Here is a 57,671-nt window from a genome sequence, read left to right on the forward strand (position 1 = left end):
CTTGAAGACTACGAGGTTGATAGGTCTGAGGTGTAAGTGCGGTAACGCATTCAGCTGACAGATACTAATAGGTCGAAGACTTATCCTGAGAGGTTCGAAAGATAAGCGGAAGAGATTGGAGAGAATGAAGTCGTAAGACTTTCTGTATGAAATTCTGAAGGTACATGAAATAAAAAGTATTGACATCAACCTGAATCTGTGTTAGGCTTGATGAGTACGCCGTGGTATACCAGGTGTTATTCCTCGATAGCTCAATGGTAGAGCACTCGGCTGTTAACCGAGGGGTTGTAGGTTCGAGCCTACTCGGGGAGCTAATCTTATAAGGCCCCATGGTCAAGCGGTTAAGACATCGCCCTTTCACGGCGGTAACACGAGTTCGAATCTCGTTGGGGTCATTTAATTTAATATGCCGATGTGGCTCAATTGGCAGAGCAGCTGATTTGTAATCAGCAGGTTATCGGTTCGAGTCCGATCATCGGCTTTTTGCTGAAAAGCAAAAAATGGGTGGATTCCCGAGTGGCCAAAGGGGACAGACTGTAAATCTGCTGCGTAATGCTTCGGTGGTTCGAATCCACCTCCGCCCATTTCTTTTTTATTTATATCGCGGGGTGGAGCAGTCTGGAAGCTCGTCGGGCTCATAACCCGAAGGTCATAGGTTCAAATCCTGTCCCCGCTACTATTATGTAATATGCCCAGATAGCTCAGTTGGTAGAGCAGAGGACTGAAAATCCTCGTGTCGCTGGTTCGATTCCAGCTTTGGGCACGACTTTGAAAAGCTGAAATCATAACGATTTCAGCTTTTTCTTTTATCTGTAAAAAGACTGAGAGAAAATCAGATTCAGGTGTTGATAAATAAGGAGTGTGCAGTATGGAGTTTAATGTTGGTCAGGTAATTAAGATGAAGAAGCCGCATCCATGTGGTGCAAATGAATGGGAGATCCTTCGCGTTGGTATGGATTTTCGTTTGAAATGTAAAGGGTGCAATCATCAGGTGATGGTACCGAGAAAATTAGTTGAAAAGAATTTTAAAGGTTTTATAGAATAGCAATAAAATAGAAAAAAGTATTGAAATAATAAAAAAATCCTTGCAACATGGGAACCTTTATGATATTATTTTGTTCTGTGATGTGTTAATAATCATATATTTCCTTGCTCATATATCATATATGGGCCAGAGACCATAAGGAGGTGCAATTACATGAACAAGTATGAGTTAACTTTAGTAGTTAATGCAAAGATTGATGAGGATGCTAGAACAGCAGCAGTTGAGAAAGTAAAGGCTTACATCGAGAAAGCTAATGCAACTATCACTAATGTTGAAGACTGCGGACTCAAGAAGCTTGCTTATGAAATCCAGAAGATGGGCGAAGCTTACTATTACTTCATTCAGTTCGATGCAGAAGCTGATGTACCAGCACAGCTTGAAGCTAATGTTCGTATCATGGAGCCTGTTCTCAGATATCTTTGCGTTCGTTTAGACGCTGAGTAATAGGAGGAATTCCGTATGAATAAAGTAATTTTAATGGGTCGTTTAACAAGAGATCCAGAGATCAGATATTCTCAGGGGAATGATCAGATGGCAATTGCCAGATACACTCTCGCTGTAGATAGACGTTTTAACAGAAATGGTGATCAGACCGCAGATTTTATTAACTGTGTTGCTTTTGGCCGTTCAGCAGAATTTGCTGAAAAGTATCTGAAACAGGGTACAAAGATCGTGGCTACTGGAAGAATCCAGACAGGCAGTTATACCAATAAAGATGGAAACAAAGTATATACAACAGATGTTGTTATCGAAGACCAGGAATTTGCTGAAAGCAAAGGAAGTTCTTCATCAGATGGCGGAAGTTATCAGCCAGCTGGCAGACCTTCACCTGCAAATGCAAGTGCAGAAGGTTTTATGAGTATTCCGGAAGGTATAGAGGATGATTTACCATTCAAGTAAAGAAGGAGGTAAATACAATGGCTTATACAAAGACAGATAGAGCAGACGCTCCAATGAAGAGAAGAAATATTCGTAGAAGAAAGAAAGTATGTGTATTCTGTGCAGATAAGACTGCTGTTATCGATTATAAAGATGCAAACAAGTTAAAGAGATACATCTCTGAAAGAGGTAAGATCCTTCCTAGAAGAATTACCGGTAACTGTGCTAAGCATCAGAGAGCTTTAACTGTAGCAGTTAAGAGAGCAAGACAGATTGCAATTTTACCATACGTAGTAGATTAATCTATATTCATTGGTTACACCGTAGGGTGTGCATACAATCTGAAAATGAAGGATGGTTGTGAAGTGATTCACAATCATCCTTTTTATGTTTATGTTAATAAGCCAAATGCAGATTTCGTGTTTATATGAAAAACAACATTTGACTTATTTAATGCAATATTGACGTCCTGAATCATCTGGGATAAAATTTTGATTAAAGATATTATTAAATATAGAAGGTATAGTTATATTGTTAGATGAAGAATAAATGGATAATTAGCAATATGAAAAAAGGATTAGCACAAAAAAAGAATGCAAGGAGACCTTTATGGCAGAGAAGATCGTACAGATAGATCATGTTACAAAAAAATATAAGGAACGTACAGTATTGGATGATGTATCATTGTCTATCTGGACAGGGGATGTCATTGGGTTATTGGGCGGCAATGGAGCAGGTAAAACGACATTGATGAGGGCAATTGCAGGAAGTATTCCGGTTGATTCGGGAGAAATCAGTTTTTTAGGAGAACGAAGAACGCAGGACGTAGGAACGCTGATCGAGAATCCAAATATATATACTGATATGTCTGGAATCGAGAATCTTCGATATTTTGGCAGATTATTTGGGGTAGAGGATGAAGCAGTATATGAGAGCCTGCTGCACCAGATGGGGCTTGCAGAAGCTGGAAAGAAATTGGCTGGCAGGTATTCACTTGGAATGAAACAGAGACTTGGCATAGCGGTTGCAATGCTCGGTGATCCGAGACTTTTGATCTTAGATGAGCCGTTAAATGGTCTGGATGTACAGGGAATGCAGGATCTGGAAGAACGTCTGTGGGCAATGCATGAGGATCGGTCAATCGGAATATTGATCAGCAGTCATGTGATCGGTGAATTGGTAAAACTTTGCAATCGGTATCTGATTATGGATCATGGCAGGATCTGTATGGAATATACAAGAGAAGAACTGCTTCAGCAGGCAGGCAGCGAGGAAGCAGTTGAGGATTATATTATTACACGATTCCAAAAAACAACGTAAACATATAGCATGAGTGTAGAATATCAAGTAAAATTATAAAACAAATATAGCAGATCAGAATAATAAACAGGAGAAAAGACAGGACCAGAATACATTAGAGAAATCAACAGGGCTAGTAGATTAAAATAATATGCTGTACAGAAAATAACAGGTAAGACGGAAAGGCAGGAAACAAATGATGAATCAGATCATTCGTGCAGAGAATTACAGAATCAGGAAGAATAAGACATTTCGTATTGCATGCATTGTGATCATTGGAATGGTATTAGTTGGATTTGCATTGTTTTATGCTGCAACACATATGATATCTGGAGAGCTGATGGAAGCAGCGGGTGGATATGATACGGATGTGGATGCATTTACAGACATAAATCTGTTTGACTGTGCAGGAATCGCTGTTTCACTGATGCAGATTCTCTCTATCTTGTATGCAATTGTGACCACGATCATGATCGGGGCAGAGAAACGGAATGGTGTCTATTCGCTGATGCTGGAACGCGGGTATCAGACACGTCAGATTTATATGGCTAAATTGTATGCGACAACGGTGATAGCAGGCATCGGTTATCTTTTATATGTAGCTGTATCGTTGATTGCCGGGGCGATATTCTGGCATGGAACAATCGAACGCGAGGATGTGACAGGATTTATCCGAGTGTTTCTTTTAATGCTTGTTATGTATGTAGTTTCTTCCTATATCTATATGGCAGTTGCGATGAATGTAAAAAATGCAGGAATGGCAGTTGCGGTGAATCTCATTATTGTACTTTTATTCTCAACAGTGATAACAGGTCTGGATCAGATTCTTGCTGATGGAGATGTGTTTTTCCGCAAGTACTGGCTCTTATCCGCAATCGAACAGTTTGCCTATATCGATCATACAGATACAACTGTGCGGGAAACTATAACAGGATTGATAGAAGCGGTCGGCTATGGCGGGCTTGCGGTGTTTATTGGCAATACTGTATTTACAAAGAAAAAAAGATAAAAACAGAAAATGAACGCTGCCGGCTATGTGAAGATATTTGACCGGTAAGCCTTATGATAAAGTGTGGTTTTCGTTGACAAAATAAAGGGATGCGTTTATGATTATTAAGAACTTTAATGTGGATGGAGTCTGTCCACAGGAAAGAATGCAACAGTGGAATACTTTTATATAACCAGACGCTGCATTATATCAACATTAAGTAATGAAAAGGAGTATATTATGGGTAAGTACACGAAAGCAGATATCTTAAGGATGGTAAAAGAAGATGATGTAGAGTTTATCAGACTTCAGTTTACAGATATTTTTGGAGACCTTAAGAATGTTGCTATAACTTCAAGTCAGATTGAAAAAGCACTGGATAACAAGATTATGTTTGATGGTTCTTCTATTGAAGGATTTGCAAGAATCGAGGAATCCGATATGTATCTCTATCCAGATTATGATACATATGAGACTTTCCCTTGGAGACCACAGCAGGGTAAGGTTGCCAGACTGATCTGTGATGTTTATAAGCCGGATGGCACTCCATTTGAAGGTGATCCAAGATATGTTCTGAAGAAGGCATTGAAGGAAGCTGCTGATATGGGTTACATGATGAACGTAGGTCCTGAATGTGAGTTCTTCTTGTTCCAGACAGATGAGAATGGATTACCAACAACGAATACTTACGAGCGTGCAAGCTATTTTGATCTTGGACCACTTGATTTCGGTGAGAATGCCAGAAGAGATATGGTACTGACACTGGAACAGATGGGATTTGAGATTGAGCTTCCCACCATGAGGTTGCTCCTGCACAGCATGAGATAGATTTCAAGTATGGCGAGGCATTAAAGACTGCCGACAGCATCGAGACATTTAAGCTCGTTGTTAAGACAATTGCCAAGAAGCATGGTTTGTGTGCTACATTTATGCCAAAACCAAAGTATGGCGTATGTGGTTCCGGTATGCATATGAATATGTCCTTGTCAAAGGATGGCAAAAATATATTTGCAGATGATAATGATAAGCTTGGTTTAAGCCAGGAAGCATATTACTTCATTGCAGGTATCATGGAACATATGAGAGAGATGACAGCAATCACAAACCCATTAGTAAACTCTTATAAGAGACTGGTTCCTGGTTATGAAGCACCGATTTATATTGCATGGTCAGCAAAAAACAGAAGCCCATTGGTTCGTATCCCAAGTGCAAGAGGAGCAGGAACGAGAGTAGAGCTTCGTTGCCCGGATCCAACAGCAAATCCATATCTGGCAATGGCTGTATGCTTAAAAGCCGGATTAGACGGAATCAAGAGACAGCTTCCGCTTGTACCAAGTGTTGACAGCAATATCTTTGAATTAACAAGAGAAGAAAAGAAAGCAAGACACATCGAGAGCCTTCCGGCAAACTTAAGAGAAGCTGTTTTATGTATGAGAGACAGTGACTTCATGAAGGAAGCACTTGGTGAGCATATCTTTACACGTTACACATCAGCAAAATTAGATGAGTGGAACGAATATACCAGACAGGTCACTGACTGGGAGATCAGCAATTACCTTTACAAAGTCTGATCAGAAGCCGGTATGTTTAAGTAAAACCGAAGAAGAACAAGGAGTAATACAGACACCCATTTTATGGGTGCCTGTGTTGCTATATTATAGAATCAATTTGTTCCATGAAAATATAAGGAACTGAAACTGGTCGGGTGAGAGGTTGTTGTTTTGGTAAATGTAATTGTACTATTTGCAAAGATAGAAGAAGCAAAAAGCATAAAAAATCTTTTGGTTCGACATGGGATCAATGTAACTCAGGTATGTACGACCGGAGCACAGGCAGCACAGGCAGCAGATGCGTGTGATGATGGTCTTATTATATGCGGATACCAGTATCCGGATATGTTATTTTCGGAGCTGGCGGCAAATATACCGGATTATTTTGATATGCTTGTGATTGCATCTCGTGTGCATTACGAGGCGTGTAGAGAAAGTGGGATTACATGCCTGCCGATGCCACTTCGTACACAGGATTTTATCAATACTGTTTCACTGACGGTTGAAAATATTCTGTGGGAGCGTAAAAAACGCAAGACGAAACCAAAGGAACGCACAGAAGATGAAAAAAAGGTAATTAAGGCTGCAAAGCTGAAATTAATGAATGACAATGGATTTGATGAGCAGGGCGCTCATCGGTATCTGCAGAAAAAGAGCATGGATAATGGTATCAATATTGTTGAAATGGCATATATGATATTGGAACATACAGCACTGTTTTAAGGAGGCACGAATATGAAGTTTACAAAGATGGAAGGTCTTGGAAACGATTATGTGTACATAAATTGTTTTTCAGAGAAGGTAGAAAATCCTGAGAAACTGGCGATTGCCATGAGTGACCGGCATTTTGGTGTTGGAAGTGATGGAGTGATCCTGATTAAGCCATCCGATAAAGCAGATTTTACAATGGATATGTATAATGCAGACGGTTCCAGATCTGAGATGTGTGGAAACGGTATCCGTTGTGTAGGAAAGTATGTATATGATTATGGACTTACGGATAAGACTTCGATATCTGTAGAGACACTTGCCGGAATCAAATATCTGGATTTTGTGATAAAGGACGGCAAGGTTGATATGGTAACAGTTGACATGGGTGCGCCGATCCTCAAGGCAGATCAGGTGCCTGTGCGTTCAGATAAAGAGCAGGTGATCGACGAGAAGATCACAGTAGCAGGTGTGGATTATCATATGACCTGTGTATCCATGGGAAATCCACATGCAGTTATGTTCGTAGACGATACAGAACATTTCCCGTTGGAGAAAGCTGGTCCGTTATTCGAGCATCATGAAGTATTTCCGAACCGTGTGAATGCGGAGTTTGTTCAGGTGATCGACCGTCATACCGTAAAGATGCGTGTATGGGAGAGAGGAACCGGAGAGACACTGGCATGCGGAACCGGAGCATGTGCAACTGCAGTTGCATGTGTATTAAATGGAAAGACAGATGATGAGGTAACCGTAAAATTATTAGGCGGCGATCTGATCATCCGTTTTGATAGAGAGAACAATAAGGTATACATGACAGGTCCGGCCAAGGTAGTGTTTGACGGCGAGACTGACAGATTTTAGGAGGAAATGACATGTTTAAGGCAAATGAGAATTATCTGAAGCTTCCGGGAAGCTATTTATTTTCAACAGTAGCAAAGAAACAGAGAGAGTACAGTGCGGCACATCCTGATAAGAAGATTATCCGTCTGAGCATCGGAGATGTAACACAGCCGCTTGCGCCTGCTATTATTGAGAGACTGCATTCGGCTGTAGATGAGATGGCGGTAGCAGAGACATTTAAGGGCTATGCACCGGATCTTGGATATGAATTCTTAAGAAATACCATCGTAAAGAATGACTATATTGACCATGGAGTTGATATTTCTGCTGATGAGATCTTTGTAAGTGATGGTGCAAAGAGCGATTCTGCAAATATTCAGGAGATTTTTGCACCGGAAAGCAAGATTGCTGTATGTGATCCTGTTTATCCTGTTTATGTAGATTCAAATGTAATGGCAGGCAGAACCGGAACTTATGATAAAGAGACCGGACTCTGGAGCGATGTGATCTATATGCCTTGTCTGGAGGAGAATGGATTTGCACCGGAATTCCCAAAGGAGGAGCCGGACATTATCTATCTGTGTTTCCCAAATAATCCGACAGGAGCGACCATCAGCAAAGCACAGCTTCAGGAATGGGTTGACTACGCAAATAAGATCGGAGCTGTGATCATCTATGATGCAGCATACGAAGCATATATCAGTGAAGACGATGTACCACATTCTATCTACGAGTGCGAAGGTGCAAGAACCTGTGCGATCGAGCTTCGAAGCTTTTCGAAGAATGCAGGATTTACCGGAACCCGTCTTGGATTTACAGTTGTACCAAAGGATCTGAAGGATGCAAATGGTGTTGCACTTCATGGTTTATGGGCTAGAAGACATGGAACCAAGTTTAATGGTGCTCCATATATTGTTCAGGCAGCAGGAGAAGCTGTATATTCAGAAGAAGGTAAAGCACAGACAAAGGCACAGATTGCATATTATATGAACAATGCGAAGGTGATCTATGATGGATTAAAGGCAGCAGGCTATTCCGTATCCGGCGGTGTGAATGCACCATATATCTGGTTAAAGACACCGGATAAGATGACTTCATGGGAGTTCTTTGATTATCTGCTTGCAAATGCAAATGTCGTAGGTACACCGGGCTCAGGCTTTGGACCGAGTGGTGAAGGATATTTCAGACTGACAGCATTTGGTACATATGAGAATACAGTAGAAGCAATCGAGAGAATTAAAGCGTTATAATAGCGGGGTGCAATTAACTATATAATCGTGGAGGTAGCAAGATGAAAGATAATGGACTGCTGGTGCAGTATTTTAATGCAAATACACCGGCTGATCAGACATTATGGGCGAAAGCGGTAAAGGATGCAGCGACATTGAAAAAGCTCGGTGCAACTGCTGTATGGTTTCCACCTGCAACCAAAGGGGCAGCGGGAAAAGATGACAGGGGCTATGCGCCATATGATCTGTATGATCTGGGTGAATTTAATCAGAAGGGTTCGGTTGGAACCAGATATGGTACAAAGAAAGAATATCTGGAAGCAATCGATGCAATGAAGGCGCAGGGAATCAATGTATATGCAGATATCGCAGTCAGACAGAAGTTAGGCGCAGATTCTGTGGAGAAGGTTACGGCAGCAGATTTTAATGCCAAGGATATTCCGCAGATGATCGGTAATAAAAAGATAGTTGGAGCCTTGTCGAAGTTCACCTTCCCGGGCAGAAAGAGCAAGTATTCCAAGTTCAAATGGAACTGGAATCATTTTGCAGGGATTGACTGGCAGCAGGATGATTTTAAGAGGCGTGTCTGCGAACTGTCTGGTATGACAGAGACGGAAGCAGAGAAGAAATACAAGCTCAGCAAATATGATTATATCATAGGCAGTGAGCTGGATCTGTACAATCAGGAAGTATATGATGAATTAATGGCATGGGCGAAGTGGTATGAGGATGTGACCGGAGTGGACGGATTCCGTTTCCAGGAAGCAGAGAAGATTCCGGGATGGTTCATCAGAGACTTTGCAGAAGCTGCTTCGAATGCCGGAGAAGAAGAAAAAGAGATCTTTACGGTAGGTGACTTCTGGCACTGGAGATGTGACTATATCAATGATTACATCGCGTCTGCGGACAATCAGCCATCTATGTTTGATGTGCCGCTGCATTTCAGTTTCCATGATGCATCCGTTGCAGAGGGAGAATATGATCTGAGCCGGTTACTGGATGGCTCCATGATGATGAGTAATCCTGCAAAGGCAGTTACATTTGTAGAGAATCATGAATCACAGCCGGGCGGTGTGCTGGAATCTGCTGTAGCAGAGTGGTTAACCACTGGCATATGCGATCATTTTATTAAGAGAACAGGGATATCCATGTATGTTCATGGGTGATTATGAAGGCATTCCTGCGGCTAAGATCAAGTCCAGAAAGACAATCATGAACAAACTGTTAAAGCTTCGTAAGAAATATGCATACGGAACACAGCATGACTACTTTGATCATCCGGATGTTGTCGGCTTTACCAGAGAAGGAGATGCAGAGCATGAGAATTCCGGTCTGGCAGTTATTATGTCAGATGGAACCGGCGGAACAAAGCGCATGTATGTCGGAAGACAGTTTGCAGGCTGTCATTTCGCAGATGTAATGGGAAATGCAAAGTATGATATCCGTATCGATGAAGAAGGCTGCGGCGAATTCTATGTAAACCGTCAGGGACTTGCAATCTGGATTAAAAAAGATTGCAAATTATAAGAAATTGAGTTATCATATTAATACTTTAGATTGTAAAAGTGCATGAAAGTCTGAGGATGATCCGGATTTTCACAGCATAAAAGTGGCAAAGGAGTATGAGTTATGGGAAAGACAGTACATACAGAAGCAGTCCGTGATCTGTTTGAAGCAATACTGACATTGGAGACAGAGGAGGAATGTTTTAATTTCTTTGAAGATGTTTGTACGGTAAATGAATTGCTGTCCATAGCCCAGAGATTTGCGGTTGCGAAGATGTTAAAGGAAGATAATACTTATCTGGAAGTTGCCGAGAAGACCGGTGCATCGACAGCAACAATCAGCAGAGTGAACAGATCTCTTAATTATGGTAAAGATGGTTATGAACTTGTATTCAGCAGAATGAATCTGGATAAAGAAAAGAAAGATTCAGAATAACAACATATAAAACAGGAAATCCTCCGGGAATGGATCAAGACGATCCGTTTCCGGAGGATTTTGTTTGTCCTACAACCAACCTATGTCTGCGCAGGCACTGCGGCAAACAGAGTACTGTGCAAATGACTCGCTTCAATTTCTATAAACTGCATATATCTGATTCGCAAATATTCCTGTGCTAACTCGCCTGACGGCTCAAACAAGCCCCCATATTTGCTGATATATGCAATTTATTACGAAATCTTCGCTTGATGTCATTTGCACAGTACTCTGTTTGCCATAGTGCCTGTGCAGACATAAAATTGGTCGGACAGACATCAGTCTGCCCGACCATGCGGGGAGAAAATCCCCTATATATTTGGTATTAGGAAGCGAAGCGGGGATTAAAGGGTATTTACAAAGCGCATGAAGGCTTCTCTGCCTTCGGTGGTATTTTTGTATACACCGGAGCATTCCAGAACTTTTGAGAATACCTTGCCGATCTCGTTCTGGATGATTCCATGGATATTTTCCGGAGTAATGTCATAATTTCCAATCCATTCATCAACCCAGTCTGCATGTTTTTCGATAGCTTCATTTGCGCGGATGTCCTTGTGATTTAAGATTGCATCCTCAAGCTCTGACATTTCACCTTTTAATCTTGCAGGAAGAACAGCCAGACCCATGACCTCGATCAGACCGATATTTTCCTTCTTAATATGATGATACTGGCTGTGTGGGTGGTAGAGCCCCATCGGACATTCTTCGGTTGTGATGTTGTTACGAAGTACCAGATCCAGTTCGAACAGATCTCCATGCATTCTTGCGATCGGAGTAATCGTGTTATGTGGAGTATCGTCTGTGTAAGCGTAGATATATGCAGCTTCGTCTGTGTAATTTCTCCATGCTGTCAGGATGTGATCTGCTGCATCTGCGATACGTGCAGGATCAGAACCTTGAAGACGGATAACAGACATAGGCCATTTGACGATACCGGCTGTCAGGTCTTCGTAACCAGGTAAAGTAAAGTTTGATTCATATGGAGCCTTTGCCATTGCAAATGTATAGCCGCCACCCTGAAAATGGTCATGGCTTAAAATGGAACCGCCAACGATCGGAAGATCTGCGTTGGAGCCGGCTGTATAGTGAGGGAACAACCGGACAAAATCAAGTAGCTTTACAAACGCAGCGTGGTCAATCTTCATTGGTGTGTGGTTTGCATTAAAGATAATACAGTGCTCGTTGTAGTACACATAAGGGGAGTACTGTAAGTAATATGCCTGTCCATCTAAGGTAATAGGCATGATCCTGTGGTTCTGTCTGGCAGGATGTGAGAAATGTCCGGCATAACCTTCGTTTTCACGGCAGAGCAGACAGGCTGGATAACCGGATTTCTTTGCCTTTCCTGCTTTCGCGATATCTCTTGGGTCTTTCTCCGGCTTGGACAGGTTGATCGTAATATCGATCGGACCGTATTCCGTTTCCGTAACCCATTTTTCATCCTTTGCGATACGATCTTCACGAATATAGTTTGTAGCCTTACTGAAAGCATAATAATAATCCGTTGCTTCCTTTGGGGATACGGCATATTTATCAGCAAATATTTTCCGTACAACAGATGGAGCAGGAGTGAGCATACCCATAATCTTTGTATCGAAAAGATCACGGTTTGTGATCGTGTCATCCTCCATCAGCTTGTGCCGGTATGCATAATCTAACATATCGTTTAAGATATCAACGAGCGGACGGGATGGAATCTCAGCCGGTTCGTTGTATTCCTGAATGTCGAATAACTCTAGCAGACGGTTTGTAACATATATTTCGTCTGCAGGATCTACAAGTCCTTTGTTTAAACCATAAGTAACCAATTCTTTGATATATGTTTCTATCATAGTCATAACCTCCCATAAAATTTGTTATTATATCATGTGCTTCGCACATTCAATGCATTCCGCAAAATCAGCCCCCTTGCAAGCAAGTGATTTTGCGTTCATTATATCGTGAGCATAGCTCACTCAATGCATTCCGCAAAATCAGCATCCTTGCGAGCAAATAATTTTGCATTCATTATATCATGTCGTCTGTTTTACAGTACCTGCATACCGCCGTATTTACGGATCTTCAGTACATGGCAGGAGCCTCCGCCAAATACGTGATCCATAGCCTGGCGATACGTCTCAACAGTATCGTTTTCTACAAATGCCTGAATAGTTCCGGCAAATCCACCGCCGTGAACACGGCTGACTCCGTGACTTCCAAGTGTGATATCACTGACAGCCAGAGCAACAGATACATTCTGAGCCTGAATATCTTTATTCGTATATACGTTCTGCAAATACTTGAAAGAAGAATCACCGGATGCTTTAACCGCTGCAAGGAATGCAGGCATATCACCCTTTGTCAGGGAAGCAACCTGAATTTCTACCCGTTTTACTTCTTCAAAATAGTGAAGGGCACGAAGCAGGTAACGGTCGCCGAGTTTGGTGCGGATGTCAGCCATGTGGTCGATAATATCCTGTTCGCTTAATTCGTTTAATACCGGTTTGCCAAGCATCTCCGCAACGGCACACATCTCGGCAGGAACTGCAGCATAGTCAGCAGTCAGATCTACATGAGAGCCCTTTGTATCAGTGATACAGAGACTGTAACCGCTCTTTGCCATATCAAAGTCGATCTTTTCAACAATAGGATCGGCTGGATCTGCAAAGTCGATATGTACAAGATTTCCGACGGAAGATGCCATCTGATCCATCAGGCCGCAAGGTTTTCCGAAGTATACATTTTCTGCATACTGGCCGATGATCGCGATCTCGATTGCAGATACGGAACCATTATTATAAAGTCCCGACAAGATGGTTCCGATGATTGTTTCGAATGCTGCAGAAGATGAAAGGCCGGCACCAATCAGTACATCACTGGTGATATATGCTTTGAAGCCGCCGACAGCGTGTCCGTGTTCCTTTAATCCGGCAGCAACACCCTTGATCAGAGCCGTTGTTGTTTCTTTTTCACTTTCTACAAGAGAAAGGTCGGATGCGTCGATTGTAATGAGATCATATCCGTCTGAGATAACCTGGATCTTATCATCGGAAGTCTTTGCAACGATGGCAATCGCATCTAGATTGATAGATGCGGCAAGTACCTGACCATGCTGATGATCAGTATGATTTCCGCCTACTTCACTTCTACCCGGAGCGGAGAAGATAGATACCTCTGTGTCTCCGAAATCTTTGATGAATTCCTGAAGAGCAGCGATATATCTGCCATTCTGATAAGCGAGCAGATGCTCATCGACATAGATATCGGTTAATAATTCATTGTACTGTTCTGATTCAAAGTCTTTTATTAATTCAGATGCATGTTTCATATGTTTGTCCTCCTGATCATACATGATAATTAATGTGCTTACACCTGTACGATGCGTAAATGTGTGTTTACTTGTACAGATGTGCCTGTTTTCCTAAGTCTGTTTGTTCTTTATAGTGACAGGATAACATATGTTTAGTAAAATGTCAACCACACTTTAGTAAAGATTTACTGAAAAAGTAATTGAAAAATAAAAAGAAATCTGTTACACTAAGTTAGTAAAAATATAGTAAATTTATCCAATAAATATGGAGTAAAGAGGTACATTATGACGACAATCAAGGATATTGCGAGACGGGCAAATGTGTCACCGGCTACAGTTTCAAGAATTTTGAACGATGATCCGACATTAAATGTTTTACCGGAGACTAAGGAAAGAGTCCTTCGGACAGCAAAAGAGCTACACTATACAAAGAAAAAGTCAGCCAGATTGAAGAAGTCATTCCAACTTGGTCTTGTACTCTGGTTTTCCGCAGAGGATGAGATGAAGGATAGTTATTATCTGTCCGCAAGAAAGGGAATCGAGGATTTCTGTATCAGCCAGTCGATTGAACTGGTTCGGGTATTTCGGAATGACAGCAACTACCTGGACATGCTGCGTGGTTGTGATGGAATTATCTGTCTGGGTAAGTTTGCGCATGAGGAAGTAAAATCATTTATAGAGATATGCAGTAATATTGTATTTCTGGATATGAAGGTTGAGAACTACAACATTACATCCCTGACAATGGACTTCAAACAGGCAGTACGGGATGCACTTGACTATCTGTATCATCTGGGACATCGTAAGATCGGTTTCATGGGTGGTAAAGAGTTTGTGGGCGATCATGAGCTTCTGGTAGATCCGAGACTAGAAGAATACATTGCATATATGAAGGAGAAAAAACTCCCGTATGAGAAATATTTGTATGAGGGAAGCTTCAATACATTCTCTGGTTATGAGATGGGGAAAGTAATAGCAGAAGCTGACGAACGTCCAAGTGCAATCTTTGCAGCCAGTGATGCTCTTGCAGTAGGAGCATTAAAGGCATTCAAGGAAGCGGATATGGAAGTGCCGGAGGATATATCGCTTGTTGGCTTTAATAACACAGAGCTTAGTGAGTATACAGTTCCTGCACTTACAACCGTAAATGCTCCGGCATATGATATGGGACAGCATGGTGCTAATCTGATCTATGCTGCATCAAACCTTAGTATCCGTACTCCGTTAAAGGCGGAGATTCCTTGTAATCTGATCGTCAGGGAATCCTGTATGGAATACACAGAAAAATAAAATTATTCGTTGTAAAGTAAGTGCAACACATGAATTGTGTGTTGTACTTACTTTTTTTATGCGTTGTTTTTCCCCCCCTCTCAACGCATGAGTTCCCATCCTTTTTCTTGGAGCGTGTCAAAGGTCGATGCGCTCCGCTATAAAAAGGATTAGTAAAATAATAGGGGGTAGAGAAAGGTGGGTTTTTATGGAATTTGTAATGAACAAAGGAATAACAGTAACTATCGATGATGATGAGATTGTGAGCTGGAATCATGACCAGAAGAAAAAAGCATGTTTTATAAGGGTTAAAGATGGATCTATATGGTGCTATATGTAAGCTACGAGAGAATTTTTTTCTTTGGATAAATATAATTAAAGTTTGTAGGGTGGCGCATCCGCGCTGAATATAAAAGAAAGATAAGAGGTAGAAGTTATGAAAATGGCGAGTACAGTATTATGGGCTTAAATCTGGAATGGAAGAGATTCACGACATGGAATATGAATGATTATATGGAATTTGAGATTGATCTGGTGAAGAAGCTGACTCCGGATCGCCCGGTTACAACGAATTTTATGCAGCTCTATGACGGACTTGATTATCGGAAGATGACAGAACTGATCAAAGAGCTGATTACAAATGCAGGAATCCGGATAAAGGAACTGCCTGAGAACGTGGAATATCATGAGCGTTATACGGATACACACCGTTATGCCTTTTATATCAATGAGGGCGATGTGGCGGCAGAACTTCTGAATGTGACAGAACTTCTGAGTGGACAGGTTGTAAACGGAAAAATCTCTGTTGATGCAAAAAATGTGATGATTATAAAAGGGAAAATATAAATTAAAAGATCATCAGTACTGCTCCGTAAAAGATGCCTAATAAACGCAGGACGGCAGATAAAAAACTGTAAAAGCAGGCTGCGGAAGTATGAAGTTGATTTTTGAAAGATATATAGGCAGAAGCTGTATTAAAAGGAGGATGTTATGTTTATAAAAGGAATGGATATTTCCACCCTGCTGGAGGAAGAAACCTGTGGTGCGAGGTATTATGATAATGGTGTAGAACAGGATTTATTTGCTATTTTGAAAGCATATGGTACAAATTCTGTGAGATTAAGACTCTGGAATGATCCATATGCGCCGGATGGTACCCCATATGGCGCAGGGACCAACGATTTGAATAAAGTGATTATTCTTGCCGGACGTGCAAAAAAATATCAAATTGGATATCTGCTGGATCTTCATTACAGTGATTTCTGGGCGGATCCGGGAAAACAGACGACACTAAAAGCATGGCAGGGTATGAACGAGGACGAATTGGAGGCAGCGGTATATCAGTATACAAAAGAAGTCATGCAGACACTAAAAGACAAAGGCCTGCTTCCGGAAATGGTACAGGTTGCAAATGAGCTGACAAATGGTCTGCTCTGGCCAGGCGGTAAGAAACCGGAGTTTGACCGGATCGCAAAGTATCTGAATGCAGGAATCCGTGCAGTGAGAGAGATTCAGGCGGATATTCCGATCATGATCCATCTGGACAATGGTGGCTTTAATGAGATGTATGTGGAGTGGTTCGACGAATTTACAAAGCGAGCAGAACCATTTGACATTATAGGCTTGTCTTATTATCCGTTCTGGCACGGCACGATGGAAGATTATCGCGATCGCGAGGGTAAACCGCTGGATCAGTTAAAAGGAATGGCGACAAAGCCGGAGCTTGTAGAGAAGCTGAATTATTCGATGACAAAGGAAGGACAGGCTTCATTTATGAAAGACTTTTTGAAACTGATCGCAGATATTCCGAGTGGAGAAGGCTTCTATTACTGGGAGCCTTCATGGATTCCGGTTCCGGGATGTGGTTGGGCGACAGAAGCAGCACTTGCATATACCGGAGAAAAAGGACCGGGAGGAAATGAGTGGGCGAATCAGGCCTTATTCGATTATGATGGAAATGCCCTGCCTGCCCTTGCTGTGATCCGTGATTTTAACAGACTAAACTGTAAATGAAAAAAATATCAATTACGCAGTGGCAAGAAAACTGATATGACAGGTATGGAAAATTCAAGATCTCTGTTGTGGATTTAAATATAATAAAAGGCTGAATGCTCTGTACATTTTTGTGCAAGACATTCAGCCTTTTGTTATTTCGGAACAGAAATGTCTGTTTCCGAAAAGCGGTATTTATATAGTGCATAGGATCTATTTGCTGGTGGGTTCGTGCTTTTATTCTTTGGTGCTGTCTTTAGCGTCCACTATTTTTACTGCCGGTCGTTGTTCTGTTTGCTTTGGTATTTTCCACAGCTTTCGTTTTGCTGTTTGCAGTAATCTTTTCGGCAGTTTTTGCCTTGCCGGTTACGGTAACTTTCTCGGTGCTCTTTATTTTCTCGGCAGTTTTTGCTTTCTGTGCATTCTGCTTCAATGTTTGTTCCTGAACGGAATGCATATCATCAATCAGATGCTCGATACATTTCTTCTTAACATAGACATCGACGGACAACATAGATACCATACACATATCATGAAGATAAGCGTCTGTTTCCGGATCATACATATCGGATGCCTTATCATAGGTAGATAAAATGCTCTTGATAATATCGTTATAGTTATCAATCTCATAATTGAATAATTTGCGGTAGACCTCTTCGATATTGACCGGGGACTCGCCGTTATAGCAGTCGTTGTTATTCATCGGGGCAAGAAGTGTCTGGATATCAGTGATACTTACAAAGTTCTTGAGGTAGTAAATATACAACAGCATGATCAGATGATCCTTGGAGTAACGCTTCTTGTCAGGGGGCGGGAGAAGGTTGTTTTTCGTATAATTGTTGATCATGGTCTTCGTCATGGTCTTGTCTTCTTCGCTTCGCTTATTAGCGTTCAGCTTATCCTCCATAAAGGTTGTTAGCTGATCCATATATAGATCAATCTCGGGTATATCATCCGGATCAATGTAACTTAGAGAAGTTGCGATCTGTAATAATTTTTTTCTGCGAGTAATATTTTTATTCATTAGAATCTCTCCCAAACGTAACCAAATCTGTATGAATTCTATAGGAAAGTCCTGTTTTCATGTAAATGATATGAAATACAGGACTTTATAACCTTAGTATTCTATTATATAGGAATAAAAACCACAACACAAGCGTTTTGCCAGAATTTTTATAAATTACGAATTATATTGGAATCTGTATACCTGCACGATACCGGCATTTTAGTACAGGTAAAAGTCATATAAGACAAGACTTCATTATGCGTTGCCGTCATCATTGTCGGTATCCGGCTGTGGCAGGATTTCAAGAAGAACTCTGGATACACGTTTTTTATCCAGTTTTGTGACTTTACAGGAGATTGCTCCGTCGGATGCAGTATCACCGACCGAAGGAAGGTGATCTAATAACTGAATGATATAGCCACCGATGGAATCGTAATCTTCGGATTCAATATCCAGATCCAGAGCATCATTTAAGTCATCGAGCTTGATGCCACCATCGATGCTGTAGTGTGTATCATCTATTTTTACGATATTATTATGTTCTGCATCATCGTATTCATCCTTGATATCACCGATGATCTCTTCAATCAGATCCTCCATGGAGATCAGACCGACGCTGACACCGTATTCATCCAGAACGATACCGATGGAGTTAGAACTGGATTTCATATTAGTCAGAAGATCATTTGTCTTCTGAAATTCATACACATAGAGTGGTTCACGAATGATCTTTGCAACATCAAAATTGTTGATATCATGAGTTGCTTTATAAAAAAATAAATCTTTTACATGCAGAATACCGATGACATTATCACGGGAATCCTTATAAACAGGAAGTCTGGTGTAAGGAACCTCCATATATTGCTTCAGCAGTTCATCATAAGAAGCAGTAACAGGAACCATGGTCACATCGGCACGGGGAATCATAATATCACGTACACGGGAATCTCCGAAGTCCACTACATTTGTGATCATTTCCTTTTCTTTGTTCTCAATAACACCTTCTTCCTCGCTGACATTTACCATAGTGATCAGCTCGTCTTCGGTGATGGATTTGGCGCTTCCGTTTGTATCCATTCGTAAGATCCAGAAAATAACATGAGAGATCTTGTTGATGATGAACACAAATGGGGTAAAGATATATACCAGAAACCGTACGACGTCCACATAAAGTATTGACATTTTAACACTGTTATTTTGGGCAAGCGTTTTCGGCGTGATCTCACCAAATAACAGGATCAAAAGGGTGAGGATTCCTGTTGCGATTCCGACTGCCTTGCTTCCAAATAAATTAGTGGTAAGTGTTGTTGCAAGAGCGGAAGCTGAAATATTCACGATGTTATTACCTATTAATATTGTGCTGATCAGTTTGTCACTGTTAGAGATCAGTTTAAGAACTCTGGCAGCACGTTTGTTCCCATTGTCAGCCATTGAACGCAGAGTGAATTTATTGACAGTTGTAAGAGCTGTTTCGGCAGAAGAAAAGAATGCCGACAACAGGATCAATAGAATAATTGTAAATAACTGGATAATTGTACTGGGGTGCAAAAAAGATCATCTCCTAAAAATATTTTTGCTTTTGATTGTACAGAATAGCGGAAATCTTGTCAAGAACAGAATGGCTAAGAAATGATGGTTTTACATAAACATTACACTATCCGGTAATGTTCGGAATAAATGACGGAGAAGATGCAGATACTAATGCATGTAGATGATAATAGACAGTTATGCAGATATCATTGCCTGATGTTGTTGGTGCATGACCGGATCTATGAAATCTGCGAGAAAGACTGACAAATGTCAAGGAGGTAAGAACGATGAGAAGTTCAACAGAAACCTATCATGAGGTAGCAGAACGTTGTAGTGCTTATGAAAAGACATGCCATTGCAACAGCATGACCAACAAAGCGGATGGTGAAAAGAGCTGCTTAAACTGTTCCCATTTCAGCAAGGACGAACATTGTAAATTAGATCTTTATGATCCGATTGTAAAGAATCTGAAATAACAGGAAAACAGAACTGAAGGGTTCACCCCTGATCGGTCAGCCGGAAAAGACTTAGAAAATGAGCCTTTTCCGGCTTTTTCAGGCACATACGTTCTTTTCATAATTGACACATATTCAACTAATTGATATACTTTTAGATTAGAAAAATGGAAAGGTATGTGTATCGATGATAAGTGCAAATAACGTAACATTAAGATTTGGAAAGAAAGCTTTATTTGAAGATGTAAATATTAAATTTGTACCGGGTAACTGCTACGGACTGATCGGAGCAAACGGAGCCGGTAAATCAACCTTTTTGAAGATCCTTTCAGGAGAGATCGAACCATCAAAGGGCGATGTCACAATGGATGAGGGTGAGCGTCTGTCTGTATTACAGCAGGATCATTACAAGTTCGATGAATACACAGTACTCGATACTGTTATCATGGGAAACAAGCGTCTGTATGAGATTATGAAAGAAAAAGATGCGATCTATGCAAAAGAAGATTTTACAGATGAAGATGGTATCCGTGCTTCTGAACTTGAGGGTGAATTCGCGGATATGAACGGATGGGAAGCAGAATCCGATGCGGAGACCTTGTTAAATGGTCTGGGTGTAGACACAGAATATCATTATATGATGATGAAAGATCTGGATGGTGGACTGAGGTTAAGGCACTGCTTGCGCAGGCGTTATTTGGCAATCCCGACGTTCTCCTTCTCGATGAGCCTACGAACCACCTGGATATGGATGCGATTGCATGGTTGGAGGAATTCCTGATCAACTTTGAGAATACCGTTATCGTGGTATCCCATGACCGTTATTTCTTGAATAAGGTATGTACTCAGATCGCCGATATCGATTATGCAAAGATCCAGTTATATGCCGGTAACTATGATTTCTGGTATGAGTCCAGTCAGTTGATGATCAAGCAGATGAAAGAAGCGAATAAGAAGAAGGAAGAGAAGATCAAGGAATTACAGGAATTCATTCAGAGATTCTCGGCAAATGCTTCCAAGTCCAAGCAGGCAACTTCCAGAAAGAGAGCACTGGAAAAGATCGAACTGGATGATATCAAGCCATCCAGCCGTAAATACCCATATATTGATTTCCGTCCAAAGAGAGAGATTGGAAATGAAGTATTGACTGTATCACATATCTCAAAGACGGTAGAGGGCGAGAAACTGTTAGATGATGTATCATTCACAGTAGGACATGATGATAAGATTGCATTTGTCGGACCAAATACAAAGGCAACGACAATGCTGTTCAAGATTCTTGCAGGAGAAGAAAAGCCGGATGAGGGAAGTTTTAAGTGGGGGGTTACAACTTCACAGGGCTATTTTCCGAAGGACAATACAAAGGAATTCGATAATGACCTGATCATCGTAGATTGGCTGACACAGTATTCGGAAGAAAAGGATGCAACTTATGTACGAGGCTTCCTTGGAAGAATGTTATTTGCCGGTGACGATGGTGTCAAGAAAGTAAAGGTTCTGTCCGGTGGAGAAAAGGTTCGTTGCATGTTATCCAAACTAATGATCATGGCTCCAAACTGCCTGATCTTAGATGAGCCTACAAACCATCTGGATATGGAATCTATTACAGCATTGAATAATGGACTGATCAAGTTCCCTGGTGTTATTCTGTTCTCGTCACAGGATCATCAGTTCGTACAGACAACAGCAAACCGTATTATCGAACTTACCAATACAGGTCTGATCGATAAGCAGACAACATATGATGAATATCTGGCAAATGATGAGCTTGCAAGAAAACGTCAGATCATGAACATGGATGTTGATGGAGAAGATTAAGACAGAGATTAAGATGGCAGACAGGGGATGTTTCATATGAAGATGAGATTAGAAAAGCCTGAGATTGCAAAGCGGGCAGGCGAAGAAGGAAAGATTTATTCGTTTGGCAAGGAAATATGGCGGTTTATCCTGGTATTCCTGGTCGGAAGCTTTATTGCAGGTTTGATTCCTGCAATATATGAAATGTACCTGTTCCTGTCAGATATGGAAATGTTTGACCAACTGCAGCGACTGTTCTTAAACGGAGATTCATCTTTTTCGGATATGATGGAACTGGCAACCAATATGACAGACGGAATGTATATACTTACATTATTCTGTACACTGATCCTGATCATTTCTGTTCTGATCTATTGTAATAAGATAGAAAAGCGTTCCTATTATTCTATGGGACTTGTTAAGAAAGATGGAGCAAAGCATTATGTACAGGGCTTGCTTATTGGCGCGGTATCCTTTTCTCTTTGCGTACTTGCAGGTGCTGCTCTTGGATTTATAAATATTAAGGGATGGAATCAGAACTGCAATCTGCTGATCGTGCTTTTGTATTTTATCGGATTTTTGGTACAGGGCTTCAGTGAGGAGATCGCATTCCGAGGATATTTTATGATAAGCCTGATGAAACGAAGCTCGGCAGTAAAAGCTGTTCTTGTGAATTCACTGGCATTTGCATTCTGCCATATGTTGAATCCGGGACTTACGATTCTGGCATTCCTCAACCTGCTGCTGATCGGAATATTCCTGTCACTGTATGTGATAAAAACAAATGACATCTGGGGTGCAGCGGGCTACCACAGCATGTGGAATTTTGTGCAGGGAACCTTTTATGGAATCTCTGTCAGCGGAACCAACGTAGGAAGTGCTGTTCTTTCCTCTGAAATCAAACCGGAAAATATATTCCTGACGGGCGGTAAATTCGGCATGGAGGGCAGCATCGTGGCAACTGTCGTGATGGCAGCAGTCTTAGTCCTCGGAATGCTTTACTATAATAGAAAAGAAACAAAACAGAATATAGCTGGATAGAAGAAGATCACACAGGGTTGTCTTCGGAGTGAATCCGTTATATGAATATACCCACTATAACATGACGTTTGCGAGGATTTCGTCGCAAGCAACACATTGCCAGTAAATACGGGTGCTTGTCTGAGCCGAAGGCGAGTTAGCACAGAAGTATTTACGAATCAGGCATGTGTTGCGAGCAGAAACCGCAGCAAGTCATTTATAGTGGGTATATTTATATTTGGATCACTTCAGAGACAGTCCTGTGTGATCTTCTTCTATATAGGTATTATTTATAGCTCCAATCCGAGATCGAAGATGAAGTTACAGATCTGCTTGACACGCTTCTGGTTGTCCTCGGATACGCCGGGAAAACAGATGTAGACATCGTTGTATCCCGGATTCAGTTTCTTTGCGAAGTCGGTATCGCTGATGTTAATTGCATATGGAGCACTCTTTCCTGTGTAAGCAGGAGAAGTTGTGATCTGGTCGTTGTAATCAGCGGTGAAAATATCATACAGATCGGAAGGCAATGCTTCACCCAGTGTATGAATGATCGAACTTTCACTTAAGTATTCCAGTCCCCGTTTATTTGTGATGATAATATCGTAGTAGTTTTCATCACAGAGAGTAGGAAATGCAATGTAGTTTCCGCTTTCGGCATCTTTGGATGCTTCGTTGGTGCTAATGCTTGGATCATACTTCAGATCCAGAACTTTCTGAAATTGATAATTGTCATCAAAACCATAGTAGTTCCAATAATCAGCTTCTATGACAGAGGTATCAAGTGCTTCCAGATCTTCACAGTTTACAACCGCATAGGAGAGTGCAATCGGTTTGTTGCCGCGGAAGAATGCAACTACGATCAGGCTGATTGCGATGATCACGATCAGCGGTAGCAGGATCTCCATCTTATACGCATATAAAAAGTATTGTAACTTCTGCACCAAGGTCATTCCTTCGGTCGTTTCCTTTAATCGTTTTCTTTTTGCTGCCCGACGCTCCTTACGGGACATGGTTGCAAATTCCAGTTTGTCCTCAATCTTAAGATCTTCCTTTGGTGGAACCTTGCGTGGATCTTTGAACTCGTGCGGCGGCTCCTGTTTGTTTTCGATAGTCTGTACCTTTACCGGTTCCTTCTTTTCGACGGCAGCCTGAGTATTGACAGTTTCCTGTTTAGTTTCGATATTTTGTGCCTTAGCCGGTTTTGCTGTTTGCACAGCAGTCTGCTTTTTTGCCTGTACATTGGAAGTTGCGGAGGTATGGTTGTTTTTCTTCTTTTTCTTTTTGCTGTTGCTCATAGTGTTTCCTTTTCTACTTATATAATAATGATAAGTATAACACAGATGGAAATGGATAAAAAGAAGCAGGCGTGGTAAAGAGTATGAAAAAAGAATGAAAATATAAGAAATGAAATATAAAGAATATGTATTTAGCAGGTCATAAAGACGTGTACCTTGAAAAAAACAGAATTAGCGATATGCGTTGTGGTAAAAACGTATACATTTTAACGAATCCGCAATGCACATTATATATAGATGGAGTTATACAGAAAGAGAACTGCAACTACGCGAAAAATGAGACAACGGAAAGATAAAGATTTAAATTGTATGTCAATTGAGCTAAAATTGTGGAAATAGTATAAATAAGCAGTGTCGCAAATTGGTAAATTTTTTTTAACGAAAATTTAAAAATGTACAAAAAAGATAAAAAAGAATAAAAAAGGGCTTGCCAAATTAGATAATATGTCCTATAATAAGCCTATGTTGACAAGGAAATTTGTCAATAATATCTTAAGAAAGCCACATACATAATCATGTTTGACATATTGTGCCAATGATAAGTCAATCAGATTGTGTATAATAAGTGGCAGGCATTCCAGTAAATAATACAGATGCAGATGTCAATCCGCAGAAGTATGAATGAAAGGAATAGCACACATATTTTAAAAGGAGGGTTTTTTTGTGAGAAAAATCAAAAAAGCATTGGCTCTTTCATTAGCACTTGCTATGGGATTATCACTTGTTGCTTGTGGTGACAAGACAGATAACTCAACAACAGAGTCAAAATCATCAGAAGCAACATCAGAGGCAGCATCATCAGAGGATGCATCATCAGAAGAAGCATCATCAGAGGACGCTTCAGGAGCAGCTAAGATCGAAGCTCCTAGTACAGATGGATGGGATGACAGCAAGAAGATCTACGCTTATTCATGGGATGAAGATTTCTCAAAGAAGCTGAACGTTGTTCTTGACAAGTTCCCAGAGTACAAGGATTACGTTGAGTTCGTAACACTTGGTCTTGGTGGAACATCAGATGACTACAAGACAGCTATTGATACAGCTCTTACAAGCGGAGACAAGTATCCTACACTTATCCCAGCTGATAACGATGTAGCTAAGTACTGGTCAGAAGATGATTCAAAGACAGCTAATCTGTATGACTTAGGTTTCACAGATGAGATGCTTGCTAACTCATACGACTTCGCTAAGCAGTATGGTACAACAGACGGCGAGCTTAAGTGCGTAACATGGCAGGCAACAGCAGGTTCTGTATACTACAGAAGAGACATCGCTAAGAAAGTTCTTGGAACAGATGATCCTGCAAAGGTTCAGGAAGCACTTGCTTCATGGGATAAGTTCTTCGAGACAGCTGAGACATTAAAGGCTGCTGGATACAAGATCGTGTCTGGTGCTCCTGATGTTAAGTATGCTATCTGGGATACTCAGTCACAGCCTTGGGTAACAGATGACGGTTCAAAGGAAACTCTTACACTTGACAAGTCAGTTACAGAGTATCTTGAGACAGCTAAGAAGATTTACGATGGTGAATATTCAAACAACACATCTATGTGGGATAATTCATGGGCAGCAGATATGAAGGATGATTCTAAGGTATTCTGCTACTTCGGATGTCCTTGGTTCATTGGTTCAATGCAGGGTAATGGTGCTACAGATGGTAACTGGGGAGCTGTTACAGGCCCTACATCTTATCACTGGGGCGGTACATATGTATGTGTAGGTAAGGATACAAATAACCCTGAGTTAGCTGCATTCCTTCTTTACGAATTAACATGTGATCCAGACGTAGGTGTTGAAATTACAAACCAGACAGGTGACTGTGTAAACAACAAAGAAGCTAATGCTAGACTTATCGCTGGCGAACTTAGCGCTGACAATGCAGCAGCTAAATTCCTTGGTGGCCAGAATCCTATCGAAGTATGGGCAGCATCAGCAGAAGGTATTAACCTCAGCAACTTAACATACCAGGATGCTTCAATCAAGGCATTTATTGATGAAGCTTCTACAGCATACAATTCAGGAACATACAAATCAGTTGATGAAGCTGTTAAGTATATCCAGGATAAGTGTGCATCAGAATTAGGTATTTCAGCTGAATAATCCCTAAAAACTGATTAAGTAACACAATTTGCACGCATCAGTAATGAAAGTTGCTGGTGCGTGTGTACTATAAACGATTAATTTTTAGGGGGTGCTCTTACACAATGAAAAAGAATAAGACAGTTGAATATGGAAAATATGGTTTACTTTTTCTCATTCCATTCTTTCTTGTATTCTTAGTTTTTCAGCTGTATCCTCTTCTTTATACTTTTTATAATTCATTTATCTATTCCGCTAAAAATGGTAGATATGTAACTGAGACGGTTGGTCTTGGAAACTTTACAAACTATGTATTTGCAAAGACTGGTAGCGAGTTCTGGCAGTCATTAATGGTAACAGTAGTTCTGTGGATCTTAAACTTCATTCCACAGATTTTATTGGCTTTACTTCTTGCTGCATGGTTTACAGACATCAAGATCAAGTTAAAGGGAAGCGGTATTTACAAGGTTATCATGTATATGCCTAACATTATTACAGCAGCTACAATCGCCGTATTATTCTACGGTATGTTCGAGGTTAATGGTCCTATCACGACTATTTTCAAAGACCTTGGCTGGTGTGATAAGGGTGGTATCTTAAATCATGGCTGGGCATCATTGATCATCATTGCTTTCATTCAGTTCTGGATGTGGTATGGTAACACAATGATCGTTCTTTGTGCAGGTATCTTAGGTATTAACCCATCCCTGTATGAGGCTGCAAGCGTGATGGTGCTTCATCTAAACAGCAGTTCTTCAAGATTACACTTCCATTGTTAAAGCCGATCTTACAGTATACACTTGTAACATCAGCTATCGGTGGTTTACAGATGTACGATATTCCTCAGTTGTTCAATGAGGGCGGTCCTGTAGTTGTAACAGGCAGTGGATCATCCGTTAATTCAACAACAACAGTCGTAATGCTGGTTAAGAAGTATGTAAGTGCCGGAGGTACACAGGATTATGGTAAAGCCGCTGCATATTCAGTTATGCTTTTTGCATTCACACTGATTATCAGCTTACTGTTCTACAAATTAACAGCAGAAAAATCATCAAAGGATGGAAAGTAGGTGAACAAAGTGGATCAGACAGAATCAAAAGTATCAGGAGGCAAGATTGTCAGATACGTCGTTTGTATCTTGCTTTGTTTCCTGTCAATATTGCCATTTTATATTTTGATCATTAACTCTACTTTAAAGTCAACAGAAATTGTTACAGGTATTAAATTGATACCGGGTGGAGAATTTATTACAAACTTCAAAGGTTTGTTAGCAGGTAGTGAAAAAACAAGTGGTGTTAACGTACTTCAGGCTATGTTAAACTCTTTATTGGTTACTGTTCCGGCTACAGTATTGCAGATCTATTTCGGATCATTAACAGCTTATGCAGTTACAGTATATAACTTCAAGTTAAAGAAGTTTGCATGGGGCTTTATTTATGCGATCATGATGATTCCTCAGCAGGTATCAATCGTTGGTTTCATTAAGATTTGTAACTTAACACACTTATACGGATCATTCTTAGCACTGATTATTCCGGCAATCGCTGCTCCTACTACTGTTTATTTCATGAAGCAGTACATGGAAACAGGTCTTTCAGTTGAGATCGTTGAAGCAGCCAGAATCGATGGATCGGGAGAAATGCATACATTCAATACGATTGTACTTCCGCTGTTGAAACCGGCTATGGCAACACAGGCGATCTTCGGATTCGTTGCATCATGGAATAACCTGTATACACCTTCAATTATTCTTGCAACAGAGAGACAGAAGCAGACAATGCCTATGTACGTTTCAGCGTTAAAGGCAAATGATAAGTCAAGAGACTGGGGTCAGATTTACTGTGGACTTTTCACTACAGTACTTCCAATTCTGGTTATGTACTTCTTCCTTTCTAAGTACATTATCGCAGGTGTAGCACTTGGTGGTGTAAAGGAGTAAATAGGTCTTTTATAAAATATAATGTAGGTATCGGAAGCCATGGGCGATCGATACCCACATTATATATACTGAATAAGTGAGGAGAAGCTGCGGTAGCAGGTTCTCTATATTTTTGTTTATGAGGATAATTTGATGAATGAAATGACAAACAATCAAGACAACAAGAATAGCGGAAGGGATAAAGAACCGTTTTTGAGACGGGCAATGGATGCATTTGGAACAATGTTTGCACTGAATATCTGTTTTGTAATAGGATGTATTCCGATTTTTACGATTGGTGCATCATTTACTGCATTGTATGCAATGTGCATCCGACTTCAGGAAGATGAAGAGGAAACTGTTGTTTCTGGTTTCATTCATGAGTTTAAGCGTAGTTTCAAACAATCTACGATTGCGTTTTTACTGTTGCTCGTTGCAGTTGCTGTAATGTTGGCTGAATATATTATGATCAAACGAGTAACAGGATTTATTTCAACATTTTATACATTTGTGCTTATAATTGAGGCAGTATTAGTTGCACTTGTTGTACCGTTTTTATTTCCATTAATTGCAAGGTATAATAATACGTTGAGTATCACGGTAAGAAATGCAATGGTACTTTCAATCACTTATCTGTGGTCATGGGTAAAGGTCGTTATCGCATGGTTTGTCCCGATATTTATCTGTGTGAAATATCCGGTTGTGTTTGTGAGTATCTGGTATATGTGGTTGTTGCTTTTATTTGGAGCAATTGCGTGGGGAACAACACATACGATGCGTAAGATATTCCGTTTGAATGAACAAAGGATCATTGACACTGCAGAGAAGGAGAGAAAAGCTGCGGAAGAAGCGGCAAAGGAAGCTGAACTGGATGAACAGGAATCAGTGGATGAAGAGGGAAAATAAAAGAAAAACAAATTGTATTCTTTCAAAATAAAATAAAGGAAAAAGAAAAAGTCTGTAGAATAATAAAATTGTACGGACTTTTTTGTTATATTCGTTATATTGACCATGGAGGATGGTGAAATATGCTGATTCGTGAAAAACAGGAGCAACAGGAACATGAGATTCTGAATCCTTATGCATCATTCAGTGATCAGAGCAGAGGCAGGGATCGGGAAGAAGAACAGTGCGATCTTCGGACAGTCTATCAGCGGGACAGGGATCGGATCATTCACTGTAAGGCGTTTCGTCGTCTGAAGCATAAGACGCAGGTATTTCTATCACCGGGAGATGATCATTACAGAACCAGACTGACGCATACCCTTGAGGTGGCGCAGATTGCAAGAACGATCGCAAGAGCACTTCGACTGAATGAGGATCTGACAGAGGCAATCGCACTTGGTCATGATCTGGGGCATACGCCATTTGGGCATGCAGGAGAACGGGCATTGTCCAGATGCTCCGGCAGGTCATTTCAGCATAATGAACAGAGTGTGCGTGTGGTGGAAAAACTGGAGAAAAAAGGAGCAGGACTGAATCTGACCTGGGAAGTCCGGGATGGTATGCTGAATCATAAGACCTCCTGTACACCGGCAACATTGGAAGGAAAGATTGTCCGCCTTGCAGATAAGATTGCATATGTAAACCATGATATGGATGATGCCATCCGCGGTGGTATTATGAAAGAATCGGATCTTCCGATCAGTATTGTAAAGGCTCTTGGAAGCAATACAAGAGATCGGCTGGATTGTCTGATCCATGACGTGATCGATACAAGCTATGGTACGGATACAGTTGAGATGTCGGAGGAGATCGGAGATGCATTATCAGCTCTCCGCAGATATATGTTTGAATATCTGTATACGAATCCGGTGGCAAAGAGCGAGGAAGTAAAAGCAGAAAAGTTATTAGAGATATTATATGATTATTACATGGAGGATCAGTCAAGATTGAACAATGAAAGTATAGAGATGCTCTATATGGGTGAAGATCTTGCGACGGTGATCTGTGATTATATAGCGGGGATGACAGACAACTATGCGATCGAGACATTTAAGGAGATTTATGTTCCGAGTGCATGGCAGGGTGTCTGAGATGAGACTGCAATCCGTAAGGAGGATGTGTTTAGACAGAACCTTATGGACGTATAGATAGAAAGTAGTTGAATTGGAAAGGAAGGGTAGTCGTTGTACTATTCAGATGAAGTTATAGATGAGGTGATATCCAGAAATGATATCGTGAATGTGATATCCGGGTATATCAGCCTCAGGAAAAAAGGAAGGACATTTGAAGCCTGTTGCCCATTTCATCATGAAAAGACACCGTCTTTTAAGGTGGACCGGGACAAGCAGTTGTATCATTGTTTTGGATGCGGAGCCGGAGGAAATGTATTTACATTTATCATGGAATATGAGAATATGTCATTTCCGGAAGCCGTCCAGTATCTGGCAGATAAGGCAGGCATGACGCTGCCGGAGAGTAATCAGTCCGGTCAGGATGCATCAAGAGAGAAATATAAAATATTGCTTCGGGATATGAATAAGACCGCAGCAGCATATTTTCATTACATCATGCGGCATACAGAGCATGGAAAGAAAGCCTATGAGTATTTTAAGGGCAGAGGTCTTTCGGATGAAACGATCAATCAGTTCGGTCTGGGATATGCAGACATTTACCGGGATGATCTGTATCGTTACTTGAAAGGAAAAGGATATACAGATGCAGAGTTAAAGGACTCCGGTCTGGTCGTGATCGACGAGAAAAATGGCGGATCGGACAAGTTCTGGAATCGTGCGATGATACCGATCCTGGATATCAATGGCAAGGTGATCGGATTTGGCGGACGAGTCATGGGTGATGGAAAACCAAAGTATATCAACACCAGTGATACAGTTGTATTTGATAAGAGCCGGAATCTGTTTGCGATGAATATTGCCAGGAGAAGCCGGCGAAAAGGGTTTATCTGCTGCGAGGGTTATATGGATGTCATATCCATGCATCAGGCGGGCTTTGATAATGCGGTAGCATCACTTGGAACTGCATTTACCTTTGGACATGCCAATATATTGAAGCGATATACAAATGAAGTATATTTGGCATATGACAGCGATGGTGCAGGTGTTGCGGCTACGCTGAAGGTTATATCAATCATGCGTGAAGTAGGTATCTCGGCGAGAGTCATTAATATGCGGCCACATAAGGATCCGGATGAATTTATTCAGACACTTGGCAGTGAAGCCTTTGAGGAGCGAATCAAGAATGCAGAAAGCGCGATCATGTTTGAGGTTCGTATGTTGTCGGAACAATACAATCTGAACGATCCGGAGGAGCGAACCTCCTTCCACAATGAGACAGCAAAACGACTGGCACAGATAGAAGAAGTGCTGGAGCGTAATAATTATATAGAAGCGGTATCGAACCTATACCATATTGACAAGTCAGGTCTTACAGATCTGGTACACAAATACGGAATTGCAGGTGTTCCGCGGTCAGAGATTGTAGAACGGGAAGAACGGCGGGCAGAGCATGAAGCAGAGCTGCCGATCCGGCAAAGAATAAAGCAATGAAGCTGCTTCTGACATGGATGGTCAACGAACCGGGATTATTTCAGAAACTGGATGGAATCATTGATGAAACCTGTTTTGAAGATGGTGTTTACCGGGTAGTGGCTGATAAGCTGTATTCCCAGTATCGGGAGAATGGCAGGGTAGAGCCTGCGAGCATCGTGACGACATTTGAGTCGTTGGAGGAACAGCGGCTGGTGGCAGAGATGCTTCAGACGAACATCGGAATTGATATGACGCAGGAAGAAATTAACAATGCAGTGACCGATGTTGTAAAAAAGATAAGTTTAAGCAGTATAGAAGATAAGCTGGCAAAGACAAATGATATAAGCGAGATGCAGAGCCTCATACGTGCCAAAGCGAATCTTACAAAACTGCATATTTCCTTATAGAATGGATAAACTATTATATATTTATGGAGGATCATGATTTATGGAATCAAAAGAGAATAAAGAGCAGATTGAAGAGAAATTTCAGGCGAAGCTGCAGGGCCTGCTTGAGATGGCAAAAAAGAAAAAGATGGTAATTGAAGATACAGAGATCATACGTTACTTTAATGATGCAAAAGAAATTGAGCTGAATCTGGAACGGATGGAGCAGATCTTTTCATTTTTAGAGAGCCACAATGTAGATATTCTGACGATCACAGAAGAGGATGACGATGAGGAGCTTCTGTTAGAAGATCTGGAAGAGGATGTGGATGTAGATAAGATCGACATTTCTGTACCGGACGGTGTCAGCATCGAGGATCCTGTCAGAATGTACCTGAAGGAAATTGGTAAAGTACCTCTTCTGAGTGCAGAGGAAGAAATTGAACTGGCAAAACGTATGGAAGAAGGTGATGAGCAGGCAAAACAGAAGCTTGCAGAGGCAAACCTCCGTCTGGTTGTCAGTATTGCAAAGCGTTATGTCGGACGCGGTATGCTGTTCCTTGATCTGATCCAGGAAGGAAACCTTGGACTGATCAAAGCAGTAGAAAAATTTGACTACAGAAAAGGTTATAAATTCTCCACATATGCAACATGGTGGATCCGTCAGGCAATTACAAGAGCAATCGCAGATCAGGCAAGAACAATCCGTATTCCGGTTCATATGGTAGAAACGATCAACAAGCTGATCCGTGTATCCAGACAGTTATTACAGGAACTTGGCAGGGAGCCACAGCCGGAGGAGATCGCAGAAGTTATGGATATTCCGGTTGAACGTGTGCGTGAGATTTTGAAGATTTCGCAGGAACCGGTATCCCTGGAGACACCTATCGGTGAGGAGGAAGACAGCCATCTGGGTGATTTTATTCCGGATGATAATATGCCGGTTCCGGCAGATGCTGCTGCATTTACTTTATTGAAGGAACAGTTGGTTGAGGTACTTGATACGCTGACCGAACGTGAAAAGAAGGTACTTACCCTTCGTTTTGGTCTGGAAGATGGAAGAGCAAGAACACTGGAAGAGGTTGGTAAGGAATTTAATGTAACCAGAGAGCGTATCCGTCAGATCGAGGCAAAGGCTCTTCGGAAGCTCAGACATCCAAGCAGAAGCAGAAAACTGAGAGATTATATATACTAAAATAGGGATGGAGAGCATATGATAGAACTGTCGAAACGGATGCAGTCGGTTGCAGATATGATACAGCCGTGTGATGCAGTCGGAGACATCGGCTGCGATCATGCATTTGTATCGATATATCTGGTAGAACAGCGCAGAGCAAAACGGGTGATCGCATCCGATGTCAGACGGGGACCGATTGCGATAGCAAAACGGAATATTGAAGCAATGAACCTGTCGGATCAGATTGAGATTCGTATGGGTGACGGGCTTGATACAATTGTGCCGGGCGAGGTAAACGCTGTTGTTCTGGCTGGAATGGGCGGTATGCTGATGATCGACATTCTGGAACGCGGCGAAGAGGTGGTTACACGTTGTGATCAGCTTGTGCTTCAACCACAGTCGGATATTGAAAAGGTCAGACGATATCTGGCAGAAAAAGGATATCATCTTGCAGATGAACAGATGCTGATCGACGCCGGAAAATATTATAACCTGTTGGATGTAAGGGTTCATGAGATGGTGCAGAAGGATGAATATGATTGTTCAAAGCTTGCTGATGACTGGTGCTATATGTATGGTGGAAGCCTGTTACGAAAGAAAGATCCGGTTTTACGGTCGTGGCTGGTAAAACGGCGGGATACAACGGCCGGGCTGATCAACAGCCTAAGTGGTAAGAATACGGAGAATGCGGCAAAACGGCTGAAGACAGTAAAAGCAGAACAAAAGACCATTTGTGCAGTTTTGAAGCAGGTATATGGCATAGATGGATGACAGAGATCGTGGATGATATGATCATCAGTGGCCTTTGTTGACAGAAGGGTTTTGGAGGTTTATTAGAAATATGAGCGAAAAAGCGGTACATAACAGCGTGCTGACTTTAAAAGAGCTTGCAAAGAAATGGGCAGTCCGTGTAGGGGCTGATTCGGTTGAAAAGATCAATGAGATCGTAGAAGCAGGGAAAGGCACGGAATTGATCCTTGTATGTGAAGCCATGCAGCAGAATGCGATCTATGATATAGCCAGAAGTATCCGCAGAGAGAAAAAAAGGATTGTGATGATCGCAGGACCAAGCTCTGCCGGAAAGACGACATTTTCACACCGGCTTAGTATACAGCTTTGTGCACTTGGACTGCATCCGCATCCGATTGCAGTTGATAATTATTTTATCAATCGGGAAGATAATCCAAAGGATGAAAATGGAAATTATAATTTCGAATGTCTGGAAGCTTTGGATGTAGAATTACTGAATCATGATATGAATCAGTTGTTATGCGGACAGACAGTTGAACTGCCGGAATTTGATTTTATGAATGGCAGAAGACTGTACAAAGGGGATAATTTGCGTATAGGGACTCAGGATGTTTTGATTCTGGAGGGAATCCATTCACTGAATCCCAAAATGTCATATGCACTTTCAGATGAGGATAAATATAAAATCTATATCAGTCCATTGAATCAGCTTATGATTGGATCAGAGGATAAGATTTCTACGCTGGACAGCCGGCTGATCCGCCGGATCGTCCGGGATAACCGAACCCGTGGCCATGACATAGAACGAACTCTTTCAATGTGGCAATCCGTCAGACAGGGAGAGGAACAGTATATATTCCCATATGAAGACAATGCGGATGTGATGTTTAATTCCGGATTGTTGTATGAATATTCTGTGCTGAAAAAACATATTGAACCACGGTTGATGGCAGTAGAAGAAACGTCTCCATATTATTCAGATGTCCTTCGGTTAAAAGAGCTGACTGATCGGTTTCTTCCATTGGAAGAAACTGTCGTACCACTAAACTCTATCTTACGCGAGTTTATCGGTGGAGGCTGTTTTAAAGTCTGAGGATGATTCTCACTTTGTATAAGTTAATGAACAGATAAATGGGCTGGCTATATATGTATGAAACAGACCTTTTTCTACGTCGGTACTTAGCGAGCCGCTTGAAAAGCGGAGAGTTTAGAACCGTTACGTAGAAAATAGAACGCGAGTGTTCTGTGAAATACATATATAGCCAGCCCATTTATCGTTGCTTAATATAAAAGCTGGACGATAAGCCGGGTTATGTCGAGAGTGATCATCTATCTAGGCTTTATGTTGCCATAAAGCTCAAGCGACCTACCTGAGACTTGACGGGCAGCCATTTGTCTCACAGCCGAAGCTGCTTTTTTGGTCTTGCTTCGAGTGGGGTTTACAGAGCCTGTTCTGTTACCAGAAGCAGCGGTGAGCTCTTACCTCGCCTTTCCACCCTTACCATATATATGGCGGTTTATTTCTGTTGCACTAGCCTGGGAGTTTCCTCCACCGGACGTTATCCGGCACCCTGCCCTGTGAAGCCCGGACTTTCCTCACCTGTCATATGACAGCCGCGATCACTTGTCCAGCTCATTACTTTTATAGCAGAATAGGGACGAAAAGTAAAGGGGAAAATATAGAAACAGAAACATGGTTTTTAAAACTACTTCTCATGGTATAAAAAATGGTTGAAGTGAATGGAGATGGGTGTTATAATCTCTCTATAGAAGCCTGATAATAAGTATTATCAAAGATTTGATATAAGAGGGTGAATAATATGGAGAATAATTATCTGTTAAATAAAGATTATATCAGAATAAAAAACATGAATACGATCAGCTATGGTGGTAATCAGTCATGGTGCAAGAGCAAGAAGATGCAGAAGGTAGGATGCGGAGTGATCGCACTGGCGGATATATCCATCTATCTTGCAGAACAGAATCCCGGACTTATGACAGATGCAATCCGCAAGATCAACAAGCCGAAGGGACTTTATAACAAAAATGATTACCTTGAATATGTGAAATGGTTCTATAAGCATTATGTATTTTTCCTGTGGTATAAAGGAATGACAGGCGTGACGATAATGAATACATTGAACCGTTATTTTATGCTGAATGATATTGGACTTCGTGCCAGATGGAGACTGTTTTTATCTGATGAGGAAATGATGAAACAGATCAGGCATTTGATCCGTAAAAATAAGCCGGTTGTATTATCAATTGGTCCGAATATACCAAATGTATTTGGAAATAAAGGAATCCATATGTATGTGGAAAAGGATGGGCGGATGCTTGCTTCCATGAAGAAAAATGTTCACAGCCATTTTGTTGTTGTGACAGGAGTAGAGGAAATAGCAGGTCATGAATACCTGATCGTTTCTTCATGGGGTAAGAAATACTACATCAGCTACGAAGAGTACCGTGATTATGTAAAACATTCCGGCGGAAGAATTACAAGCAGCATCCTGTACATCAAAGGAATGATCTAATACGGAAATGTCCTTCTGTAGTTTGTGCGGATATTGTTATTTATTACAAAACATATACAAGGGGTTCTGCCCCGGATACAGACAACCACTATAATATGACTCGCTGCGGTTTCGATTCGCTGCACATGCCTGATTCGTAAATGCTTCTGCGCTAACTCGCCTTTGGCTCGAACAAGCGCTCGCATTTACTGGCAATGTGCATCTTATTTCGAAATCCTCGCTTATGTCATATTATAGTGGTTGTCTGTATCCGGGGCAGAACCCCTTCTGTATGTTTATAAGGAATAACAATATCAGCGCAAAGTTAAATTAAAAAATTTTCTGTATTAATGCCTGTAACTCGGTTTCTGTCAGTTCGCGGAATTCGCCGGGAGCGAGGGCTTCGTCCAATGCCAGACTACCCATGGACAGGCGTTTTAAGTAGGTGACTTTCATGCCGAGGGCTTCAAAGGAGCGTTTGACCTGATGGTAACGTCCTTCGGTGATCGTCAGAAGAATTTCAGAGGTGCTGGTATCAGGATTGGTGCTTTTTATGACCAGAGTGCCCGGCTTGGTTGGCTTATCATCTCCGATATCCAGACCTGCCTTGAATGCTTTGATATGTTCTTCTGTTACCAGCCCGTCGATACGGGCAAAATATGTTTTTGCTACATGCTTGGATGGGGATAAGAGATTGTGGGACAGTTCTCCATCATCTGTGATGAGCAGCAGCCCTTCTGTATCAATATCCAGTCTGCCGACAGGAAACAGATTTTTTACAGAAACAGAACCTTTTAACAGATCCAGAATGGTTGTGTGCAGATTGTCATTGGTTGCGCTGACACAGCCTGCCGGTTTGTTCAGCATGTAATAGTGGTGCTTTTGATAGCCAATAACCGTTCCGTTGTAAGAAATCTGGTCTGTATTTTCATCAATCTTCTGTTCAGGAGATTTGCAGACCGTTCCATTTATTGATATCATTCCCTTTTTAATATATTGTTTTACCTGGGATCTGGAGCCGATGTCCTGATTTGCCAGAAATTTATCAATTCGCATAGCTGTTACCTGCCTTTTGTTCATTTGTTGAGTCTAAAACCATGCCTGCTGGCTGACGATTTTTCACCATTATAGCATGGATTTTTCGTTGCTGTGGAATAAATTCAGTAAATTTCAGAATATGGCTGGTATTGTGCGAAAATGTTATAATAAATCTGTAATTATGACGGAAATGTTAAGTGTGTGATTACAAAGTAATATTACAGCAGATTATATAAAATAAACAAAAAAATCCTTTGTTTATTCACAAAAAATTAATACATTTTACTATAAAAAGTTGATGTGGGGGACATATGCGTATTGACATGAAATCAAAATTAGAGTATTATTTTTAACAGAAATGTAACATTTTGTCATGGTTTTTAATAAATAGGTACGAAAAGATGAGAATTAACAGAAAAAATAATCGTTTTTCCCATATGAGAAGAGGTTTATTCAGTTATAGATATATGAAACGTAATCTGCTTGTAGCAGCAACTACGGTCGTTACGGTAGCAGGAATCGGACTTGTTGTTAAGTATGGGGAGGCGTTGGATCACAACCCTGCTTACCTGAACAGTCAGACCATTCAGACTGTTGAAGTGGAGACAACCAGTGAAGAGACTGCTTCTGTCGATACGACTGCACATCAGAACAATAGTACAACCAAGAAGGCAGCACAGAAGAAGACAGTAGTAGCAAAAGCAGAAGAGAAGTCCGAATTTGATGGTAAATTTATCGCCAAGATTGACGATACATTAAATATCCGTAAGGAGCATCGACGGATTCTGATATTGTTGGAAAGCTGTTTGATGGTAATGTAGGTGATGTTCTGGAAACAGATGGTGACTGGGTGAAAATTTCCTCCGGTGATGTAACGGGATATGTAAACAGGGATTATATTCTGACCGGTAAGGATGCAGAGACATATGCGGCAGATTATAAGAAAGTGCTTGGAACAGTAACGGATGATACCGTCCGTGTACGTGCAGAGAAGTCAACAGATTCTGATATTCTTGAGCTGGTAGCAAAGGATACGGTTCTTCCTGTAGAGGAACAGGATAAGAACTGGGTTCAGGTAACACTGGCAAATGATGTTACCGGGTACATAGCAGCAGATTATATCACAGTTGCAGAGTCTTATGAGTACGCAATGACAATCGATGATTATACAGCAATGGTTGATGCAGAGACACAGAAAACAATAGAAGTTGCATCTGCAGAAGAAGAGGTTGCATCTGAAGAAGCATCAGAACCTGAGGTTATGTCAGTAGATGAGCCGACAACGGACGATACGACAGAAACACCGACGACAGAAGAGGTGACCACAGAGGCTCCGACAACGGAAGAACCTGTTACAGAAGCACCAACAACAGAGGAAGCGACGACAGAAGCATCTTCTGTAGATCCATCTCAGTATGATGATGCTTATCTGCTTGCCTGTCTGGTCAGCATGGAAGCTGGATATGAGCCATACGAGGTCAGCTTGCAGTTGCAAATGTGGTTCTGAATCGTGTAAAGAGTGGTAGCTGGGGCAATTCAATCTCATCTGTAATTTATGCACCAAATCAGTTTCCGATGGCAACCGGAAGTGTGATGCAGGGATATCTGCAGAACGGACCGCTGTCTACTGCACAGCAGGCTGCAGATGATGCATTAGCAGGAAATAATAATATTGGATCTTTTATGAGTTTCTTGAATGTGAATTATATTGATACGGATTCCTTATCCGATTATACGGTTATTGGAAATCATTGTTTTTATTAATAAGTGAATGGATGTAAGAGATATGTTGAGGCAGATGAATGTAAAAGATAATTATAACGATGCTCAGACAACTCAGAAGAACAGAAGGTACATGCATGGTATGATGTACCTTCTGTTGTTTCTGTTTTGTCTGGGCTTTTATATTGTAAATATGATAATAAACGGACAGTATCCATTTGGAAGCCACAGCTTTCTGTATCAGGATGCATATGATCAGTATACAGGAATGCTGCAGACCTTTCTGGAATGGCTGCATTCCGGAGATAAAAGTACCTTTTTGTGGGATCATGGTCTGGGAATGGACATGCTTTTAAATATGTTTTATTACTGTATGAGCCCGTTTAATATCATAGCAGTAATATGCGGATCCGGACATGTGGAGCTGGCAATGGTTATTATGATCGTTGTCAAAGCTTCTCTGCTTGCTCCTTCGGGACTGTATTTTTTCAGACGTACAGAGTTGAAACGGTATGCAGATGAAGAAACTGGTCGTGGCTGGCAGACAGCAGTTGAAATTGTTTTGTCTCTGTCGTATGCACTGTGCGGATTTGTGCTGGTATATGAGCACAATGTAATCTGGCTGGATGGTCTGATCCTTGTACCGTTTCTTGCGATCGCAGTAGAACGGATGGCTGCCGGTAAGGGAAAGATTGCTTATACAGTGCTGCTTGCGGTTGGATTTATCGTGAATTTTTATTTTGCCTTTTATCTGTGCCTGTTTATCGTGCTGTATTTCCTGTTACAGGACTGGAAAACTCTTCGTGAATTTGGCAGGGGGATTCTCCGGTTTCTGATCTGGTCCGTTATCGCAGGGATGATCGCAGGTGTGGTACTGGTTCCTGCTTTTTATGCAGTGTTGCATTTGTCCGGGGCAGGAAGTATGGATGATAAGCTGCCGTGGTATCAGCTTGGTAATATCGGTAATTTTATCAATTCATTTTACCCGTTGAATAAGGTGACGACAGGCAATCTGTTTAATCATAATAATTATTGTGGCACACTGATTATATTGCTTGTGATCCTGTTGTTCTTTATGAAGAAGATAGAATGGACCTGGAAGCTCCGGTATCTGACAGTTCTGATATTTCTTGCATTTGCAATGAATCAGGCAGGACTGAATTATGTGCTTCATGGATTCGCAGTCACACACGGTATGGGAAATCGTTTTGCATTTATCTGGACATTTTTGCTGCTTGGGGCAGCCTATGTATGTCTGTTGAATATAAAGAAGATCCGGATGTGGCAGGCAGGAGCAGCATTTGGAAGCTGCCTTGTATTGTTTCTGCTGGAGCTGTTCTTCAATCGCGATGAAACAAATCCAAATTCCTATGTAGCGGTACTCATATTTATCGTTGCTTATTTTGGTTTGTTTGTCTTTGTACTCCGGAAAAGCATCAAATGGAAGACCTTTTATATATGGGTGGTCAGCCTTTGGATCATAGAGCTGGTGTTAAATGGCAGCTATGTACTGAGTGCAAAGGGAAATAACAGAAGTCTTACAGATGATATAAAACAGACATCCAGGGAAACAGCATATGCAGAATGTGATCTGGAAGCCGGAGAACGTAAGACGGCATTGTATTCCTATGATAATCTGCAGTTATCAAATACAAACTGCTATTCCTCCATGGCAAATGGTTCTGCATTGATTCCTTTGCTAGTCTTGGATTATCACATTATCAGAATATAGAGTATACCTACAGAAGAACGACTCCGGTTACAGCACTGATGTATAATGTCCGGTATATTATGACAAATGAATTAGGAGCAGCAGGTGGATATCATATGGTGGCAGCACCGGATGGAACATATGGATATCTGTATGAGGCGGATGCTCTTGCAGGGATGGGCTTCCTTCTGGATGAGGACATTCTGAACTGGAGTGGAGAGAAGAGTGCAGCCGAAAATCAGAATGAACTGGTAATGCTTGGAATGGATCAGCCGGAACTGGAAGATCTGTTTGAGAAGAAGACTCTTACAGATGATATGATCTCATTTACCGGTCTGGATGCAGCAAAGCAGGGCGATGGTGTCTATGCTTATACAGCTCAGGCGGATATTGCAACCTCCATGATAGTTTCCTATAAAGCAGAACAGGCAGAGGATCTGTATGTAGAGTGTTCGGACACAAGACTGCAGGGTGTTGATGTTTATGTGAATGATCAGCAGGTTGTGAGTTCGGTTTATCCGGAATCAGCAGGCATGATACATATTGGAAATGTAAATGCCGGAGATGAGGTTAAGCTGCGGTTTGCTACGGCTGCTGTTAGGAATGAGTCGGGCATAAAGACAGTTGCCTTGTATGCGATAAATGAGGAAACGGTTCAGGCATTTAAAGAGTATGTGTTAAAGAATACAATGGAATTTGATGGGTATGATGGCAATTGCTTAAATGGGCATATAACAGCGGACAAGGCTGGAATCCTGTATTTGGCGGTTCCGTACAATGAAGGCTTTACGGCTGCTGTAGATGGGAAAAAGGTAGCTCCTGTAAAGATTGGAACCGGCTTGATGGGCGTTCCGGTAGAAGTAGGGGAACATGTGATTACGCTGACCTATCATACACCATATCTGATGGCGGGCATATGTCTGTCTGTGATTGGAATATTAATATTGGCAGGATATTTGATTATCCGTCGAAAAAAATCATCCGATAAATAATGGACATAAATTATTTGCTTATAAAATGCAGATTTTGAAAACAGATCATAATAAATTCTTATAATAAAAACAGGCAACCTGAGTGCGGTCGCGCAGGTCAAGCTTCATAAGGATGTTACTGAGATAATTGCGGACGGTTCCTTCCGAGAGGAAGAGCTGCTCTGCAATTTCTTTGTTATTCAGACCATCAGCAATCAGCCGGATCAGTTCAAATTCTTTTTCTGTCAGATTGTAGGACGGATAATCAAAACGATCTTCAGTCTGTAATAGTGTAGGGATCTTGTTCATGATCTCATTTCCAAAGACGGTTTGTCCGTTGTGTACAGCAGTGATCGCAGATGCAACTGTCTCGAAATCCTGTTTTAAGATGTATCCCTTTGCGCCGGTCCGGATGGCTTTGATGATATAGTCATCATCGGCGAAGGTAGTAAGTAACAGAATCTTTGCGTCAGGGTGTCCGGTGATGATCTCTTTCGATGCGGTTAGACCATCCATGCTCTCCATACGGATATCCATTAACAGAACATCGGGAATGTATGTATCGTACAGGGAGATGGCGTCGTGACCATTTGCGCCGGTCGCAAGTACGGTAATATCTGAGTAAGATTCTAATATGATCTTTAAAGATGCACTGACAAATGCATCATCATCAACAATTATAATATTCATGCAGTTCAATCTCCTTTTCGTGTGCGTTTTGGAATACTGACAAACAGGCGGAAGCCGGAATCGGTTGTGATCTGTAAAGTACCGGATAAGGATTGGACTCGCTCCCGGATGTTAGTAAGTCCGATGCCTGAGGAGTCTGTATGGTGAATGTCTGTTCCGTTATCATGGATCATCAACTGATAGAGACCCGGATGTTCCCGGATCAGAATCGAGAGCTGATCGCCGTTGCTGTGCTTTACGGCATTAGTGATCGCTTCTTTGGCAATGCTGATAAGGCAGTATTTGATATCCTTTGGAACAATGTTGCTCATATCATATTCAAATGAAGTATGAAAGCCTGTTATATCATTCAACATATCCTGAATGGCACCTTTTGTATCGATAGATTCATCGTGGAGGTCGTGGACACTTGACCGTATGTTGTTCATGGCAGTATCCAGCGTTGCACGGAGATCGGAAAGTGGATTGGTAAGAACCGGTTCTTTGTTGATCGTCTGGATCGCACCTACCTGAAGAATGGATCTTGTGAGCATGTGACCGACATTATCATGGATCTCTCTGGCGATACGGTTTCGCTCTTTTAGGGTTGCGGTATAGATCCTGTTATCCTGTTCCTTCTGGATCATGTGAATCCGTTCCCTTGCCAGAAGCTCGTTTGTCTCCGATGTATCCGTAAGGTGTTTCATTTGTTGATGAAGGGTGGCAAGCTCTGTGGTCAGATATCCGTACAAGATGCTGCACAGACAGAGAACACATATTAAAAGAAGTGTTTCCGCAGAAAATTTTGTGACTGCAAAAATGATGGAAAGAATCCCGAGGGAAGCAGTATAACAGACCGGCCGTCTGCTCAGATAGAAGCAGAAAAGCGGAAGAAATACAACAAGTTCAGGAATCATACAGCACAGAATAAATATGCCTGCATGGATCAGAGTCAGAGATGCAGGTGAGAGTCTGTCAGCAATCAGCATCGTGCCAAAGGCTAGAATGATCGTAAGCAGGATATATATTACGCTGTGTGTGGATATCGAAAAAGTGTGAATACACATAATACAGCATATTGCAAATATAAGCAGTCGTGTCAGAATTTGCTTCATAACTTCCCCTTGTATATGGACCGGTCACGCGAGGGTCAGGTAATTGCGTGAACCGGATCGGATTCATAAGTGACGATATTAGTATACCTGTTGAAAAATACAGCGTCAATTGACTACAGTTGAAAAACCCCGGATTTTAAAAGAATGTGACAAATGTCATATTACAGATGTGAGGATTGGCACTGAACAGAATTATCCCGGTATGATAGAATGACAGCATAACATGGAACATATGCGATGGTTTCAGATGCGATGCCGGAAGAAACAATAGCATACGAATAGAAAATGAATGAGGAGACAGTTATGGAATGTGCGATTGAAGTAAAAGATCTGGTGAAACGATATAAAGATTTTGTAGCATTATCACACTTTGATCTGGAGGTGAAAGAGGGCGAGATCTTCGGTCTGCTTGGACCGAATGGATCGGGCAAGACGACAACGATCAACTGTATCTTGTCACTGCTTACATACGATCAGGGCGATGTCCGCGTATTTGGTAAGAAGATGACATCGACAAGCTACGATCTGAAACGGGAGATCGGTGTTGTGATGCAGAATGTGGCTGTGTTTGATGAAATGACGGTATATGAGAATATCGATTATTTCTGTGGGTTGTATATCAGGGATAAAGAGACAAGAAAACAGTATGTAGAGGATGCTATCGCATTTGTCGAGCTTCAGGACTATAAAAAGTTCCTGCCGAAAAAGCTGTCAGGAGGACTTCTCAGACGATTAAATATTGCGTGTGGAATCGCACACAAACCGAAGCTGATCTTTTTTGATGAACCGACGGTGGCGGTAGACCCGCAGAGCCGGAACAAGATCTTAGAGGGAATTGTCGAGCTTAACAAGAAGGGCGCAACGATCATTTACACTTCTCATTACATGGAAGAGGTAGAACAGATCTGCAGCCGTATATTGATCATGGATAAAGGTCAAAAGGTCGCTCTTGGCACGAAGGAAGAATTGAAAAAAATGATAAAGAAGACGGAGAGTATCTTCATAGAAGCTCCGGCACTGACAGATGAACAACTGCTGGAGCTGAAGCAGCTTCCACATGTGTATGACAGTTCATATCAGGATGGAATGCTGAAACTGGTCTACTCCGGTGGAAATCATAATCTGATCCGGGTCATGGAATATATGAAGGAGCATGCGGTATTATTTGGAAAAGTATATACCGAACTGCCTAGTCTGAACGATGTGTTCCTTGAGATCACCGGGAAGACACTTCGGGATTAGGAGGGGTGGATATGTTTTGGCATAATTTTAAATATGCAGGTAAAATGCTGATAAAAGGAAAAGATACAGTGTTCTGGACGATACTGTTTCCGATCGCATTATTCACATTCATGTATATGGCATTTGGAAATATCATGGAAAAGGATGAAATGTTTAAAGATATCCCGGTTGCGGTTGTGAGGGATGGCGAGAACGATACGGCACTTATGATGGTACTGTCTACGCTCTCCATGGACGGCGAAGATAAACGGATCGAGATGGAGGTACTCAGTGAGAAAGAAGCACTTCAGAAGTTAAATGCTGGAGAAGTGACCGGTGTGATCTATACATCGGATGCGAGCCTGACAGTGAGGCAGAGTGACACCAAGGAGTCGATACTGGAATCAATCCTGAATCAGTATAAGCAGATGGAACAGATGTATCTGAGTCTGATGCAGAAGAATCCGGAGGCTGCATCGGAGATCATTCAGAAGGCAGTGCAGAGCGATGCGGTATATTATGAAGAGATTTCCACATCGGATGGATGCCAGAATGAGTATTATAATTATTTCTATGCAGTGCTTGCTATGAGCTGTCTGTTTTCTTCTTTTGCCGGAATCACAAGAATGCACAAGCTGCAGGCAAATGAAAGTGCGCTTGGAATGCGTCGTTGTCTGTCACCGAATCCTAAACTTGTGACTGTTCTGGCGGAGTATCTGGCATTACTGCTGGTTCAGTTTGCAGCCGAGGTTATCACTGTGATCTATATGCGGCTGTTCGGTGTACAGTTTGGTACGAAATATCCGGCTATTTTACTGGTACTCTTTATTGCATGTAATATCGGTATTGCTGGGGGGATGCTTCTTGGTTCCTGGTCGAAATGCTCGTATGGAGGAAAGATTGGAATTGCGGTAGCGGTCAGCCTTACCTTTTCTTTTATGGCAGATCTGATGGTGCCGGGAATCAAAAACAGTATTGAAGGTAAACTTCCGATCCTGAACCGAGTTAATCCGGCAGTATTGGTAACGGACTGTCTCTATGCGCTCAATGTATACGATAATTACGACCGTTATTTCAGAAATATCCTGATCTTAACCGGTATGGCTGTCTGTCTGCTTGGAGCGAGTATTCTGGTCTTAAGGAGGAATAAATATGCAAGTGTTTAAATCCTATTTTAAAATCTTAAATAAGAAAAAAAGCTCAATGTTGATGTATATTGGGATTTTTGCAGGCATTGTATTTGGATTTATATTGCCGAATTCCGGTAAAACAGAAGATGAATATAAAAGCATGAAGTGTAAATTTGCCTGGTTTGATTATGACCAGACGGCAGAAAGTGAAGAGCTGTTTTCGTATCTGGATCATGCACATAAACATGCTGAATTAAAAACAGATACAACGGAAGCGATGCAGGACAGCCTGTTTAACCGGAATACAGACTGCATCGTCCGCATTAAAAAGGGTTATGCAGATCATCTGGATAAGGAAAATCTGTCCGATTATATCGAGATCGTTGCAATTCCGAACCGGAGCAAGGTGGAACTGTTTGAATCGGATGTGAATAAATATATCTCTTATCTGAATGCATATTTTGTAGCCGGATATGACCGGGCGGAGGCAGCAGCTCAGGTAAATGAATTATTTCAGACCAGGACAAACGTAACAATGACAACCGAAGACCATGGCGGAAAACATAGTACGAGATATACATTTTTCAGTTATCTGGGATGGATATTTGTGGTCATGATGATCGAGGTGTAAGTCCGGTATTGATCGTATATGACAAAAAAGAATTAAGAGAACGGATCGCAAGCTCGGCATATAAATATTCCAATATGACAAAAGAGATCCTTTTCGGAACGATCGTAACAGGATTTCTTGGATGTGCTGTATTTGCGGTTGGGGGATGCTTTGTATTCAGAAAAGAAATGTTTACGGCAGCAGGACTTGGGAATCTGCTCAATATGGTCTGCTACATGTTTGTAGCCATGGCACTTGCCTTTCTTGCAAGTAAGATTGCCCGAAACGAGGAAGGTTTCAGTATGATCGGCAATATAGTATCCCTTGGTATGGCGTTCCTGTCCGGCATCTTTGTTCCGGTGGAATTCCTTGGAGCAGGAGTCATTAAGCTGGCACATTTTCTTCCGGCTTACTGGTATGTCAAAGTCGTTGATCTTCTGGACTATGAGGCAAAGATACCATCGGAAGCATTCGTATATATGGGGATCGAGGTACTCTTTGCAGTCGCCATCATCACGATCGCAATCGTGATCGACCGTACCAGAAACCACCGTCTGGTGGCGTGAAAATATCTAAAAAAATGGAAGCGGTATTCCTGTTGTGAAGGAAACATATCTGGAAATCGATATATAAAACAAAATGGGAAATAGCATTACTATTATGAAGCAAGCCTTTTTTAACGCCGGTTCTTAGCGAGTCGCCATGGGCGAGGGGCTTAGTACCGTTGCGTTAAAATAGAGTGCGAACGACTTGCGGAATAATATGTAATGTATTTCCCATTTTATTTCAAAGATTTACGGAAGAAATTTCCTTTATAACAGGAATGCCGCTTCCAGTTCAACTATTATTTGTCGTTGTTCTTGTTCTTCTCGTTCATCATTGCGCGGACTTTCATGGACAGGCCGAACAGGTTGATGAATCCGGTTGCATCCTTATGGTCATACAGCTCACCGGTAGTGAAGCTTGCAAGACTCTCAGAATACAGAGAATATGGAGAAGTTGTTCCGGCTTTGATGATATTTCCCTTGTACAGTCTCATCTTAACCTGACCGGTAACTGTCTCCTGTGTCTTTTCAACAAATGCCTGAAGTGATTCACGAAGAGGGCAGAACCACTTTCCTTCGTATACAAGATCGGCAAACTTGGTTGCTACGAGCTTCTTGTATGCAAGTGTTTCACGATCCAGAGTCAGCTCCTCTAACTGCTTGTGAGCTTCCATCAGAATTGTTCCGCCGGGAGTCTCATAAACACCACGGGACTTCATGCCGACAACACGGTTCTCAACGATATCGATAATACCGATACCATGCTTTCCGCCTAAACGATTTAATTCACGAATGATATCAGAAACTTTCATCTTTGTACCGTTAATAGCAGTTGGGATACCCTTTTCAAAATCAAGTGTCAGATATTCATCCTCATCCGGTGCCTTTTCAGGGGTAACACCGAGAACCAGAAGATCATCGTAGTTTGGTTCGTTTGCAGGATTCTCCAGTTCCAGACCTTCATGGCTGATGTGCCAGATATTACGGTCACGGCTGTAAGAATGAGCAGCATCAAATGGAAGATTAATACCATGTGCCTGACAGTATGCGATCTCCGCATCCCGGGAATCCAGCTTCCATTCCGGCTGTCTCCATACAGCGATAACCTTGATGTCAGGAGCAAGAGCCTTAATTGAAAGCTCAAATCTTAACTGATCATTTCCTTTTCCTGTTGCACCATGACAGATCGCAACAGCACCTTCCTTACGTGCAACCTCAACTAATTTCTTAGCGATCAGAGGTCTTGCAAAAGAAGTACCAAGTAAATATTTATTCTCATATACAGCATCTGCCTGAACGGTTGGCATGATGTATTCATCACACAATTCATCAACAACATCCAGAATGTATAACTTGGAAGCTCCTGAATATTTTGCTCTTTCGTCCAGCCCTTCCAGTTCACTTTCCTGTCCTACATCGATGCAGGCGCAGATAACATCGTAATCATAAGTTTCTTTTAACCAAGGGATGATAGCTGTTGTATCAAGACCACCTGAGTATGCAAGAACAACTTTGTCTTTTGCCATTTCTAAATCCTCCTTAAATTCATAAAGTTTTACCTGCAAATAAATATATAACGGTAATGAATATTATGCAAGTATTTTTGGAAAATGCTGGTCTGAAAATCGGACTTTGAAAGGAATATTGGTTGTAAATTACACTTTTTTATTGTATCATGTAAATAATAATGTCGTAAAATAAGTTGCAGAGAGGATGTCTTTATTTATATGGATAAGAAGACTACACAATTCGATCAACGTCTATCCGAATATCGGGACAGACTGTTACAACGGAATAAGGAAATGACGACTGACGATGATGACCGGATCGATGCGATCATCAATGGAAGTGCAGATACAGAGGAAATGGAGGCTCCTGCGGGTATGAATGAGATACAGGAGCAGTCGGAGGCATCGGAGAAGGAAGATACACAGAGAGCGCCGGAACCGGTGTCGGAATCGTATAAAGAGTATGCGGACAAGCTGGAATCTGTATTACAGGAAGTCGGCGTATCAAAGAAACCGGAGAAAAAGGAAGAAAATAAAAAAGAAGAGAAGAAAATCGAAAAGAAAGCTGAAAAGAAAAATGATATTGAAGCTGCGGCAGAACGGGAACGGAAACGGCTGGCAAGAAAGAATGCAGGACTTGACCAAGAAGAGACTTTGGAACTGACAGAAGAGCCGGAACCGGAAGAACCTGATTATGATGATGACTCTTCGGATGATTTTATGGAAGAAGATGGCGGACGCACATCAGCAGCCAAGGAGAATCTTCAGAATATATTGTTTGGCGCCGGCCGGGCATTTCAGAATCTGAAAAAGGAACAGGAAGAGAAAGAGGATAAGGACAGGGAACGGAAACAATCTGGAACTGTATCTGTTGTTAATCGTTGGCTGATCGTTGGAGTTGTCCTTTTGATTGTCTTTATCGTGCTGACGATAAGTTATATTGGAGCAAACAAATCATACAAATATAACCAGATGGATATCCGTCCGATTGCGGAATCAGACCTGACAGTGAATGATGGCGTGGAAGATGCGACGAAAGGATATACAACGATCGTATTGTATGGTGTGGATTCCAGAGACGCCAATCTGAATACAGGAACCAACAGTGATACGATCCTTCTTGTCAGTATCAATAATGACACAAAGGAAGTAAAGCTGGTATCCGTGTACAGAGATACATTGTTTGAGATCCAGGGTGAGACACCGGTTACACAGAAGGTAAATTACGCATATCAGTTGGGCGGAGCATTAATGTCCATTAACACACTGAACACGAATCTGGATCTGAAGATCACAGATTATATAACGGTAGATTTTAATGCGATGTCAAGCATCATCAATGCACTTGGTGGTGTGGAGATAACGATTGAAGAGGAAGAAGTCAACAGCCTGAATAAGAATCTGGCAGAACAGATCGCAATATCAGGAGAATACTCCAATGGTGTTCATTCTGCGGGGAAACAGCTCCTGAATGGTCAGCAGGCAGTAGCCTATACCAGGATCCGGAGCAATGCAAAGGGTGATATTACCAGAACCGAACGACAGAGAATCGTTCTGTTAGGTCTGATCAGCAAGCTGGGAAATGCAGGAACCGATACGATCCGCAATCTGCTGGATGTATCCTTTAGCTGTATCTCTACCAGCCTTACAAAGACAGAGGCGGAGAAGCTTGCGAAGAATGTTGCTTCTTACAAGATCACAGGCAATACGGGCTTTCCATTTGCCTACAGCTTCGCATCCCTTGAGGATAAGGGCAGTGTGATCGTGCCTGCAGATATGGCGGCAAATGTAACAGCACTTCATGCATGGCTGTATGGAGACAGCGGATATTCGGTATCGACAACGGCGGCTGCGATCAGTAAAACGATTGCTGATGAAACCGGTGTGGCATCAGCAGGCAGCATTGATATCGAGCAGGCGGTCAGTGAAGTTACGACTGAGTCGACGGAGTCTGCTTCAGAAGCTGGAAACGGTACAGAAGAAGATGATTCATCGGATGTGAAGACGATCACAACACCTCCGGAGGGTATGATAGAAAATGAATAGTCGGCAGATGCCGGGTAAATAGATTCAGACAGAGAACCTGAGAACTGTATCCGATGCGGTTTTCAGGTTCTTTTTCACAAGAACAAAGAAAGGCAGGTGTCATGCATATGAGAAAACGATGGTGGATATCCGGTATCCTGACCGTTGTTCTGACAGCAGGATTTGGAGCCGGGAATGCCGGAAATGGTAATCAACAACTGAATAGGGTAGAGCAGGATGCAATCACCCATGTATGTGCGGCAGAGCTTCCGGATGAAGAAACAGAGATCGTTCCGTTTCGTGGAAGAGAAAGCTATATCCTGTCAGAGTGGGAGTTGGAAACAGAAGGTAAGCTGGAACAGGCAGCTATGGTAAAACAGTACATATCTACGATGACACTGCGGGAGAAGGTGTGCCAGATGATCATTGCCGATCCGGAGAATCTGGTCACAACACATGATGTCACAAAAGTGGATGCGGAAATGAAGCAGGCACTTGCAGACTATCCGGTAGGCGGGATCATGCTGAAGTCCAGAAATATCGAAAACAAAAAGCAATTAAAGAAACTGCTTAAAAATTTGCAGAAGCAATCGGAGATCGCATTATTCCTTGCGGTTGATGAAGAAGGCGGAAATGTCAGCCGGGTACTGTCGAACCTCGGAAACCGGGAAGGCGGGACGATCGATCCGATGTATGAATATAAGGATGATGGTACGGATACGGCATTTGAAAATGCGAGGGAGCTTGGTAGCAATCTGGCATATTATGGGTTTAATCTGGATTTCGCACCGGTGGCTGATGTGTGGTCGAATCCTAAGAATACCGTGATCGGAAAACGGGCATACAGTGATGATTATGAACAGGCGGCGGAGCTGATTCCGTATGCAGTGGAGGGCTTTCATGCCGGTGGCGTGATGTGCACCTTGAAGCATTTTCCGGGACACGGGGATACCGTTGAGGATTCCCATTATGGAACGGCATATGTAAGGGGAACGCTGCAAGAACTGGAAACGCAGGAGTTTGTTCCGTTTCGGGCAGGAATCCGGGCAGGGGCCGATTGTGTTATGATCGGGCATCTGGTAGTGCCTGACATATCAGATCAGCCGGCGGATCTCTCGGAAACACTGGTTACAGACTGCCTGCGAAACGAGCTGGCCTTTCATGGACTAATCATCACAGACTCCTTTCAGATGGAAGCGATCACGGATCATTATGAACCGGGAGAAGCAGCAGTGCTGGCAATCCGGGCAGGGGTGGATCTGATCCTTGAACCGGAAGAACTTGGGGAAACGGTTGAAGGGATTCTGACTGCGTTAGACAAGGGAGAACTGACAGAGAAGCGGATCGATGAAAGCGTGGAACGGATACTGATGGCAAAACAGGTAAATGGAATCCAGATAGATCATAAAATTGAGAAACAATAGTAACACAATTCAAAAACATGATATAAAATGATGAAAATATCAGAAAAAATTATGAGTAAAAATGCAATTCATGGGGATAAAACCACTTGAGTTGCATTTTTTAATATATAAATACGATAAATTGTAAATACAAAATGCTTTACAAAATTAAGTTTACAAACTATCTGACAATTTGACGAAAAAAGTTGTTTACAAACGGGAAAAAAGATAGTATGATTACAAATCATAAAAACACAGAGCTGTATTTGAGAAATACTATCAGATGATCGGGCAGTAGGATCTCAACAGGCACTGGCAATAAGTTGGAAAGGAAAACGAGCATGGAAGATAACAGAAATGTAGAAAATCCAGGGTTATACCGTGAAGAATATGAACATGATAACTGCGGTATCGGTGCTGTTGTGAATATCAAGGGCATTAAGACACATGAGACCGTAAATAATGCGTTAAAGATTGTTGAAAATCTGGAACACAGAGCAGGAAAAGATGCAGAAGGAAAAACCGGTGACGGTGTAGGTATCCTTCTTCAGATCTCACACAAGTTTTTCAGAAAAGCCGTTGCAGAACTCGGATATGATCTGGGGAAGGAACGGGATTATGGTGTTGGTATGTTTTTCTTTCCACAGGATGAACTGTCAAGAAAACAGGCAATGAAGATGTTCGAGGTTATTGTCGAGAAAGAAGGACTGGAGTTCTTATGCTGGAGAATGGTTCCGACGACTCCGGGTATCCTCGGTAAGAAAGCTATTGATGTTATGCCATGTATCATGCAGGCGTTTATCAAGAGACCGGCAACCGTAAAAGCAGGACTTGATTTTGACCGGAAACTGTATTTTGTTAGAAGAATATTTGAAGAAAGTAACGATGATACCTATGTGCCATCACTTTCCAGCAAGACGATCGTATATAAAGGTATGTTCTTAGTTGGAGAGCTTCGTAAGTTCTATAACGACCTTCAGGATCCGGATTATGAATCAGCAATCGGACTTGTACATTCAAGATTCTCAACGAATACAACGCCTAGCTGGCTTCGTGCACATCCATACCGTTATCTTTGCCACAATGGTGAGATCAATACGATCCGTGGAAATGAAGATAAGATGATCGCCAGAGAAGAGACAATGGAATCCACGATCATGCAGGATGAGATGTACAAGGTTATGCCTGTACTTGATCCAAATGGTTCCGATTCCGCCAGACTGGATAACTGTCTGGAGTTCCTGGTATTAAATGGCATTCCGCTTCCACTTGCCGTTATGATCACGATTCCGGAGCCTTGGGAGAATGACCGATTTATGAGTCAGGAGAAAAAGGACTTCTATCAGTATTATGCAACTATGATGGAACCTTGGGACGGACCTGCATCGATCCTGTTCACAGACGGAGATATCATGGGTGCAGTGCTCGACCGTAACGGACTCAGACCTTCCAGATATTATATAACAGATGATGATTACCTGATCCTTTCCTCAGAGGTTGGTGTATTAGAGGTCGATCCGTCAAAGATCGTAAAGAAGGATCGTTTAAGACCGGGACGTATGCTTTTAGTTGATACGGTAAACGGCCGTCTGATCTCTGATGATGAGATCAAAGAAAAATATGCAAAAGCAAAACCATATGGTGAATGGCTCGACAGTAATCTGGTCAAGTTAAATGACCTGAAGATCCCGAACATCCGTGTAGAGGAATATACCGATGAAGAACGGGCAAAGCTTCAGAAAGCATTTGGTTATACATTTGAGGACTTTAAGAATACGATCTATCCAATGGCTGAAAAAGGTGCAGAAGCGATCAGTGCAATGGGAACGGATACTCCGCTTGCTGTACTTTCAAACAGTGACAAGCCATTGTTTAACTATTTCAAACAGTTATTTGCTCAGGTAACGAATCCTCCGATTGATGCGATCCGTGAGGAGATCGTTACATCAACTTCCGTATATCTTGGAAAGGATGGCAACATTCTGGAAGAGAAGCCGGAAAACTGTCATGTATTAAAGATCCATAATCCAATCCTTACAAATACTGATATTTTAAAGATCAAGAACATGAAGGTAGAAGGATTGAAGGTCGGCGTTCTTCCAATCCTTTACTATAAGAATACATCACTGGAAAAAGCGTTAGACCGGTTGTTCGTAGAAGCAGACAAGCTGTACCGTGATGGTGTAAATATCCTGATCCTGTCAGACCGTGGTGTCGATGAAACACATGTTGCGATTCCTTCCTTATTAGCAGTTTCGGCTATGCAGAAGCATCTGGTAAGGACCAAGAAGAGAACTTCGGTTGCAATCATTCTGGAGAGTGCCGATCCTAGAAATGTGCATCATTTTGCAACCCTGCTTGGTTACGGTGCCTGTGCTGTCAACCCATATCTGGCAATTGAGACGATCAAACAGATGGTAGACAGTCATCTGTTAAATAAGGATTTCAATGCGGCTGTTGATGATTACAATGCAGCGATCATGCATGGCATCGTAAAGATCGCATCCAAGATGGGCGTATCAACGATCCAGTCTTACATGGGATCCCAGATCTTTGAATGTATCGGACTTTCCAAAGAGGTCGTTGATAAATATTTCACAAATACAGTAAGCTGCGTAGGCGGTTCCGGTATCAAGGAGATCGAGAAGACCGTGGATGCCCTTCATTCATCTGCATTTGATCCGCTTGGCCTGGATACTAATCTTGCACTGACAAGCATCGGTGCACATAAGTTCAGAAGCGGTAAGGAAGAGCATCTGTATAATCCACAGACGATCTACCTGCTGCAGCAGGCGACCAGAAGAGGAGATTACAGCCTGTTCAAGCAATATACCGCATGTCTGGAAGATGAGACAAAACCATTCCATTTGAGAGGACTGATGGAATTCAAATATGCTGAGAATCCAATTCCGCTGGAAGAGGTAGAACCGGTAGAATCCATTGTAAAACGTTTCAAGACCGGAGCAATGAGTTATGGTTCCATTTCACAGGAAGCACATGAATGTATGGCGATCGCAATGAATACGATCGGTGGTAAATCCAATTCCGGTGAAGGTGGAGAGTCGATCGACCGATTAACAATAGGAAAAGACGGTAAGAACCGTTGCTCCGCGATCAAGCAGGTAGCATCTGGACGATTCGGTGTTACATCCAGATATCTGGTCAGCGCAAAAGAGATCCAGATCAAGATGGCACAGGGCGCAAAGCCGGGTGAAGGTGGACATCTTCCTGGTGGAAAGGTATATCCATGGATCGCAAAGACTCGGTTATCTACTCCGGGTGTCAGCCTGATCTCACCACCACCACATCATGATATTTATTCGATCGAGGATCTGGCACAGTTGATCTACGATTGCAAGAATGCAAACCGTGATGCAAGAATCTCTGTAAAACTGGTATCAGAAGCCGGTGTTGGTACAGTTGCAGCCGGTGTTGCAAAGGCAGGAGCACAGGTTATCCTCATCTCCGGTTACGATGGTGGTACCGGTGCAGCACCAAATAACTCCATTCATTATGCAGGACTTCCTTGGGAGCTTGGTCTGGCAGAGACACACCAGACATTGATCAAGAATGATCTTCGTAACAAGGTTATCCTTGAAACCGATGGTAAGCTGATGACCGGACGTGATGTTGCAATCGCAGCCATGCTTGGTGCAGAGGAATTCGGATTTGCAACAGCTCCGCTGGTAACCATGGGCTGTGTAATGATGCGGGTATGTAATCTGGATACCTGTCCGGTTGGTATCGCTACACAGAATCCGGAGCTTCGTAAGAGATTCAAAGGCAAACCGGAATATGTCATCAACTTTATGAAATTTATTGCAGAGGAGCTTCGTGAATATATGTCGAAGCTTGGTGTCAGAACGGTGGATGAACTGGTAGGACGTTCCGATTTGTTATATGCAGGAAAGGGAGCAGAGGACAGAAATGTTGATCTGTCACTGATCATCAATAATCCATATATTGACGCACCTCAGAATAAGATCAAATATAACGAGAAGCATCCATATGACTTCCAGCTTGAAAAGACGATCGATATGCGTGTTCTGTTAAAGAAACTTGGACCTGCTCTTGAAAAGGGACAGAAGAAGAGTATCGAGATCGATGTTGTGAATACCGATCGTTCCGTTGGTACGATCTTCGGATCAGAGATCACAAAGCGCTATGGAGATACCTTGGAGGATGATTCTTACCTTGTAAAATGTAATGGTGCAGGTGGACAGAGCTTTGGTGCATTTGTACCAAAGGGACTTACCTTAGAGCTTGTCGGAGACAGCAATGACTACTTCGGAAAAGGACTTTCCGGTGGTAAGCTGATCGTATATCCGCCACGTTCCGCAAAATTTGTCCATGAAGACAATATTATTATCGGTAATGTAGCACTTTACGGAGCAACCAGTGGCAAGGCATATATCAACGGCGTTGCCGGTGAGCGATTTGCAGTTCGTAACTCCGGAGCAACCGCAGTTGTTGAAGGTGTCGGCGATCATGGTTGTGAATATATGACAGGTGGTAAGGTGGTAGTCCTTGGACGCACCGGAAAGAACTTTGCAGCCGGCATGAGTGGTGGTATCGCATATGTTCTTGATATGGAGAATGACCTGTATAAGCGTCTGAATAAGGAAATGATCCATGTGGAAGCAGTATCCGACAAATATGAGATCGGTGAACTGAAGCAGATGATCATGGATCATGTAAATTATACAAATTCAGAGATTGGAAAACGAATCCTGGATAAGTTTAATGAGTATCTTCCAAAATTCAAGAAGATCATCCAAAGGATTATGAGAAGATGATGAACACCATTGTTGCGATGGAAGAAAAGGGTTTGACCAGTGAACAGGCAACGATCGAAGCATTCTACAAGATTAAAAATGGAGGTAAATAGATATGGGAAAGCCAACGGGATTTTTAGAATATGAAAGAGAAACCAGTATAGAGATCGCTCCGGAAGAAAGAATTAAGAATTTCAATGAATTCCATATACCATTAAGTCTTGAAGAACAGAAGATCCAGGCTGCCAGATGTATGGACTGTGGTGTTCCATTCTGTCAGGCAGGTATGATGATCGGCAGTATGGCATCCGGTTGTCCGTTAAATAATCTGATCCCTGAATGGAACGATATGATCTATAATGACAACTGGGAACATGCTTATGCCAGACTGAGCAAGACCAATAATTTTCCTGAATTTACCAGCCGTGTATGTCCGGCTCTCTGTGAGAAGGCGTGTACCTGTAATATTAACGGTGATCCGGTATCCGTAAGAGAAAATGAACGTGCGATCATTGAATATGCCTATGCAAATGGTCTGGTAAATGATCAGCCTCCAAAAGGAAAAACTGACAAAAAAGTTGCCGTGATCGGTTCCGGTCCATCCGGACTTGCTGTAGCGGATATGTTAAACAGCCGTGGACATGACGTCACTGTATATGAGAGAAGTGACAGACCGGGCGGACTTCTGATGTATGGTATTCCAAATATGAAACTGGAAAAAGAAGTCATCGACCGTA

The 57,671-nt window shown here is 41.9% G+C and carries 51 protein-coding genes, 6 tRNA genes, 1 rRNA gene, 1 other RNA gene and 3 pseudogenes (1 of these 62 running past the window's edge); 52 read left to right on the forward strand and 10 right to left on the reverse strand.

The window, feature by feature from the left end; genetic code table 11:
* The 20 genes and pseudogenes from DW959_RS11440 to DW959_RS11530 all read left to right on the forward strand — a co-directional run.
* A 23S ribosomal RNA gene (locus DW959_RS11440) occupies positions 1-88 on the forward strand; the annotation flags it as partial.
* Positions 89-240: 152 nt separating this feature from the next.
* A tRNA-Asn gene (locus DW959_RS11445) sits at positions 241-311 on the forward strand.
* Between the two features lie 12 nt (positions 312-323).
* Positions 324-395 (forward strand) — tRNA-Glu (locus DW959_RS11450).
* A gap of 13 nt (positions 396-408) precedes the next feature.
* Positions 409-481 (forward strand) — tRNA-Thr (locus DW959_RS11455).
* Between the two features lie 21 nt (positions 482-502).
* Positions 503-584: transfer RNA gene (locus DW959_RS11460), tRNA-Tyr, on the forward strand.
* Between the two features lie 18 nt (positions 585-602).
* A tRNA-Met gene (locus tag DW959_RS11465) sits at positions 603-676 on the forward strand.
* A gap of 14 nt (positions 677-690) precedes the next feature.
* A tRNA-Phe gene (locus DW959_RS11470) sits at positions 691-763 on the forward strand.
* Between the two features lie 105 nt (positions 764-868).
* Positions 869-1,045 carry a DUF951 domain-containing protein gene (locus DW959_RS11475; protein WP_117823255.1) on the forward strand — a complete coding sequence of 59 codons (177 nt, stop codon included), beginning with the start codon at positions 869-871 and terminating at the stop codon, positions 1,043-1,045.
* A gap of 153 nt (positions 1,046-1,198) precedes the next feature.
* Positions 1,199-1,489, forward strand: coding sequence for a 30S ribosomal protein S6 (gene rpsF / locus DW959_RS11480; RefSeq protein WP_008401218.1), 291 nt, complete (start codon positions 1,199-1,201; stop codon positions 1,487-1,489).
* Positions 1,490-1,504: 15 nt separating this feature from the next.
* Complete coding sequence (locus DW959_RS11485; protein WP_008401219.1) at positions 1,505-1,945, forward strand: single-stranded DNA-binding protein; 441 nt, start codon at positions 1,505-1,507, stop codon at positions 1,943-1,945.
* Between the two features lie 17 nt (positions 1,946-1,962).
* Positions 1,963-2,226 (forward strand): 30S ribosomal protein S18, encoded by a 264-nt coding sequence (gene rpsR, locus DW959_RS11490; RefSeq protein ID WP_008401221.1) that lies wholly within the window; start codon positions 1,963-1,965, stop codon positions 2,224-2,226.
* Positions 2,227-2,533: 307 nt separating this feature from the next.
* Positions 2,534-3,244: an ATP-binding cassette domain-containing protein gene (locus DW959_RS11495; RefSeq protein ID WP_117823257.1), complete on the forward strand. Its 711-nt coding sequence runs from the start codon at positions 2,534-2,536 to the stop codon at positions 3,242-3,244.
* Positions 3,245-3,419: 175 nt separating this feature from the next.
* A complete protein-coding gene (locus DW959_RS11500) occupies positions 3,420-4,232 on the forward strand; it encodes an ABC transporter permease (RefSeq protein ID WP_117823259.1) in 813 nt (270 codons plus the stop codon).
* 219 nt (positions 4,233-4,451) lie between these two features.
* Positions 4,452-5,782 (forward strand): annotated as a pseudogene (gene glnA / locus DW959_RS11505) (type I glutamate--ammonia ligase).
* 150 nt (positions 5,783-5,932) lie between these two features.
* A complete protein-coding gene (locus tag DW959_RS11510) occupies positions 5,933-6,484 on the forward strand; it encodes an ANTAR domain-containing protein (RefSeq protein WP_021943521.1) in 552 nt (183 codons plus the stop codon).
* Positions 6,485-6,496: 12 nt separating this feature from the next.
* Positions 6,497-7,333, forward strand: coding sequence for a diaminopimelate epimerase (gene dapF, locus DW959_RS11515; RefSeq protein ID WP_117823261.1), 837 nt, complete (start codon positions 6,497-6,499; stop codon positions 7,331-7,333).
* A gap of 11 nt (positions 7,334-7,344) precedes the next feature.
* Positions 7,345-8,562, forward strand: a complete 1,218-nt coding sequence (locus DW959_RS11520) for an LL-diaminopimelate aminotransferase (protein WP_008401227.1) — start codon at positions 7,345-7,347, stop codon at positions 8,560-8,562.
* Between the two features lie 41 nt (positions 8,563-8,603).
* Positions 8,604-9,707 (forward strand): alpha-amylase, encoded by a 1,104-nt coding sequence (locus DW959_RS11525; RefSeq protein WP_243023390.1) that lies wholly within the window; start codon positions 8,604-8,606, stop codon positions 9,705-9,707.
* Positions 9,700-10,068 (forward strand): alpha-amylase domain-containing protein, encoded by a 369-nt coding sequence (locus DW959_RS14665; protein ID WP_243023391.1) that lies wholly within the window; start codon positions 9,700-9,702, stop codon positions 10,066-10,068. Before DW959_RS11525 ends, DW959_RS14665 begins: the two co-directional genes overlap by 8 nt.
* A gap of 102 nt (positions 10,069-10,170) precedes the next feature.
* Positions 10,171-10,482 carry a YerC/YecD family TrpR-related protein gene (locus tag DW959_RS11530; RefSeq protein ID WP_008401229.1) on the forward strand — a complete coding sequence of 104 codons (312 nt, stop codon included), beginning with the start codon at positions 10,171-10,173 and terminating at the stop codon, positions 10,480-10,482.
* Positions 10,483-10,865: 383 nt separating this feature from the next.
* Here the strand turns inward: DW959_RS11530 and galT are convergent, their stop codons facing one another.
* Entirely contained in the window at positions 10,866-12,353 is a 1,488-nt protein-coding gene (gene galT / locus DW959_RS11535; RefSeq protein ID WP_117808779.1) for a UDP-glucose--hexose-1-phosphate uridylyltransferase, read from the reverse strand.
* Between the two features lie 194 nt (positions 12,354-12,547).
* Positions 12,548-13,828, reverse strand: coding sequence for a galactokinase family protein (locus DW959_RS11540; protein ID WP_117808778.1), 1,281 nt, complete (start codon positions 13,826-13,828; stop codon positions 12,548-12,550).
* A gap of 267 nt (positions 13,829-14,095) precedes the next feature.
* Here DW959_RS11540 and DW959_RS11545 point away from each other — a divergent pair, with 267 nt between their 5' ends.
* The 4 genes from DW959_RS11545 to DW959_RS11560 all read left to right on the forward strand — a co-directional run bounded on the left by DW959_RS11545 (position 14,096) and on the right by DW959_RS11560 (position 17,092).
* Positions 14,096-15,100: a LacI family DNA-binding transcriptional regulator gene (locus tag DW959_RS11545; RefSeq protein ID WP_117823265.1), complete on the forward strand. Its 1,005-nt coding sequence runs from the start codon at positions 14,096-14,098 to the stop codon at positions 15,098-15,100.
* Between the two features lie 187 nt (positions 15,101-15,287).
* On the forward strand, positions 15,288-15,419 hold the full coding sequence (locus DW959_RS14895; RefSeq protein ID WP_264293250.1) for a hypothetical protein: 132 nt from the start codon (positions 15,288-15,290) through the stop codon (positions 15,417-15,419).
* 119 nt (positions 15,420-15,538) lie between these two features.
* Positions 15,539-15,925, forward strand: a complete 387-nt coding sequence (locus DW959_RS14670) for a beta-galactosidase (RefSeq protein WP_226801121.1) — start codon at positions 15,539-15,541, stop codon at positions 15,923-15,925.
* A gap of 144 nt (positions 15,926-16,069) precedes the next feature.
* Complete coding sequence (locus DW959_RS11560) at positions 16,070-17,092, forward strand: glycosyl hydrolase 53 family protein (RefSeq protein WP_117823267.1); 1,023 nt, start codon at positions 16,070-16,072, stop codon at positions 17,090-17,092.
* A gap of 235 nt (positions 17,093-17,327) precedes the next feature.
* Here the strand turns inward: DW959_RS11560 and DW959_RS11565 are convergent, their stop codons facing one another.
* A complete protein-coding gene (locus DW959_RS11565; RefSeq protein WP_226801120.1) occupies positions 17,328-18,095 on the reverse strand; it encodes a DUF1836 domain-containing protein in 768 nt (255 codons plus the stop codon).
* A 237-nt stretch (positions 18,096-18,332) separates the two neighbouring features.
* Entirely contained in the window at positions 18,333-19,625 is a 1,293-nt protein-coding gene (locus DW959_RS11570; RefSeq protein WP_117823269.1) for a hemolysin family protein, read from the reverse strand.
* A gap of 269 nt (positions 19,626-19,894) precedes the next feature.
* Between DW959_RS11570 and DW959_RS11575 the strand changes: the two genes are divergently transcribed.
* The 3 genes and pseudogenes from DW959_RS11575 to DW959_RS11585 all read left to right on the forward strand — a co-directional run bounded on the left by DW959_RS11575 (position 19,895) and on the right by DW959_RS11585 (position 22,900).
* Entirely contained in the window at positions 19,895-20,083 is a 189-nt protein-coding gene (locus DW959_RS11575; protein ID WP_021943509.1) for a hypothetical protein, read from the forward strand.
* A 166-nt stretch (positions 20,084-20,249) separates the two neighbouring features.
* Positions 20,250-21,880 (forward strand): annotated as a pseudogene (locus tag DW959_RS11580) (ATP-binding cassette domain-containing protein).
* 36 nt (positions 21,881-21,916) lie between these two features.
* Positions 21,917-22,900, forward strand: coding sequence for a CPBP family intramembrane glutamic endopeptidase (locus DW959_RS11585; protein ID WP_173784124.1), 984 nt, complete (start codon positions 21,917-21,919; stop codon positions 22,898-22,900).
* A 269-nt stretch (positions 22,901-23,169) separates the two neighbouring features.
* On the opposite strand, the gene DW959_RS11595 is transcribed toward DW959_RS11585, so the two are convergent.
* A complete protein-coding gene (locus DW959_RS11595) occupies positions 23,170-24,177 on the reverse strand; it encodes a hypothetical protein (RefSeq protein WP_118484648.1) in 1,008 nt (335 codons plus the stop codon).
* 663 nt (positions 24,178-24,840) lie between these two features.
* Here DW959_RS11595 and DW959_RS11600 point away from each other — a divergent pair.
* From DW959_RS11600 to DW959_RS11640, 11 genes are all read left to right on the forward strand, one after another.
* Positions 24,841-26,277, forward strand: a complete 1,437-nt coding sequence (locus DW959_RS11600) for an ABC transporter substrate-binding protein (protein WP_117823275.1) — start codon at positions 24,841-24,843, stop codon at positions 26,275-26,277.
* A gap of 104 nt (positions 26,278-26,381) precedes the next feature.
* The gene (locus tag DW959_RS11605; protein WP_243015447.1) at positions 26,382-27,035 is read left to right on the forward strand and encodes a sugar ABC transporter permease; all 654 of its coding nucleotides are present in this window, start codon (positions 26,382-26,384) and stop codon (positions 27,033-27,035) included.
* Complete coding sequence (locus tag DW959_RS14675; RefSeq protein ID WP_243013955.1) at positions 27,029-27,325, forward strand: hypothetical protein; 297 nt, start codon at positions 27,029-27,031, stop codon at positions 27,323-27,325. Before DW959_RS11605 ends, DW959_RS14675 begins: the two co-directional genes overlap by 7 nt.
* Complete coding sequence (locus DW959_RS11610; protein ID WP_117823278.1) at positions 27,326-28,195, forward strand: carbohydrate ABC transporter permease; 870 nt, start codon at positions 27,326-27,328, stop codon at positions 28,193-28,195. It abuts the gene before it with no gap.
* A 132-nt stretch (positions 28,196-28,327) separates the two neighbouring features.
* Complete coding sequence (locus DW959_RS11615; RefSeq protein ID WP_118484646.1) at positions 28,328-29,080, forward strand: YesL family protein; 753 nt, start codon at positions 28,328-28,330, stop codon at positions 29,078-29,080.
* A 122-nt stretch (positions 29,081-29,202) separates the two neighbouring features.
* Positions 29,203-30,210 (forward strand): deoxyguanosinetriphosphate triphosphohydrolase, encoded by a 1,008-nt coding sequence (locus DW959_RS11620; RefSeq protein ID WP_117823282.1) that lies wholly within the window; start codon positions 29,203-29,205, stop codon positions 30,208-30,210.
* A 93-nt stretch (positions 30,211-30,303) separates the two neighbouring features.
* Positions 30,304-31,683, forward strand: a complete 1,380-nt coding sequence (gene dnaG / locus DW959_RS11625) for a DNA primase (RefSeq protein WP_347475356.1) — start codon at positions 30,304-30,306, stop codon at positions 31,681-31,683.
* A complete protein-coding gene (locus DW959_RS15145) occupies positions 31,680-32,072 on the forward strand; it encodes a hypothetical protein (protein ID WP_347475357.1) in 393 nt (130 codons plus the stop codon). Before dnaG ends, DW959_RS15145 begins: the two co-directional genes overlap by 4 nt.
* Before the next feature lie 40 nt (positions 32,073-32,112).
* Positions 32,113-33,246: an RNA polymerase sigma factor RpoD gene (gene rpoD, locus DW959_RS11630; RefSeq protein ID WP_021943499.1), complete on the forward strand. Its 1,134-nt coding sequence runs from the start codon at positions 32,113-32,115 to the stop codon at positions 33,244-33,246.
* An 18-nt stretch (positions 33,247-33,264) separates the two neighbouring features.
* Positions 33,265-33,999 (forward strand): class I SAM-dependent methyltransferase, encoded by a 735-nt coding sequence (locus tag DW959_RS11635; RefSeq protein WP_117808764.1) that lies wholly within the window; start codon positions 33,265-33,267, stop codon positions 33,997-33,999.
* Between the two features lie 70 nt (positions 34,000-34,069).
* A complete protein-coding gene (locus tag DW959_RS11640) occupies positions 34,070-35,071 on the forward strand; it encodes a nucleoside kinase (protein WP_118616207.1) in 1,002 nt (333 codons plus the stop codon).
* Between the two features lie 192 nt (positions 35,072-35,263).
* Here the strand turns inward: DW959_RS11640 and rnpB are convergent.
* An RNA gene (rnpB, locus tag DW959_RS11645) (RNase P RNA component class A) lies at positions 35,264-35,614 on the reverse strand.
* Between the two features lie 184 nt (positions 35,615-35,798).
* On the opposite strand from rnpB, the gene DW959_RS11650 reads away from it, so the two are divergent.
* Positions 35,799-36,512, forward strand: coding sequence for a hypothetical protein (locus DW959_RS11650; RefSeq protein ID WP_021943496.1), 714 nt, complete (start codon positions 35,799-35,801; stop codon positions 36,510-36,512).
* A gap of 309 nt (positions 36,513-36,821) precedes the next feature.
* Here DW959_RS11650 and DW959_RS11655 read toward each other — a convergent pair whose 3' ends face one another.
* A complete protein-coding gene (locus tag DW959_RS11655; protein WP_117808762.1) occupies positions 36,822-37,547 on the reverse strand; it encodes a pseudouridine synthase in 726 nt (241 codons plus the stop codon).
* 383 nt (positions 37,548-37,930) lie between these two features.
* Between DW959_RS11655 and DW959_RS11660 the strand changes: the two genes are divergently transcribed.
* The 5 genes from DW959_RS11660 to DW959_RS14905 are packed head-to-tail and all read left to right on the forward strand — an operon-like array spanning position 37,931 to position 41,954.
* Positions 37,931-38,350 (forward strand): hypothetical protein, encoded by a 420-nt coding sequence (locus DW959_RS11660; RefSeq protein ID WP_147353083.1) that lies wholly within the window; start codon positions 37,931-37,933, stop codon positions 38,348-38,350.
* 29 nt (positions 38,351-38,379) lie between these two features.
* Positions 38,380-39,036 (forward strand): SH3 domain-containing protein, encoded by a 657-nt coding sequence (locus DW959_RS11665; protein WP_118616211.1) that lies wholly within the window; start codon positions 38,380-38,382, stop codon positions 39,034-39,036.
* Positions 39,027-39,293: a cell wall hydrolase gene (locus tag DW959_RS11670; protein WP_118616213.1), complete on the forward strand. Its 267-nt coding sequence runs from the start codon at positions 39,027-39,029 to the stop codon at positions 39,291-39,293. The genes DW959_RS11665 and DW959_RS11670 overlap by 10 nt, the downstream gene beginning before the upstream one ends.
* 22 nt (positions 39,294-39,315) lie before the next feature.
* Positions 39,316-40,983: a YfhO family protein gene (locus DW959_RS14900; protein WP_182430083.1), complete on the forward strand. Its 1,668-nt coding sequence runs from the start codon at positions 39,316-39,318 to the stop codon at positions 40,981-40,983.
* The gene (locus DW959_RS14905) at positions 40,980-41,954 is read left to right on the forward strand and encodes a YfhO family protein (protein WP_279221005.1); all 975 of its coding nucleotides are present in this window, start codon (positions 40,980-40,982) and stop codon (positions 41,952-41,954) included. The genes DW959_RS14900 and DW959_RS14905 overlap by 4 nt, the downstream gene beginning before the upstream one ends.
* A 45-nt stretch (positions 41,955-41,999) precedes the next feature.
* Here DW959_RS14905 and DW959_RS11685 read toward each other — a convergent pair whose 3' ends face one another.
* Both DW959_RS11685 and DW959_RS11690 read right to left on the reverse strand, forming a co-directional pair.
* Positions 42,000-42,623, reverse strand: a complete 624-nt coding sequence (locus DW959_RS11685) for a response regulator transcription factor (protein ID WP_118616219.1) — start codon at positions 42,621-42,623, stop codon at positions 42,000-42,002.
* Positions 42,624-42,628: 5 nt separating this feature from the next.
* Positions 42,629-43,717: a histidine kinase gene (locus DW959_RS11690; protein ID WP_118616221.1), complete on the reverse strand. Its 1,089-nt coding sequence runs from the start codon at positions 43,715-43,717 to the stop codon at positions 42,629-42,631.
* A 303-nt stretch (positions 43,718-44,020) separates the two neighbouring features.
* On the opposite strand from DW959_RS11690, the gene DW959_RS11695 reads away from it, so the two are divergent.
* The 4 genes from DW959_RS11695 to DW959_RS11710 are packed head-to-tail and all read left to right on the forward strand — an operon-like array spanning position 44,021 to position 47,244.
* Complete coding sequence (locus DW959_RS11695; protein WP_243023392.1) at positions 44,021-44,959, forward strand: ABC transporter ATP-binding protein; 939 nt, start codon at positions 44,021-44,023, stop codon at positions 44,957-44,959.
* An 11-nt stretch (positions 44,960-44,970) separates the two neighbouring features.
* On the forward strand, positions 44,971-46,104 hold the full coding sequence (locus tag DW959_RS11700) for an ABC transporter permease (RefSeq protein ID WP_118616225.1): 1,134 nt from the start codon (positions 44,971-44,973) through the stop codon (positions 46,102-46,104).
* A complete protein-coding gene (locus DW959_RS11705; RefSeq protein WP_118616227.1) occupies positions 46,091-46,699 on the forward strand; it encodes a hypothetical protein in 609 nt (202 codons plus the stop codon). Before DW959_RS11700 ends, DW959_RS11705 begins: the two co-directional genes overlap by 14 nt.
* Complete coding sequence (locus DW959_RS11710) at positions 46,666-47,244, forward strand: ABC transporter permease (RefSeq protein WP_118616229.1); 579 nt, start codon at positions 46,666-46,668, stop codon at positions 47,242-47,244. Before DW959_RS11705 ends, DW959_RS11710 begins: the two co-directional genes overlap by 34 nt.
* A 278-nt stretch (positions 47,245-47,522) precedes the next feature.
* Here the strand turns inward: DW959_RS11710 and DW959_RS11715 are convergent, their stop codons facing one another.
* Entirely contained in the window at positions 47,523-48,749 is a 1,227-nt protein-coding gene (locus DW959_RS11715; RefSeq protein WP_021944730.1) for an argininosuccinate synthase, read from the reverse strand.
* 201 nt (positions 48,750-48,950) lie between these two features.
* On the opposite strand from DW959_RS11715, the gene DW959_RS11720 reads away from it, so the two are divergent.
* From DW959_RS11720 to DW959_RS11735, 4 genes and pseudogenes are all read left to right on the forward strand, one after another.
* The gene (locus tag DW959_RS11720; protein WP_118616231.1) at positions 48,951-50,777 is read left to right on the forward strand and encodes an LCP family protein; all 1,827 of its coding nucleotides are present in this window, start codon (positions 48,951-48,953) and stop codon (positions 50,775-50,777) included.
* A gap of 107 nt (positions 50,778-50,884) precedes the next feature.
* The gene (locus DW959_RS11725) at positions 50,885-52,180 is read left to right on the forward strand and encodes a glycoside hydrolase family 3 protein (protein ID WP_182430084.1); all 1,296 of its coding nucleotides are present in this window, start codon (positions 50,885-50,887) and stop codon (positions 52,178-52,180) included.
* Positions 52,181-52,500: 320 nt separating this feature from the next.
* Positions 52,501-57,047: pseudogene (gene gltB, locus DW959_RS11730) on the forward strand (glutamate synthase large subunit).
* Positions 57,048-57,049: 2 nt separating this feature from the next.
* Positions 57,050-57,671: the 5' end (the start) of a glutamate synthase subunit beta gene (locus DW959_RS11735; RefSeq protein WP_118616235.1), read on the forward strand. The gene runs 947 nt beyond the window's last position; the window shows 622 of its 1,569 coding nt (coding positions 1-622); its start codon is at positions 57,050-57,052; its stop codon lies beyond the right edge, outside the window.

Origin of the sequence: Clostridium sp. AM46-21, from assembly GCF_003480025.1 — a bacterium.
Classification (GTDB): Bacteria; Bacillota; Clostridia; order Lachnospirales; family Lachnospiraceae; genus Coprococcus; species Coprococcus ammoniilyticus.

Coding starts and splice junctions, on each gene's coding strand:
- rpsR (WP_008401221.1), top strand. CDS start 1,963: ATGGCTTATACAAAGACAGATAGAGCAGACGCTCCAATGAAGAGAAGA.
- DW959_RS11620 (WP_117823282.1), top strand. CDS start 29,203: ATGCTGATTCGTGAAAAACAGGAGCAACAGGAACATGAGATTCTGAAT.
- rpoD (WP_021943499.1), top strand. CDS start 32,113: ATGGAATCAAAAGAGAATAAAGAGCAGATTGAAGAGAAATTTCAGGCG.
- DW959_RS14670 (WP_226801121.1), top strand. CDS start 15,539: ATGGGCTTAAATCTGGAATGGAAGAGATTCACGACATGGAATATGAAT.
- DW959_RS11585 (WP_173784124.1), top strand. CDS start 21,917: ATGAAGATGAGATTAGAAAAGCCTGAGATTGCAAAGCGGGCAGGCGAA.
- DW959_RS11500 (WP_117823259.1), top strand. CDS start 3,420: ATGATGAATCAGATCATTCGTGCAGAGAATTACAGAATCAGGAAGAAT.
- DW959_RS11655 (WP_117808762.1), bottom strand. CDS start 37,547: ATGCGAATTGATAAATTTCTGGCAAATCAGGACATCGGCTCCAGATCC.
- DW959_RS11530 (WP_008401229.1), top strand. CDS start 10,171: ATGGGAAAGACAGTACATACAGAAGCAGTCCGTGATCTGTTTGAAGCA.
- DW959_RS11720 (WP_118616231.1), top strand. CDS start 48,951: ATGGATAAGAAGACTACACAATTCGATCAACGTCTATCCGAATATCGG.
- DW959_RS11525 (WP_243023390.1), top strand. CDS start 8,604: ATGAAAGATAATGGACTGCTGGTGCAGTATTTTAATGCAAATACACCG.
- DW959_RS11495 (WP_117823257.1), top strand. CDS start 2,534: ATGGCAGAGAAGATCGTACAGATAGATCATGTTACAAAAAAATATAAG.
- DW959_RS11695 (WP_243023392.1), top strand. CDS start 44,021: ATGGAATGTGCGATTGAAGTAAAAGATCTGGTGAAACGATATAAAGAT.
- DW959_RS11685 (WP_118616219.1), bottom strand. CDS start 42,623: ATGAATATTATAATTGTTGATGATGATGCATTTGTCAGTGCATCTTTA.
- DW959_RS11635 (WP_117808764.1), top strand. CDS start 33,265: ATGATAGAACTGTCGAAACGGATGCAGTCGGTTGCAGATATGATACAG.
- DW959_RS11640 (WP_118616207.1), top strand. CDS start 34,070: ATGAGCGAAAAAGCGGTACATAACAGCGTGCTGACTTTAAAAGAGCTT.
- dapF (WP_117823261.1), top strand. CDS start 6,497: ATGAAGTTTACAAAGATGGAAGGTCTTGGAAACGATTATGTGTACATA.
- DW959_RS14900 (WP_182430083.1), top strand. CDS start 39,316: ATGTTGAGGCAGATGAATGTAAAAGATAATTATAACGATGCTCAGACA.
- DW959_RS11560 (WP_117823267.1), top strand. CDS start 16,070: ATGTTTATAAAAGGAATGGATATTTCCACCCTGCTGGAGGAAGAAACC.
- DW959_RS11725 (WP_182430084.1), top strand. CDS start 50,885: ATGAGAAAACGATGGTGGATATCCGGTATCCTGACCGTTGTTCTGACA.
- galT (WP_117808779.1), bottom strand. CDS start 12,353: ATGATAGAAACATATATCAAAGAATTGGTTACTTATGGTTTAAACAAA.
- DW959_RS11710 (WP_118616229.1), top strand. CDS start 46,666: ATGGATATTTGTGGTCATGATGATCGAGGTGTAAGTCCGGTATTGATC.
- DW959_RS11520 (WP_008401227.1), top strand. CDS start 7,345: ATGTTTAAGGCAAATGAGAATTATCTGAAGCTTCCGGGAAGCTATTTA.
- DW959_RS11715 (WP_021944730.1), bottom strand. CDS start 48,749: ATGGCAAAAGACAAAGTTGTTCTTGCATACTCAGGTGGTCTTGATACA.
- DW959_RS11690 (WP_118616221.1), bottom strand. CDS start 43,717: ATGAAGCAAATTCTGACACGACTGCTTATATTTGCAATATGCTGTATT.
- DW959_RS11595 (WP_118484648.1), bottom strand. CDS start 24,177: ATGAGCAACAGCAAAAAGAAAAAGAAGAAAAACAACCATACCTCCGCA.
- rpsF (WP_008401218.1), top strand. CDS start 1,199: ATGAACAAGTATGAGTTAACTTTAGTAGTTAATGCAAAGATTGATGAG.
- DW959_RS15145 (WP_347475357.1), top strand. CDS start 31,680: ATGAAGCTGCTTCTGACATGGATGGTCAACGAACCGGGATTATTTCAG.
- DW959_RS14665 (WP_243023391.1), top strand. CDS start 9,700: ATGGGTGATTATGAAGGCATTCCTGCGGCTAAGATCAAGTCCAGAAAG.
- DW959_RS14895 (WP_264293250.1), top strand. CDS start 15,288: ATGGAATTTGTAATGAACAAAGGAATAACAGTAACTATCGATGATGAT.
- DW959_RS11700 (WP_118616225.1), top strand. CDS start 44,971: ATGTTTTGGCATAATTTTAAATATGCAGGTAAAATGCTGATAAAAGGA.
- DW959_RS11705 (WP_118616227.1), top strand. CDS start 46,091: ATGCAAGTGTTTAAATCCTATTTTAAAATCTTAAATAAGAAAAAAAGC.
- DW959_RS11545 (WP_117823265.1), top strand. CDS start 14,096: ATGACGACAATCAAGGATATTGCGAGACGGGCAAATGTGTCACCGGCT.
- DW959_RS11565 (WP_226801120.1), bottom strand. CDS start 18,095: ATGAATAAAAATATTACTCGCAGAAAAAAATTATTACAGATCGCAACT.
- DW959_RS11540 (WP_117808778.1), bottom strand. CDS start 13,828: ATGAAACATGCATCTGAATTAATAAAAGACTTTGAATCAGAACAGTAC.
- DW959_RS11605 (WP_243015447.1), top strand. CDS start 26,382: ATGAAAAAGAATAAGACAGTTGAATATGGAAAATATGGTTTACTTTTT.
- DW959_RS11485 (WP_008401219.1), top strand. CDS start 1,505: ATGAATAAAGTAATTTTAATGGGTCGTTTAACAAGAGATCCAGAGATC.
- DW959_RS11660 (WP_147353083.1), top strand. CDS start 37,931: ATGAGAATTAACAGAAAAAATAATCGTTTTTCCCATATGAGAAGAGGT.
- DW959_RS11575 (WP_021943509.1), top strand. CDS start 19,895: ATGAGAAGTTCAACAGAAACCTATCATGAGGTAGCAGAACGTTGTAGT.
- DW959_RS11615 (WP_118484646.1), top strand. CDS start 28,328: ATGAATGAAATGACAAACAATCAAGACAACAAGAATAGCGGAAGGGAT.
- DW959_RS11475 (WP_117823255.1), top strand. CDS start 869: ATGGAGTTTAATGTTGGTCAGGTAATTAAGATGAAGAAGCCGCATCCA.
- DW959_RS11650 (WP_021943496.1), top strand. CDS start 35,799: ATGGAGAATAATTATCTGTTAAATAAAGATTATATCAGAATAAAAAAC.